The following is a 57,671-nucleotide window of genomic DNA, read 5'->3' as shown; positions in this document are numbered from 1 at the left end:
TCGTGCGCGAGCACCGCCTCGGCGAGCTGGTCGCCGATCGTGTGGACCGGGTTCAGCGCCGTCATCGGGTCCTGGAAGATCATCGCGATCTTCCGTCCGCGCAGGCCCCGCTGCTTGCGCGGCGACATCTTCAGCATGTCGTCGCCGCGGAAGAGGATCCGGCCCTTGATCCGGGCGCTCTTGGGCAGCAGGCCCATGACCGCGAGGGAGGACACGGACTTGCCGGAGCCGGACTCGCCGACGATGCCGAGCACCTCGCGCTCGCGCAGGCCGTAGGAGACGCCCCGGACCGCGTGGACCACGCCGTCCTCGGTGGGGAACTCCACGGTCAGGTTCTCGACCCGGAGGATCTCCTCGTGCGAGGGCGGGCGCACGGCGTCCAGGGTCAGGCCGACGTGCACCTCCTCGGCGGAGTCGAGGATCTGGCCGGACGCCGCCGCGGCGGCGGGGTCGTCGAAGACGTGCGGGTCGACCGCGTGGGGCTCGATCGGCACGTTCGGAGGAGTCGTCATCAGGCACGCACCCTGGTCTGTCGGGGGTCGAAGGCGTCGCGCAGGCCGTCGCCGATGAAGTTGATCGAGAGTGCGATGGCGATGATGAAGATACCCGGCCACCAGAACAGCCAGGGACGGGTCACCATCGCGGTGCGGTACTCGTTGATCAGCTGTCCGAGCGAGGTGTCCGGCGCCTGGACGCCGAGACCGAGGAAGGACAGAGCCGACTCCAGCAGCACCGCGTTCGCCACCGACAGCGTCGCGGCGACGATGATCACGCCCACGGTGTTCGGCAGGATGTGACGGAAGATGATCCGGGACGCGGAGGTGCCGACCGCGCGGGCCGCCTCGACGAACTCCTTCTCGCGCAGGGAGAGGAACTCGCCGCGCAGCAGCCGGGCCATGCTCGGCCAGATCACCAGCCCGATGAAGGTGCCGAGCAGCAGGACGCCGCTGTCACCGAAGCGGCGGCCGACGACGGCCGCGATCACCAGGACGGGGATGGTGATCATCACGTCGGTGAAGCGCATGAGGACGGACTCGGTCTTGCCCCGGTAGTAGCCGGCCACGGCGCCGACGAGAGTGCCGACACTGGTGGCGACGACGGCGACCAGGAAGGCGACGATGATCGACTGCTGGGCGCCGCGCATGGTCTTGGCGAAGTAGTCGACGCCGATGTCGTCCTGGCCGAACGGGTGCTCGCCGAGACGGATGCCGCTCCCGCCGAGGAACTCGGGGACCACGCTGAGGGTCGGCTTGCCCTGGTTCACCAGGGCGCCGGTGGCCAGATAGCTCTTGTCCCACCATCCGGAGACGCCCAGGAAGCCGATCGAGCTGAACGACAACAGGAGGACGAGACCGAAGATGATCATTCCGGCGAGGGCGGCGCGGTGCCGGAAGAAGCGGCGGCGGACCATCTGCGCCTGGGTGCGGGCGACGATGGTCATGCCCTGAGCCGCTCCGGTGTTCGACTCGGGTGCCTGCGCGCTGAGTGTCATGGGTGGTTCTCCGATGCTTTCACGACAGCCGGATGCGCGGGTCGAGGTAGGCGTAGAGGATGTCGGCGATCATGTTGCAGACGACGATCGCGGTACCGGTGACGAGGAAGAACGCCATCACCGGCCCCGGGTCCACCTCGTACAGCCCCTTGGTGAACAGGAAGCCCATGCCGCGCCAGCCGAACACGGTCTCGGTGACCACGGCGCCGCCGATCACTCCCGCGAAGTCGAAGGCCATCAGTGTGGTGATCGGGATGAGCCCGTTGCGGAAGGCGTGCTTGACCACGACGGTCCGCTCCGGCAGGCCCTTGGCGCGGGCCGTACGGACGTAGTCCTGGTTCATGACCTCCAGCATGCTCGCCCGGCTGTAGCGGGTGTAGGTCGCCAGCGAGATCAGGATGAGCGCCATGCTCGGCAGCAGCAGGTGACCGGCGGAGTCCAGGCTCGTCTGCCAGAAGTCGCCGCTGTAGTTGGGGGTGCGGGCGCCGATGGTGGAGATCGGGCGGCCCCGCACGGAGGCGCTGTAGGAGGCGAACGACTGGAGCATCCGGTCGAGGAAGACCATCCCGCCGGTGAACAATCCGGTCAGCACCGTCGCGGTGATCGCCTGACGGCGCTGCAGGCCGCCGAACGCGTAGCCCAGGCCGACGCAGACCGCGACGGTCAGCAGCACCAGCCCGCCGATCTCCAGCCAGGTCGGGTTGGTCAGAATCGGCGACAGCACCTGCGAGGACAGGGCGCCGATCACCGCTGCGGCGAGGGTCGCGTACAGCGGGCCGCGGTACTGCAGCCCGGCGGCCAGGGCGGTGAAGCCGACGGCGGCGGCCAGGCCGAAGGCGAGGATCAGGGGCAGGCCCAGGGCGGGGTCGGCGAACCAGCGGGTCACCGACAGGAGCGTGAACAGCGCGCCGCTGATCAGGAAGCCGATGCCGAAGGCGAACAGGCGCCGCTTGCGCTCGCCCACGGTGAGCGCGCCGAAGATCAGGCCGCCGAGGAGCGCCAGCATCCCGATGACGGTGGGGGGGATGACCGGGTCCTTCAGCCAGTTGTTGAACTCGATCGCCATGTACTGCTTGAGCATTACCGCCACCCAGAAAAGCGGTAGCGAGAAGCAGACGAAGGCTGCGAAAGTGACGGTGTAGTCGAAACCGCTGTACTGGCGGAGCGCCGAGGTGATGCCGACCACGATGCCGATGGTGATCGCCAGCACGGTGGCGGCGAGCACGAGCTGGAGCGTCGCGGAGAGCGCGTCGGCCAGCAGGGTGGCGACGTCCTGGCCGTCGCGGTTCACGCCCAGGGAGCCGCGGGCGAGGTTGCCGAGCCAGTTCAGGTAGCGCAGCGGGATCGGGAGGTCGAGCTGCATGCGCTCGCTCCGATCGGCGATCTTCTGCGCCTTGTTGGGGCTGTTGTCCTGGCGTAGGTCCTCCAACGGGTCGCCCGCGAGCGCCGTGAGGACGTAGATGATGAAGGTCGCCGCCAGGAGGACGAAGAACGAGATGACCAGTCTCCGCACGATGAAGACGATCACTTCGTCACCTCCCGTTCTTGTGAAGAGGAGACTACGTGGCTCAGGGCCGGGATCGGGAGGGCTTGTGGCCCCCTCGGTCCCGGCCCCGGGTGTCCGTCGCGCTCCGCCGGCCTGAGGGGCGGCCGGCGGAGCGGGGAATCGGATCTAGCTGATGGTCCGATCCGGATCTAGCTGATGGCCCACTGGTCCATGTTCCAGGCGATGCCCGCCTGGGTCGGGTTCGGGACCACGCCGGTGACACCCTCCGACCACGCGGTCAGGTTCGGGTTCTCGTAGAGCGGGATGGTGGCCAGGTCCTGCCACATGAGCTTCTCGGCCTCGGCCAGCAGCGGAACCTGAGCGGCCTGGTCGGTCGTGACGTTGACCTTGTTCAGCAGCTCGTCCACCTTCTTGTTGGAGTAGCAGCCGTTGTTGTTGCCCTTGTTCTCGCTGTCGCACTTCTTGGGCGTGACGTAGGTCGAGGTGCTGCTGCTGACCAGGTCGGAGCCGATCCAGCCGAAGAGGGCGACGTCATAGGTGTTGTTGGCCAGGCCGTTGCCGAAGAAGTCCTCGGCGCCGTTGTCCTTGATCTTGAAGCCGGCCTTGTTGCAGGAGTCGGCGATCAGCTGGACGACGGAGGTGCGGCGCGGGTTCGGGCTCTGGTAGCCGATCTTGACCTCGAGGCCGGTCTTGCCGGCCTTCTCCAGCAGGGCCTTGGCGCCCTCGATGTCGACCTGGTCGTACTTCTTCTCCTCGCCGCCGATGCCGGCGACGATCTCCGGGTAGCGGGCCTGGGTGCTGGCGGTGATGCGGGCCTGCAGGATCTTCGCGTTCGGGTTGATCGGCTTGATCAGGTTGTCCACGATGAGCTGCCGCGGCACGCACTTGGCGAACGCCTCGCGCAGGTTGCGGTCCTTGAAGGGGCTGGAGTCGAAGTTGAAGTCGAGGTGGTCGTAGAAGAACTGGTCACCACTCTTGACCGTCACGCCCTCCAGGGCGTTGAGCTGGTTGAGGACGTCCGGACCCGGCTGCGGGTAGACGATGTTGACCTCACCGTTCTGCAGCGCCTGCGCCTGCTGGTCCAGGGCGATGAAGCGCTCGACGATCGTCTGGGTCTTCGGCTTGGTGCCCCAGTACTTGTCGTTGGCGGCGAAGGTGAGCGACTGGCCGACGTCCCACTTGGCGAGCTTGTACGGGCCGGACGAGGGGATCAGGTCCTCGCTGAGGAGCCCGCCCTTCATGACCCAGCCGTCGTTGTAGAACTTGATGGCGTCGGCGAGCTTCTTGTCATCGGCCTTCTTGACGGCCTCGATGAACTCCTCCTCCGAGATGTTGCCCTTCTTCTCCACGACGTGGGCGGGCATGATCTGCCCCTGGGCGTAGAGGGCGCCGTGCCAGTCGGCGAACGGCTCGGAGTAGGTGTGCGTGATCTCCTTGCCGCCCTTCTCGCAGTCGGGGGTGGAGGTCAGGTCCCAGCCGGTGGTGCCGGCGGTGGAGAAGCCCTTGACCTTGCCCGAGTTCGCGGCCCAGGCGAGCATCAGGTCGTCACAGTCGATCGGAGTCCCGTCCGACCAGACGGCGGCGGGGTTGATCGTGTACTTGACCGTCAGCGGGTCGTCGGAGACCTTCTCGTAAGAACCGAAGTCCTTGTTGGGGGTCACCGCGCCGTCGCCGCCGAAGTACCAGAAACCGGTCAGCACTCGCTGCAGCGGGCCGTTGTTGCGAGCGGCGTTCTCCGCACCGGTGTTGCCGTTGTAGGAGCTGAACTCCTGGTCGTAGGCGTAGGTGACGGTCGTCGCCGCCGCGGGAGCCGATGCCGAGCCCGACGCGTTCGGGTTGGCCGCGTTGTTGTCATTGCCCGCACATGCGGTGAGGAGGAGTGCACCTCCCGCAACCGCTGCTAGAAACTTGCCAGATGTCCGCGTGTGGAACACGGCAGCACTCCTTCAATTATCCGGTTTGAGGTCAGCCGCCAGCTATGGTCGAACAAAGCTGAGCACCATGACTCTGTTCTGGACAAGTAGGACGACAGGGGTGTTGCAGACCTGAGACCGGCAGCGTCCCAACCTGTAACAAACTCGGGCGTGAAGCCTGAAACACCGCAATAGGTGAGGATCAGGAAAAACGTAACGTTTGCCCGAATCGTCCCAGTATTTGAGATGACAGAGAGTAGTTTAGCAGGGATGCACGGTGATGATCTTCGCGCTCTGGGCAGTGATTTCATCGCCGGGACCTCCGGCGACGGGCGGATCATTCCTGACGCTCCGTGACCAGAGGGTGCGGGCCCGGCTTTTCGCCCTCCAGGAGGGCGCGCTTTCGTCGCGCTGCCGCCCGTGGGTATGGAGAAACCCCTGAAAGGGCCTTCTGGCAGCAATTTCGCGCCAAGCAAGGGTATGGTCGATGGTTAATGGTGGAATCATCCTATGTGTCGGGTTTTTGTGGGAACCATGCCGCATATCTCCCTCTGCCGGTCTTCTCCCTCCGCCGGTCCTCTCTTCCCCGCCGGTCCTCGCCCGGCTCGCGGCCGCCTTCCCGCCTCCGGGCGCCGGTGGCCGGTGCCCCGGGCCCCCTCCGGCATGGGCATCCTTGGAGGCATGACGGATCAGCGTGAAGGCGTGGCGGCTCAGAAGGTGCTCCCCCTGGTGGTGCGGATCGAGCGGGCCGCCCCGCCCGAGAGGACCGACGCCCTGGAGGCGGCGGCGCTGGCCGTGCTGTCGCTGCTGGCCGACCCCCGGGCGCTGGACGGCGGCGAATGGGCCGGGGCGGTGCGCGACTGGGAGAACATCGGGATCAGGAAGGTCGTACGGCGGGCCCGCGGGGCCGAATGGCGGCGGGCGCTCGACCTGCCGGGGATCACGGTCGCGCACCGCACCGCGGAGGTCCACGTCCATCCGCCGATCCCGCTGGACGCCTGGCCCAGGGACCTGGCCAGGCTCCAGGTCTCCGGGACCGACCTGGCCGACTCCGCCGCGCCCGGCCTCCCCGGGGACGGTGAGGTGGTGCTCTGGCTGAACCCGGATCTGTCGATGTCGGCGGGCAAGGCCATGGCCCAGGCGGGGCACGCGGCTCAGCTCGCCTGGTGGGCCGGGAGTGAGGACGCGCGACGGGAGTGGCGGGAGCGGGGGTTCGCGCTCGCCGTACGGACCGCCTCCCCGGAGAAGTGGGCCGCGCTGAGCGGGATGGACCTCCCGACGGTGCGGGACGCCGGGTTCACCGAGATCGAGCCCGGCTCGCGCACCGTCGTCGCGGACGCCCCGTGGTTGCGCGGAGAGGGCTTCCGCCCCGCGGGGTCCGGGCCGCTGCGATCGTCCTGACCATGGGGAACAGGGGATGAGGAAGGCACTCGTTCCCGAAGTGTGATGGGGATGGCGCGCGCGAAAACGGGATTTGTCGTACGCTCCCGAGCGTGCTGGATGGGTCGGGCGGTACTCAGGGGACTCGGGGGACGGATGTCGCTCCGACAGATGAAGCTGCCGGGACCGGCGAACCCGAGATGACCGGCACCCCTCCCAGGACACCTCCTGCGCCCGCCGCGGGGGCGCCTCTCAAGCGTTCCTTCATCGGCGACCTGCGGATGAAGGTGATCTACCGCATTCTCGCGGTGGCCGTCGCGCTGGTCGTGGCGGCGGCCGCCGTCGTGGCCGGACTCGTGTGGTCCGGCTCCGCGGAGCAACCGGGCGAGGAGAGGCCGGGGCAGATCGCCGCGCCATCTACCGCGGCCCCCTCGTCCGGTCCCGCCTCGTCCGCCGCCACGACCACGGCGGCGGCCAGCCCCACGGCTGCGAGTCCCACGCCGGAGAGCAGTCCCACGCCGGACGGCAGCGCGGTGAAGGCGGCGCTGGCCGACCCGCGGGTGCCCGAGCTGCCCGCCGACAAGCGGCTCGGCCGTCTCCCCGGGAAGGCGTACTCCACCAAGAGCCGCGTCCGCGACGAGAAGTCCGGTGTGTCGCTGATCCGGTTCGGCAAACCGTGGAAGCCCTACGGCGCCTCTCCCTTCGCCACCCGGCAGGTGCTGCCGGCGGCGCGCGGCGCCGGGCACCGGGCGATGCTGGTGAGCTGCCCGGTCCCGACCCTGGTGCAGGCCACGCCGAAGGACACCGCGCTCCTCGCGGCCCGCTGGACGCTCAACCACCACCCGGAGGGCGGCCGGATCAGCTGGGTCGCCTCCCAGCCGACCGAGGACGGCTGGCTGCTCGCCTACAAGGTCGTGTACAAGGTGAAGGGCAAGACCCGCTCCTCCATGGCCGCCGTCGCGCTGACCGAGGTCTCCGGCAAGAAACCCGCTCTGGTCTTCATGACGATCCCCGACTCCCAGCGCGCGCGCTGGCGCGACATCAACACCGCGATGGCGTCGATCAGCCCGATCTGATCCGGACGGGGCGTCGATCAGCCCGACGTGACCCGGACGGGGCGGGGAGCGGCCCGGAACCGGCGGGCGGGAACGGCGCCCATCGGTAAGCTGGGCCGACGTGACCCAGATCGTTCTCGCCTCCGCGTCCCCCGCCCGCCTCGCCCTGCTCCGCAGCGCCGGGATCGACCCCAAAGTGATCGTCAGCGGTGTGGACGAGGAAGCCGTCACCGCCGACACCCCGGCCGCCCTCTGCCTCACCCTGGCCAGGGCGAAGGCGGCGGTCGTGGCGCGGGATCTCGACGGCGCCCTGGTCATCGGCTGTGACTCGATGCTGGAACTCGACGGCAGGGCCTACGGCAAGCCGTCCTCCGCGGAGGACGCCGTCGCCCGCTGGCGGAGCATGCGCGGCCGGAGCGGCCGCCTCCTCACCGGCCACTGCGTGATCGACACCTCGACCGGCAGGGAGGTCTCCGAGGTCGCCGCCACGACCGTCCGCTTCGGCACCCCCTCGGACGACGAGATCGCCGCCTACGTCGAGTCCGGAGAGCCCCTCAAGGTCGCCGGGGCCTTCACCCTGGACGGCCTCGGCGGCTGGTTCGTCGACGGCATCGACGGCGACCACGGCAACGTCCTGGGCATCTCCCTCCCCCTCCTGCGCCGTCTCTTCGCGGCCCTGGACGTCACCGTCCCCTCCCTCTGGCAGCGCCCCTGACGCCCCCACCCCTCCCGCCGCCAGTCCGCCCCTCCGGCGCCGGTACGGCGGGTCGCGGTGCGGTGGCGTCCGGCGCCGTCGCGCGGTGACCAGCCGATCCCGATAGCCTTCACGACATGGGTGTAATCCGCTCCTTCAAGGACGGCATCGGCTTTTTCTTCCAGGGACTGCGCTGGGTGGCACGGCACCCCCGGTGGTGGCTGTTCGGGCTCGTCCCGGCGCTGATCGTGTTCGTCCTGTACGCCGTGGGGCTCTACTTCCTCGGAGTCAACGCGGGCGGGCTGGCCGAGTGGGCGACACCCTTCGCCGACGGATGGGCCGAGGCGGCCAGGACCACCTTCCGGTTCCTGATCGGCGTGGTCTTCTTCGGCGCCGGGCTCGTGCTGGCCGTGGTGACCTTCGCCGCGGTGACCCTCGTCCTCGGCGAGCCGTTCTACGAGAAGCTCTCCGAAAAGGTGGAGGAGACCTACGGCGAGGTGCCTCGGGGCCACGAACTGCCGCTGTGGCGGTCGATCCTCAGGTCGATCAAGGACAGCCTGGTCACCCTCGGCTACCTGTTGTTGTTCACGATCCCGCTGTTCTTCCTCGGGTTCGTGCCGGTGATCGGGCAGACGGTGGTGCCGGTGCTCGGCGCCATGGTCTCCGGGTTCTTCCTGACCGTGGAGCTGACCGCCCTCGCCATGGAGCGCAGGGGACTGGCGCGGAAGAACCGTTTCGCCGTGCTCCGCGCGAACAGGGCCTTCGCTCTCGGGTTCGGCGTCATCCTCTTCCTGCTCTTCCTCATCCCGCTGGGAGCGGTGATCGCGATGCCCGCCGCCGTCGCGGGCGCGGCCATCATGGTCCGGGTACGGCTGGCGCCCGCCGCCGCCGCGTCCGGGGCTCTGCCGCCGGGGCATCTCCCGCCGGGGCGTTTCCCGGCCGGACAGCGCCCGGCGGGGAACATCCCGCCCGGACAGTTCCCGCCCGGCAGTGTGCCGCCCGGGCATCTCCCGCAGGGCACGGTCCCGCCCGGACAGCGCCCGCCCGGGAACGTGCCGCCCGGGCAGTTCCCGCCGGGGGCTTTTCCACAGGGCCGCTGAGTCGCTGCCGATCGTCCACAGGGCCCCCGGAACGGGGAAACGCCATGGCCGGATTCGGCCAGACTTCCGGCCATGGCAACCGACACCCCTGACCCGCGGGCCCCCGTCCCGCCAGCTCATGATCCTCAAGTTCATGATCCGCAGGCGCCTGACCTGCGGGCCGCGGATTCGCCGGTTCCGGATCCGCCTTCCTCTGATCGGCACGCCCCGGGTCTGAGTGCTCCGTCCTCGAACGCCCCGGCGGCATGGCCCGGCCTCCTGCTCGGCTCCACGGAGGACCTCCTCGGGGCGGTGCCCTATCTCCTGGGGTTCCATCCCGCCGACAGCCTCGTCGTGATCGGCCTGAAGGGCACGCCTCCCCGAGGCCGCCTGCATCTCACCGCCCGATGGGACCTGCCGCTGGCCGTCCCGGGCTCCGGCCGGATCGTGTCACTGCTCGACAAGGAAGAGATCACGAGGGCCGTCGTCGTGGGCTACGGCCCGGGGTCGCTGGTGACCCCGGCGGCCGACGCGGTCATCACGTCGTTCCGGGAGAGCCGGATCACGCTCCTCGACGTGCTCCGGGTGGAGGACGGACGTTACTGGTCCTACCTCTGCTCGCGCGCCGACTGCTGCCCGCCCGCGGGCCTGCCGTACGACCGGGAGAACAGTGTGATCGCAGCCCAGGCCACGGTGCACGGGCTGGTCGCCCTGCCCGATCGTGCCGCGCTGGAGCGCTCGCTGGCTCCCCTCGGCGGTCCTGAGCGGGTGGCCATGAGCCGGGTCACCGCCCGTGTGCTGGAAGAACTGCGCGGCCGGCTCGCCGAATGCGGCGACGCGGACAGGTTCGCGGCGGAGTTCGTCGCGGACGGGATAGCCCGGGTGCGCGAGGCCGTCGCGGCCTATGCCGCGGGCGGACGGCTCGACGACGAGCGAGCGGCCAGACTCGGCATCGATCTCGCGGTGATCCGGGTCCGGGACGAGGCCTGGGCGCTGATCGCCGAGAAGGACCGCGAAGTCCACCACCGGCTCTGGCACGACCTCACCCGGCGGCTGGAGCCGGGATTCGCAGCCCCGGCCGCATCCCTGCTCGCCATGGCCGCCTGGTGCCGGGGCGACTCCGCCCTGGCGGGCATCGCCCTGGCCCGGGCCCGTGACGCCGATCCCGGTTACTCCATGGCCAATCTGCTCACGCAGGCCCTGCACCACATGCTCCCGCCGAGCGCGCTCAACGACAGGATGCCCAACTCGGAAGAGCTGGATCAGGAGATGGGCGACCCCAGAGCCTCCTGGCTGCTTCCGATGGCGGCCCTGTTGAGAGAGTCGCCCCCGGGCCCGATTTCGCTGGCCGGATGACGCCACCGTGTCCAGACGCTCCTGTACGGCGGCTCGTGGCCCGCGGACACCCCTCTTTTCTGGCACTCCGGGCTTCTCTGGCACCTCAGCTTCTCTGGGCGTCCGGCCGGAGATCAGCTCTCTTCGCGCTTGCGGCGCTCGTTGTAAGCCCGCATCCGGGGCGGATAACCGGTGAGCTGCACGTCGTAGACCGGGAGAGCGAGGCCGCGGGCGATCTTGCTGATCACCGCGGGGGAGCCGACTCGGCGCCGGGTCCACTCACCGTCGTCGGCCACGGCGACAGCCGTGGTGTCCGTGGCGAAGGTCTCCGGTTCGACGTAGAACTCCACACCCCGCCGCGACTTCGCGAAGGCGATGAGCGCCTCGATGTCGGCGTCGTTCGCCTCACGATCGAACTTGGCGATCTTCGGCCCACGCAGACGCCTCAAACCATAGCGATCCCGCCATCTCATGCTCCTTTTTATACATCCCTAAGGCATTCCATGGCGGATTCCATGGTGGACTCCAGGGAGGACTCTAGGGGACAGGTAGGGGAGAACCCGGATGTGCCGGACACCCACGTGAGACGAACATGGAGGTCACAGCGACGAAAGGGAGTTCGGTCCCATGGCAGGCACAGCGACACCGCCGGTGAACCCATGGCACGGGGGCGTTCCGGCAGCGGGCCCGAGGCCGGGCTACGCCGATCTCAGGGTGAGCAACCAGGACCGTGAGCAGGTGGTCGAGCACGTCAAGGCCGCCTACGCGGAAGGGCGGCTGGACAAGCTCGAGTTCGACGACCGGCTGGAGCGGGCGATGACGGCCCGGGTCCACGGCGACCTCATGCCGATCATGCACGAGCTGTACGGCTCCCGCCAGCCCACGCCGTACCCGCCCCCGCGGAGTTCGGCGCTCCCGGCCTCCAGCTACGGCGGCGGTCTCGGATGCGGCCGGGCGCGGGCGGACAGCGGCGGAGACCGCGTGGGCGCGGCGGCGGCTCACCTGCTCCCGCTGACCGGCCTGGTCGTATTCGGACCTCTGATCATGCTGCTGGCGGCGGGCAAGACCTCCCCCTACATCCGCAAGCACGCGGTGGAGGCGCTCAACTTCCAGCTGACCCTGATCGGCGCCTCCATACTGCTCGGGATCACATTCGTCGGAGCCGTGCTGATCCCCGTGCTCTGGGTCGCGGGTGTGGTGCTGTCCATCGTCGGCGGTGTGGCGGCCCTCGGAGAGGGAGGGTTCCGCTACCCGTTCACCGTGCGGTTGGTGAAATAGCCCCGCTTCCTGGTCATGTCGCCGCCGCGGGGGAGGCCGGCACCAGGAGGAAAGCCGCGGCGGCCGCCCCGAGGGTGAGGGCGCAGGCGACGTTGAGGGCGAGGGGCAGACCCGCCAGCTCGCCCAGGGCGGGGCCGGCGAACGCGCCGGCCATCGTCGCGGCGGCCTCGGCGGTGAGGAACGCCGCGCTGACGCGGCCGAGGAGCGCGGGCGGGCTGACCCGCTGCAGCCATGTCTGCAGGGCGACCAGCACCGTGACGCCGGGGACGCCGAGCAGGAGCGCCGCGGTCAGCGCCATGGGCAGCGACCGGGCGTTGAACATCATGAAGAACGCGATCGCGACGAGGACCTGGCCGCCTGTGATCGTGGTCCGCGCGGGGAACCGGTCGACGATCCTCCGGCTGACCGGGGCGCCGAGCAGGAAACCGGCGCTCAGCGCCGACAACATCCAGCCCACCTGCGTGCCGTCGCCGAGGAAGGTCGCCGCGAACGGCACCAGCAGCGCGGTGAGCGCCGCGTTCGCCGCCAGGTAGAGGCCGCCGGTGATCATCAGGGCGCGGGTGGCGGCGGACCGGTGGAGGTGGCGCAGCCCGTCGCGCAGTTCGTCCAGGGGACGCCGGTGAGAGTGCCGGCCGCGGGGATGCGGCCGGGTGGACGCGATCGTCACGGCGGAGACCAGATAGCCCACGGCGGCGACCGTGACGACGGCGCCGATGCCGAAGGCGGAGAACAGCGCGGCGCCGAGCGGGGCCGCTCCCAGCCCGATGACGCCGGAGGCGACGGCATTGGCCGCGTTCGCGGCGGCCAGCGTGGATCCGGTGCCGACGACGGCGGGGGTGTGCGCCTGGGCCGCCGGGCGGAACAGCACCGCCGCCGTTCCCTCGGCGAGCACCGCCAGGTAGATGAGCCCGACGGTGTCGGGGGTGCGGGCGAACACGATCAGACAGACGGCTGCCGCGCGGGCGAGGTCGGTACCGGTCATGAGGCGCCGGCGGTCCCACCGGTCGGCCAGGACTCCGGCGAACGGCCCCAGCAGCAGGACCGGGAGATACTCCACGGCCAGGGTGAAACCGGTCACCAGCACCGAACCGGTCACCGCGTACACGTGGGCGGGAACCGCGACGACCAGGAGCCCCGCGGCGAGAGTGGCGCTGAGCCGTGCCGTCCACAGCAGCCGGAAGTCTCGCACTCGCAGGGCCCGCAGCATGCTTCCCCTCACTCTTTCCTGTGAGGATAGAATCTCGATCGAATTATTCTGTCAAGATAAGAGCATGGATCACGCCGATCTGGGCCGGCGCCTGCGCGCCCGGCGAGCCGCGCTCGGCCGGACCGTCGCCTCGGTCGCCGCCGACGCCGCACTGTCAGTGCCGTACGTGGCCAACTTGGAGAACGGCCGGGGCAACCCCACCCTGTCCGCCCTCGACCGGCTGGCCGCCGCGCTCGGCGCCCGCCTGACCGTCACCCTCGACGAGCCCGGTGGCGACGCCGCCGAACCGGTCCCGCCGCCCACGCTCCTGGCCTTCGCCCGCACCCGTTCCTTCCGCCGCGCGGCGGGCGAGCTGGCCGCGCTCCTCGGGCAGGAGCCGCACCAGGTCCGGGCCCGGCTGCTGGACGCGCTGGCCGCCGTCGCCCGCGCCCTCCACCGGGACGAACTGTCCGAGCGCGACTGGCAGCGCCTCCTGGACGCGCTCGTGCTCGTTCTCGCCCACCCCGCCGGGTGACCGCCCGGGGATCGATCGCCGGGCGGAAGGGCTCGGGCCGGGCGGAAGGGTTCGGGCCGGAAGGGCGTCAGACCATCAGGGAGCGGACCGTCTCCACGGTGTCGGCCTGGTCGGCGGTCTTGTCGGGCCGGTAGCGGATGACCCGTGCGAAGCGCAGGGCCATGCCACCGGGGTAACGACTGGAGCGCTGGACGCCGTCGAAGGCGATCTCGACGACGAGCTCGGGGCGGACGGCGACCGTCCAGCTGTCGGTGGGGCCCTCGGCGAGCGCCAGGAAGCGTTCGGTCTGCCAGGTGAGCAACTCGTCGGTCAGGCCTTTGAAGGTCTTGCCGAGCATGACGAAGCCGCCGCCGTCCGGATCGCGGGCCCCCAGATGGAGGTTGGAGAGCCAGCCCTCGCGCCGGCCGCTGCCCCATTCGGCCGCGAGGACGACCAGGTCAAGCGTGTGCCGGGGCTTCACTTTGATCCAGCCCGCGCCTCGCCGTCCCGCCGCGTAGGGGGTCTGCAGCGACTTCACCACCACGCCTTCGTGCCCGCCCCTGATCACCTCGGCGAAGAACGCCTCGCCGCTCGCGGCGTCGCCGGTGACCAGCCGGGGCGCGATCAGTCCGGCGGGGACGGTCCGGGTCAGGGCCGCGTGGCGTTCCTCGCCGGGCAGGTCGAGGAGGTCGGCGCCGTCCACCCGCAGCGCGTCGAAGAAGAACACGCTCAGCGGTGTGGTCCGGCGGGCCTTGTCCACGTCGGTCCGGCTGGCCACGCGGCCGGAGGTGATCTGGAAGGGCGCGGGGCGGCCGTCCGCACGCAGGGCGATGACCTCTCCGTCCAGCACCAGGTCTGTGGCGGGACACGCGCGGACCGCCTCGACCACTTCGGGCACCTGGGCGGTGATCTCGTCGAGGGTGCGGCTGAACACGGACACGGTGTCGCCGGAGCGGTGCGCCTGGATGCGGACGCCGTCCAGCTTCCACTCGACGGCGGCCGGACCGCCGAGCTTGTCCAGCGCGGCGGCGACGGAGGTGGCGCTCTGCGCCAGCATCGGCGCGACCGGGCGGCCCACCTCCAGGCGGAAGGCCCGCAGCGCGTCGACGCCGCCGCTCAGCGCGGCCGCGCCCACGGCGGGCAGCCAGCCCCGTAGCGTCAGGGCCCGCCGCACCTCGGCGGCCGGTGCTCCCGCCGCCTTCGCGATGGCCTCGATCATCACCCCTTCCAGCGCGCCCTGCCGCAGCTCGCCGCGGAGCAACCGGGACAGGAAGGTCTGCTCGGGAGTGGTGAGCGCCGCGAACAGCTCTGTCACCAGGGCCTTGCGCGCCGTCTGGGAACCCGGACCGGCCTGGGATTTGACCCGGCTGAGCAGGTCGTCGACCTGGCCCAGGGTCGCGGTGGCGGCGAGCCTGGGATCGGGCAGGTCGCGCAGGCTCGTCCAGCCGACACCGATCTGCCGCTGGGGGAGCTCGCCCGAGAGGTAGGCGATGGCGATCTCAGCCTCGCCGGGCTCCACCCTGCCGAGCAACTCCGCGAGGTGACGGATTTTCGCCAGCCGGGCGGAGTCGGCGGCCACGGCCGCGGAGGTGCGCGCGAGATCGATCAACAGCACAGGAATCAGCCTATGAGCTGGGAGCGACAATCCGGGAGAGCGGCCCCGGGATTCCTTCTCGATCTACAGCGTAAAGCGTACGGATGATCTCTCATCGCCCGCTCACCGTACGGCGGCGGGGAAAGCGCGGGGGAAGGAGGCCGGGAAGAGGGGAAGGGGGAGGTGCCCGGCACGGTGGCCGGGCACCCCGGGCGTCAGCGGACGCCGAGCAGGTCCACGACGAAGATGAGGGTCTCGCCGGGCTTGATGACGCGGCCCGCGCCGCGGTCGCCGTAGCCCAGGTGGGGCGGGATGACGAGGCGGCGGCGGCCGCCGACCTTCATGCCCGCGACGCCCTGGTCCCATCCCGCGATGACCTGGCCCCCGCCGAGCGAGAACTCGAAGGTTTCACCCCGGTTCCAGGAGGCGTCGAACTCCTCTCCGGTGGAGAAGGCGACGCCGACATAGTGCACGCTCACCTGGTGACCAGGCTTGGCCTCCGGGCCGGTCCCCTCGACGATGTCGATGATCTGCAGATCCTTGGGCGCGTCGCCCTCCGGGAAGTCGATCTCCGGCTTCTCCAGTGCCACGTGGTCTCTCCTTGATCGATACAGGCCGGCCGAGTTCCGACCGGCCGGACGACTCTACGGGGTCCGCGGCCCGTACGGGTGGCAGGAGGACGCGCCGGGTTCGGCGTCGTACGCTCATGGAGATCGTGAGGAGGCGGGATGCGCACGCCGTACGAGCCGGAGGAGATTCTGGTCACCGGGAAGGTCGCGGTGGTGACCGGGGCGGCGAGGGGACTGGGCAGGGCCATCGCGGAGGCCCTGCGGAACTTCGGCGCCGAGGTGGCGCTCTGCGATCGGAAGCCGATCAACGGGTTCGACGACGCGTTCACCATGACGATGGACGTTCGTGATCCGGTGGCGCTGCAGGTGTTCGCCCAGGCGGTGGAGGAGCGCTTCGGGCGGGTGGACGTGCTGGTCAACAACGCGGGCGGCACCTTCCACGCGGCTTTCGCCGATGTCTCGCCGCGTGGGGAGACCATGCTGATCGAGGAGAACTTCACCCAGGTCACGGCCGTGATCCGGAAGTTCCTGCCGTTGCTGGGGGAGGGCTCCTCGATCGTCAACGTGACCTCCAGCGAGGCGCACCAGGCGGCGCCCGGGTTCGCGGTCTACGCGGCGATGAAGGCGGCGGTGGAGAACCTGACCCGGTCGCTCGCGCTGGAGCTGGCCCCGCGGGGGATCCGGGTGAACGCCATCGCCCCCGACGCCCTGCCCACCGGAGGGGAGGAGGCGGTCCGGGAGCGGATGCTGGCCGATCCGCTGCCCTTCGAGCCGGTACGGCTGCCGCCGCTGGGCCGCCTCGGCGACCCGGCGGACGCCGCCGCGGCGGTGGTGTTCCTGGCGAGCCCGATGGCCGGGTTCGTCACCGGGACCACCTTGCACGTCGACGGCGGCATCCACGCGGGCGGCGGCTGGCGCAGGATCTGAGCCCGCCCCGCCGGGACCGTGCGGCGGGGCGCGTCCGGCCGGCGGTGACAGGCCCGGTCGTGACATGCCGGGTCGTGACATGCCGGGCCGGACGGGTCGGACGGGTCAGGCCCGCAGGCCGTTGTTCCGGATGACCTCGCGGTACCACAGGGCGCTGTCCTTGGGCACCCTGCGCTGGGAGGCGTAGTCGACGTGGACCAGGCCGAAGCGCTTGGCGTATCCCTCGGCCCACTCGAAGTTGTCCATCAGCGACCACACCAGGTAGCCGCGGAGGTCGACGCCGGCGGCGATCGCGGCGTGCGCGGCGCGGAAGTGGCCGTCGAGGTAGGCGGTCCGCCGCTCGTCGGCGACCCGGCCGTCGGCGAGCACGTCGTCGAAGGCGGCGCCGTTCTCGGTGATGACCAGGGGGACGCCCGGGTAGTCGCGGGCGACCCTGGTCAGCAGCTCGGTCAGGCCGGACGGCACGACCGACCAGCCCATCGCGGTCTTCTCCTCCTCGCCCTGGACGAACGCGATGCCCTCGCTGCCCGGGTGGACCGGGCTGGCGGGCTGCCCGGCGCGCGTCTCGACCCTGGTGGGGCTGTAGTAGTTGATGCCGAGCAGGTCGATGGGGGCGGAGATGAGGTCCAGGTCGCCGTCGCGGACGAAGGACCAGTCGGTGAACCTGCGGGCGCGCTCGACGACGTCGGCGGGGTACTCCCCGCGGAGGATCGGGTCGAGGAAGATCCGGTTGTGCAGGCCGTCGATGATCGTGACGGCCTCGGGGTCGGGACCGCTGACGGGGGCGAGGTTGAGGGTGATGCCGACCTGCTCGGCTCCCGCGGCGCGCAGTTCGGCGACGGCCAGCCCGTGGCCCAGCAGCAGGTGGTGGACCGCGGCGAAGGCGGCGTCCGGCTCGGTGCGGCCGGGCGCGTGGATCCCGCAGCCGTAGCCGAGGAAGGAGGAGCACCAGGGCTCGTTGAGGGTGGTCCAGGTCCGGACCCGGTCGCCGAGCCTGCCGTACATGACGGCGGCGTACTCGGCGAAGCGCTCGGCGGTCTCGCGGCCGGCCCAGCCGCCCCGGTCCTCCAGGGTCTGCGGCAGGTCCCAGTGGTAGAGCGTCACGATGGGCGTGATGCCGTGGCCGTGCAGCTCGTCGACGAGCCGGTCGTAGAAGTCCAGGCCGCGGGGGTCGGCCGGGCCCGAGCCGTCCGGCTGGATGCGGGGCCAGGCGACCGAGAAGCGGTAGGCCTGCATCCCGAGGTCGGCCATCATGGCCACGTCCTCGCGGTAGCGGTGATAGTGGTCGCAGGCCACGTCGCCGGTGTGGCCGCCGACGACCTTGCCGGGGGTGCGGGAGAAGGTGTCCCAGATGGACACGCCGCGGCCGTCTTCGCGTGCCGCTCCCTCGATCTGGTAGGCGGCGGTCGCGGTCCCCCAGAAGAAGCCCGGCGGGAAGGTCAGGTCGCCCGCGGGCTCGCCCGAAGTCTCCGCGGATAGATCAGTGGACATTCCTGCGGACAGGCTCATTCCTCACCGCCCCTTTCGCCTCGCCGTCGATCCGCCTCGCCCCGAACGGCGGAGAGCGCTCTCAGACAGCATCGTGTCACTCGGACGGGCATGTCAAGGCGATGATCCACAACCCGGTGGAATTCCGGGGAGAACATGCCGATGAGACGCCCGTGCGCGATCGTCTTCCTGGGATGGAGAGCGCTCTCTAAAGTGGTCCCGTTCGGCGGTCTCTCCCAGTGCCGTCCCCGCTTTTGGGAGCGCTCCCACGCCTCTGGAAGCGTACCCGCTCCTTCCCTGGAGAACCAGGCCGACCACTCCCGCGGTGAACTGATCTGATCTTCGCCGTACGGCATGCCGCGCACCGTCGGGCGGGGTCGCACGGGGTCCCGCCCGACGCATGATCGAGAGCGTTCTCGTCGCCGGGCCGCTCCGGCCCGCCCTCTTCCTCATACGGGCTGACCGAAACCCTGGTTTATCAAGTCCGTAACCGTAGTGTCACGGACGTTGACATGGTGTCAGGCGCCCCACAAAGCTCAGAGAGCGCTCTCGCATTGTGAGTTGCTCGGTCACCACGGCGGAAACGTGCTCGCGCGACGGCCTGCGCGGACGCCGCGGGGCCGCCCGGCCGGCCCCGCCGGGCGGGTCCGACCCGGCAAAGTAACGGAGGAAGGGTCCATGTCACTCCTCTCTCGTCCCGCTCGTGCCGCCCTGGTCGCGGGCGGCATGGGTCTGGCGCTGGTCGTCACCGGATGCGGTTCGGCCACGCCGGGCACCTCGACGGCGAACGGCGGCGCGGCCGCCGACTGCGCGCCGTTCGCGCAGTTCGGCAAGCACGACGGCAAGAAGGTCTCGATCTACTCGCCGATCCGCGATGTCGAGGCCGACCTGTTCCAGCAGGCCTGGGCGCCGTTCGAGAAGTGCACCGGGATGAAGATCACCTATGAGGGCACCGGCGAGTTCGAGGCGCAGATCCAGGTCCGCTCCGACGGCGGCAACCCGCCGGACCTCGCCTTCTTCCCGCAGCCCGGCCTGCTGGAGCGCTTCGCCAGGGCAGGCAAGATCAAGTCCGCCCCCGCCGAGGTGAAGAAGCTGGCCGAGCGGAACTGGTCGCCGGACTGGGTGAAGTACGGCACGGTCGACGGCGCCTTCTACGCCGCCCCGCTGGGCGCCAGCGTGAAGTCCTTCGTGTGGTACTCGCCGGGCATGTTCAAGGAGAAGGGCTGGAGCGTTCCCACGACCTGGGACGAGCTCATGAAGCTCAGCGAGACCATCGCCGCCGCCGGGATCAAGCCCTGGTGCGCGGGCATCGAGTCCGGTGAGGCCACCGGCTGGCCCGCCACGGACTGGATCGAGGACGTGCTCCTGCGCGAGCTCGGCCCCGAGGGCTACGACGACTGGGTGGCCCACGAGATCCCCTTCAACGACCCCAAGGTCGTCGCCGCGGTCGACAAGGTCGGCGCGATCCTGAAGAACGACAAGTTCGTCAACGGCGGCTACGGCCCGGTCAAGAGCATCGCCACCACCGCCTTCCAGGAGGGCGGCGTGCCCATCACCGAGGGCAGGTGCGCGCTGCACCGCCAGGCCTCCTTCTACGCCAACTTCTGGCCCGAGGGCACCGAGGTGGCCGAGGACGGCGACGTGTTCGCCTTCTACCTGCCCGGCAACGACCCGGCCGAGAAGCCGGTGCTGGGCGCGGGCGAGTTCGTCGCGGCCTTCGCCGACCGCCCCGAGGTGCAGGCCGTCCAGGCGTACCTGGCCACCGGTGACTTCGCCAACGCCCGCATGAAGCTGGCCACCTACGTCTCGGCCAACAAGGGCGTCGACATCGCCAACGCGCAGAACCCGATCGACGAGCTGTCCATCAAGATGCTCCAGGACCCGGACACGGTCTTCCGGTTCGACGGCTCCGACCTGATGCCGGCCGCGGTCGGCGCGGGCACCTTCTGGAAGGGCATGACCGACTGGATCAACGGCAAGGACACCAAGACGGTCCTCGACTTCGTCGAGTCCTCCTGGCCCACGTCCTGAGGCGGTCCCGGGGCCGGACCGGAAGGGGGGACGTCCCCGCCTCCCGGCTCAGGTCCGGCCCGGCCCCGGGACGTCCCGCGGCGTCCGGCCCCGCAGTGAGCGCGACGACCCCGGCCACGGGGCGACGCCTCCGGCGGAGCCGGACGTTTCCGTACCGCACGACCCTTCCGGGAGCCCTCCCATGAACCTCGACTTCGACCTCGCCGCGGAGCAGCCGAAGCTGGTGCAGCTGCTGCTCGGCGTCGTCGCGTTCTGCGCGGTGGTCGCCGTGCTTCTGCTCGCGCTCGACCGCGCGCCGATGCGGCAGCGCGCGCGGCTGCACGCGGCCATCCTGCTCGCCCCGGCGCTCATCCTGCTCGCGATCGGCCTGGTCGTGCCGGCGGCGCGCACCACCCTGCTGTCGTTCATGAGCGGCGACGGCACCGCGTGGGTGGGGCTCGACAACTACGTCTGGATGTTCACCCAGCCCGAAGCGGTGACGGTGCTCCGCACCACCCTCATCTGGGTCGCGCTCGTCCCCGTCCTGGTGACGGCGGTCGGTCTGCTCTACGCCGTCCTGGTCGACCGCACCCGCTTCGAGTCGCTCGCCAAGTCGCTGGTCTTCCTCCCCATGGCCATCTCCTTCGTGGGCGCGGGCATCATCTGGAAGTTCGTCTACGCCTACCGGCCCGAGGAAAGCGACCAGATCGGCCTGCTCAACCAGATCGTGGTCGCCTTCGGCGGCACGCCCCGGCAGTGGCTGCTGGAACCCCCGCTCAACACGTTGTTCCTCATCGCGGTGATGGTGTGGATCCAGGCGGGCTTCGCCACCGTGGTCCTGTCGGCCGCCATCAAGGGCATCCCCGCCGAGATCGTCGAGGCCGCCAGGCTCGACGGCGCCTCGCCGGTCCAGATGTTCTTCCGGGTGACGCTGCCCAGCATCCGCTCGGCCGTGCTCGTGGTGCTGGTCACCCAGTCGATCGGCACGCTCAAGCTGTTCGACATCGTCCGGACCATGACCGGCGGCCAGTTCGACACCAGCGTCATCGCCAACGAGATGTACAACCAGGCGTTCCGGTACGGCGAGACCGGCAAGGGGGCGGCGCTCGCCGTCTTCCTGTTCGTCCTCGTCACGCCCATCGTCGTCTACCAGATCCGCCAGCGCCGGGAGGCTGTCCGATGACGACTGTTCCGAGCACCGTCACGGTGGTGCGGCCCGGCGCCGCGGGCGCCGCCCGGCGGGTCCGCAGGAGCCTGACGAGCAGGACCGCCAGCGCCGTGGCGATCGTCATCGCGGTCCTGTGGACCACCCCGACCTTCGGCCTGTTCCTGTCGTCGCTGCGGCCCGAGGACCAGATCAAGGGCACCGGCTGGTGGACGTTCTTCTCCGCCCCGGAGCTCACCCTGGAGAACTACCGGGAGGTGCTGTTCAGCACCTCCTCGTCCTCCGGGCAGATGGCCGGCTTCCTGATCAACTCGATCGTCATCACCGTCCCGTCGGTGCTGTTCCCGCTGGCCTTCGCCGCCTTCGCGGCCTACGCGCTGGCCTGGGTGCCCTTCCGGGGGCGCAACTGGGTCTACATCGGGATCTTCGCGCTCCAGGTCGTGCCGCTGCAGATGGCGCTGGTGCCGCTGCTGTCGTTCTTCTCCGAGGGCGTCTCGGTCTTCGGCGTGCAGATCACGCCCGCCTGGGAGCTGGAGGGCCCGGCCCGCTTCGCGCAGGTCTGGTTCGCGCACACGTGCTTCGCCCTGCCGCTGGGCGTCTTCCTGCTGCACAACTTCATGTCGGAGCTGCCGGGAGAGCTGATGGAGGCGGCCCGGGTGGACGGCGCCACCCACGGTGTGATCTTCCGTAGGCTGGTCCTGCCGCTGGTGGTGCCCGCACTGGCCACCTTCGGCATCTTCCAGTTCCTCTGGGTGTGGAATGATCTGCTGGTCGGATTGATCTTCGCCGGCGGCACATCCGAGACGGCCCCGATGACGGTCCGGCTCGCACAGATGGCCGGGACGAAGGGAAACGAGTGGCAGCGCCTGACCGCCGGCGCGTTCGTCTCGGTGACCGTCCCGCTGATCGTCTTCCTGTCGATGCAGCGGTACTTCGTCCGGGGCCTGCTGGCGGGCAGTGTCAAGGGCTGAGACGCCGAAGGCCCGGGGCCGGGGGATCACCGAGGGCCCGGGGCCGAGGCGTCGAGGACCGGTCGACCGGGCCGCCGCCCGTTCCCCGCGGACGCCGGCCCGGATGGGTTATCGTCATGGCAATTCCTGTTCCGAAGGAGCGCGATGAAACGCCCCACCCTGGAGGCGGTCGCCGCCCGCGCGGGAGTCTCCCGGGCCACTGTCTCGCGCGTGGTCAACGGCCAGCCGACAGTCGCTCCCGGCATCCGCGAGGTGGTCATGCGCGCGGTGGAGGAGCTCGGCTACGTCCCCAACGCGGCGGCGCGCACCCTGGTCAACCAGCGCACCGACTCCGTCGCCCTGGTGGTCTCCGAGTCGCCCACCCGGGTCTTCTCCGACGACCCGATGTTCTCCACGGTGATCCGCTCGGCCAGCGCCGAGCTGGAGGCGGCCGACAAGCAGGTCGTGCTGATGCTGGCCGGGTCGGCCAGGAGCCACGCCCGGGTGGAGCGCTACATCGCCGGCGGTCACGTCGACGGCGTCATGCTCTTCTCGATGCACGGCGCGGATCCGCTGCCCGCCGCGATCGCCCGGATGCGCGTCCCGGTGGTCTCGTACGGCAGGCCCGCCGTCCCGGTGGACCTGCCCTACGTCGACAACGACAACGTGGGCGGGGCCGAGCTCGCCGTACGCCATCTGATCGACTCCGGCCGCCGCCGGATCGCCACCATCGCCGGCCCGCAGGACATGATCGGGGGGCAGGACCGCCTGACCGGCTACCGGAACGTCATGCGCGGCTCCGACCGCCGCTCGATCATCGCGGTCGGCGACTTCACCCGGGAGTCCGGGGCGGTGGCGATGCGCCAGCTGCTGGAGGACGACCCGCAGCTCGACGCGGTCTTCGTCGCCAACGACCTGATGGCCGTCGGCGCGCTGCAGGCCCTGCGCCAGGCGGGCCGGCGGGTCCCGGACGACGTGGCCGTGATGGGCTTCGACGACATCGAGGCGGCCCGCTACACCGAGCCGCCGCTGACCACGGTCCGCCAGCCCATCGTCGAGCAGGCCGCCGCGATGGTCCGTCTGCTGCTCGGACTGTTCTCCGGGGGTTCCAAGGACCCGGTCATCCTCCCGACCGAGCTGGTCGTCCGCGAGTCCGTCTGACCGTGCCCGCCTGACCGCGCCGGTCTGACCGGCGCCTGCGTGGGCGGGCCCCGGCGGGGTGTCCCGGCGGGACGGGCGGGCTCCGCCGAGCCCGCCCGTCCCGCTCGTCGGGCGACCCCGGCCGAGGACGGGGCCGGGGTTGTCTCCGCCGGTTCAGGAGCGCTTGCGCGGCGTGGCCGCGGGCTCCTCGGGGGCGGGCTGCTCGGGGATGGACTGCGCGGGGGCGGTGGAGTCCTCGGGGAGACGCTGAGCCGGAGCGACGGGGGTCTCGGTGACGGGCTGCTGCGGGGTGACGGACGGCGCCGGGGCGGCGGGCCGGGTCCCGGCGGGGTCGTACATGCCCGCCGAGGGCGGGGGCTCGACGACCACGGTGTCGGCCTGGCGGGGGGCGCCCTCCAGGACGGCGCGCGCGTGGTCGTAGTGGGAGGTGGCGACCAGCACGTCGTAGCGGCCGGCGACGATGGCGCTGCGCGAGGCGAAGTCGCGCTTGCCGCGGGTGAAGTAGTGGTTGATGAACCCGAAGGCGGCGCCCATCACGGCGCCCCACAGGCCGGCCCAGAGCATGAGCACGAAGAAGGAGAGGGTGGTCGAGGTGAACAGGCCGAGGAACGCCCCGACCACGAGGCCGAAGAGCACGCCGCTGCCGGCTCCGGCGAGCGCGGCCCGCCCGTTGGTCATCCTGCCGGTGACGGTCTCCTCCAGCCGGAGGTCGCTGCCGACGATCGCCGTGTGCTCGACGGGGAAGCCGGCGTCCGAGAGCGTGTCCACTGTCCGCTGCGCGGCCAGGTAGTTGTCGTAACCGACCAGGGCCCTCCGGTCGACGGTGACCGGAGTGTCCAGGCCGAAGGGGAGCTGTGTCATGTCCTTTCGCCCTTCCGAGTGGGAGTGCTCGACAAGGGCGGCTACCCGGGGCGTGCACGACAATGCGCGACCCGGGCGCGGTTTTCCGCCGCGGAGGCGGGCCGCAGGTCCTCTTTCCGTTGCGGAGACGGGCCGCCGTCCCCGGCGGGACCCGCCTCCGCGCGACGCCGGCGGGGCGGCGCGCCCTACCAGCTCTGGTGGAGCGGCATGCCCTCGGTGTAGCCGGAGGAGCTCTGCACGCCGACCACGGCGCGCTCGTGGAACTCCTCCAGGCTCGCGGCCCCCGCGTAGGTGCAGGAGGACCGCAGACCCGCCACGATCGCGTCGATCTGGTCCTCGACGCTGGGCCGCACCGGGTCGAGGTACATCCGGGAGGTGGAGATGCCCTCCTCGAACAGGGCCTTGCGGGCCCGGTCGAAGGGGGAGTCCTCGGCGGTGCGGAGCTTCACGGCGCGGGCGGAGGCCATGCCGTAGTTCTCCTTGTACTTGCGGCCGTCGGCGGCGGTGCGAGCGTCGCCGGGAGACTCGTACGTGCCGGCGAACCAGGAGCCGATCATCACGTTGGCGGCCCCGGCGGCCAGCGCCAGCGCCACGTCGCGGGGATGGCGGACGCCGCCGTCGGCCCAGACGTGGCGGCCCAGGCGGCGGGCCTCGGCGGAGCACTCCAGCACGGCGGAGAACTGCGGGCGGCCGACGCCGGTCATCATCCGGGTGGTGCACATGGCGCCCGGCCCGACGCCGACCTTGAGGATGTCCGCGCCCGCCTCGACCAGGTCGCGCACGCCGCCGGCGGTGACGACGTTGCCCGCGGCGACGGGCACCCCGGGGTCGAGCGCGCGGACGGCCTTCAGGGCAGAGATCATCTTTTCCTGGTGGCCGTGCGCGGTGTCCACGACCAGGCAGTCGATCCCGGCCTCCAGCAGCTCCTTCGCCTTGGCGGCCACGTCGCCGTTGATGCCGACGGCGGCGGCGATGCGGAGCCTGCCCCGGGAGTCGACGGCCGGCGTGTAGAGGGTGGCCCGCAGCGCGCCGGTCCGGGTCAGGATGCCGACCAGGCGGCCGTCGCCGTCGACGACGGGGGCGAGCCGGTGGCGGCCCTCGTGGAGCCGGTCGAACGCCTCGCGGGGGTCGAGCCCGGCGGGCAGGGCGAGCAGGTGGTCGGACATGACGTTGGACAGCTGGGTGTACATGTCCACGCCGTGGCAGTCGGCCTCGGTGACGACGCCGATCGGGCGGTTGTCCCAGTCGACGATGATGACCGCGCCGTGGGCCCGCTTGGGCAGGAGGTTGAGCGCCTCGCCGACGGTGTCGTGCGGGGTGAGGGTGAGCGGGGTGTCGTGGACCAGGTCGCGCTTCTTCACCCAGTCGACGACGTCGGCGACGACGTCGATCGGGATGTCCTGCGGGATCACGGTGATCCCGCCGCGGCGGGCCACGGTCTCGGCCATCCGGCGCCCGGCGACCGCGGTCATGTTGGCGACGACGACGGGGATCGTGGTCCCGGTGCCGTCGGAGGTGGACAGGTCGACGGCGAGCCGGGATCCGACCGAGGAGCGCGACGGGACCATGAACACGTCGCTGTAGGTCAGGTCGTAGGGCGGAACCGCCTCATTGAGAAACTTCACGTGCATCTACCTTATCGGTGAACGGTCGTGAGTGTTCATTCCCCGTTTGCGCCCCGACCACCGGGTCTCGCCGGTCAGGCTGGGGACTAAGATCCGATTCGCACCTTTTATCGGATTAGTTGTGGGGAGGCGTTGTGATCGTTGTTGATCGGCCGGAGGCGCTCGTCGTGGGCCATGCCGTACGGACCTCCAACGCCGAGGAGATGGACCCCGCGCGGGCGAAGCTGCCGGCGCTGTGGCGGCGGGCCGGGGCCCCGGGGGCGTTCGCGCACGTGCCGGGACGGATCGACGAGAACCTGTACGCCGTCCTGACCGACTACGAGAGCGATCACCACGGCGCCTACACGCAGATCGTCGGGGTGGCCGTGCGCAGCATCCCGCGGCTGCCCGACGGCATGGTCGCGGTGCGGGTGCCCGGCGTGCCCGCGCTGCGGCTGGAGGCCCGCGGGCCGATGCCGGGCGCCCTCATCGAGTCGTGGCAGCAGCTGTGGAAGCACACCGAGTCGGGCGGGACCCCGCCCCGCGCCTTCACCACCGACCTGGAGGTCCACCACCCCGAGGGCGTGGACCTCTACATCGCCGTCTTCCCGCCGATGGGCTGACCGGCCGCCGGGCTTCCCGGGGTCTCACTCCTCGTTGTCGGGGAGCGGGTCGGGCAGCCGCCAGGTCGAGACGATCAGCGGGAGCACGAAGTGGGTCAGCGCCAACGCGATGACCAGCATGACGACCGCCCTCTCCGGCACCACGTAGTCGTCCCCGCCGCCCATGCCCGCCACCACCGCCGCGGCGAAGCAGGCGGTCAGCAGGCCCGTCGTGATGCGGTGGGCGATGGTGGTGGCGCGCAGCCGCTCGCCCACCTGCCGCTCGTCCAGGTGGCGTTCGGCCAGTTCGACGAGGCCCCGGGTGGCGATGTTCATCAGCGTCACGGCCGGAAGGTAGATCACCATCATGATCGCCACCAGGATCAGGATGATCCGGCTGCCTCCGTCGTCGGGCCCGACGGCCCAGGAGACGGCCGCGTTGATCCACTGGAGTGCCAGCGCGAAGATTCCCGCCCCGGCGAGCCATCGCCGCCGCTCCCGGGTGGCGTACCAGGCGGGCAGCATGTCCAGCTGGATGAGGTCGGCCCGGTTCATCCGCCCGAGCTCCGCCCAGCCGCCCGCCTGCCTGAATTCGGCCCAGCTCATCCGCTTGAGCTCGGCCCAGCTCATCTGCCCGAAGCTCTTGCGCTCGCTCATCGCCTGACCTCACTGCCCAGCCGGGGGAACGGTTTCAACGAGAACACCACTTCCAAGGGAACCTCGAAATACTCGGCGATGCGCAGGGCGAGGTGCAGGCTCGGGCTGTACTCGCCCCGCTCCAGGTAGCCGACCGTCTGGTAGTGGACCCCGAGCGCGGCCGCGAGCTCCTTGCGCGAGACGCCGCGCTCGGCCCTCAGCATCGGGATCCGGTTGTAGACCTCTTCCGCGCTCATCGCAGCAGCATCCCAGCCCGATGTGTCACGAGCGCTGAGCGGCGAGCTGCCGCGCGGCGAGCCGCGAGCCGGACTCCCGCCGGGTGACCCGGCGGATCAGCGGCGGCGCGAGCAGCATTCCGGCCACGGCCCAGGCCGCCAGCACGGCCGCGACGTACGGCAGCCGCCAGCTGCCGGCGATCTCCGCGGCGAGCATCGCGTCGGGCAGGAACGCCGCGCGCAGCCCCAGCCCCTGCCAGTAGAGCGGGAACGCCTGGGCGACCCACTGGACGGCCTCGGGCATGATCGTCACGGGGAAGAAGACGCCCGAGGTGAACATCAGGGCGATCATCGGCAGGGTCGCGATTCCCACCGCGTTCCTGCTCGGCAGCACGGAACCGATCGCCGCGCCCAGCGGGACCGTCGCGACCGTGCCCAGCAGCAGCACCCAGGCCAGGGTGGGCCAGTCGTGGGGCAGGGGGGCGCCGCCCAGAAGGACGCCGGTGGCGACGATCAGCGCGCTCTGCACGGCGATCTGGCAGAGGGCGGTCGTCGCCCGGCCCGCCAGGTAGGCGGGGATGCCGCCGGGGATGGCGCGCAGCCGCAGCAGCGTGCCCTCCTCCCGGTCGGTGACCAGCGCCATCGGCAGGGTCATCAGCGCGGTGCCGAAGACGGTGTAGGCCAGGAACCCCACCATCATGAACGTGATCCTGGAGACCCCCGTCCCCTCGATGGTGGAGTCGCCCATCCACAGGGTCAGGGCGGCGAAGACCCCGACCGTGCCGATGAGGGTGCCGACCAGCTCCTTGCGGGTCTTGAGCAGGTGCGTGTGCTCGGTCCAGCCCCGCTTGATCCCGATGCGCAGCGCCTTGGCGTTCACGCGTTCCTCCCGACCAGTTCGAGATAGCTCTCCTCCAGGGACGGCCGCCGGATCTCCAGCCCCGGCACCGGCCCGCCGAACCTGCTGTGCAGCTCCCACGCCGTCTGCGAGGGGTCCGGCGTGGTGACGGCCCGCTCGCGGCCGTCCTCCACCCAGCGCACCCGCGACGGGGCCTGTACGGCCTGCGCCAGCTCGGCCGGGGTTCCGCAGACGGTGATCCGGCCGCCGGCCAGGATCGCGGTCCGGTGCGCCAGCTTCTCGGCCTCGACCAGGTCGTGGGTGGTGAGCAGCACCGTCATGCCGTCGTCGGCCGCCAGCTTCTCGATCAGCCGGTGGAACTCCCGGCGCGCCTCCGGGTCGAAGCCGGTCGTCGGCTCGTCCAGGAAGAGCATCTCGGGCCGGCCCACGATGCCCAGCGCGACGTCCAGGCGGCGGCGCTGCCCGCCGGAGAGGCGGGTGATCTGCTGCCCGGCCTGCTCCGTCAGCCCGACGGCGGCGAGCAGCTCGTCGGGGTCGTGCGGGCGGTCGTAGAACGCGCTCAGGTGGACGATGAGCTCCCGCACGCCCCATCTGGCGTGGTCGCGCCAGTTCTGCAGCACGATCCCGAGCCTGGCCCGCCAGGCGTCGGCGCCCTTCCCCGGGTCGGTCCCGAGCACGCTCACCTCTCCGGCCGACCGCTTCCGGAAGCCCTCCAGGATCTCGATCGTGGTGGTCTTCCCCGCCCCGTTGGGGCCGAGGAGGGTGAAGATCTCACCTTGGCGGATCTCCAGGTCCACCCCGCGCAACACCTCGGCGGAGCCGTACGACATCCGCAGTCCGCGAACGCTCACCGCAGTACTCATAGGAATGAATGTAGTACATGTGCTACATCTGAGTAAAGCTCTGCTGCCTATGGTCTGACCTGTACGACAAAGGGCGGTACACCTCGAACAGGTGTACCGCCCCGCGGTGAGAGTCTTCCGGTCAGTGGTCGTGCTTCGACCGGCAGGTCACGGAGAAGGTGGTGTAGTCCCCCCCTTCGTAGGGGTCGGTGAGCACCACCTTGAAGGAGCCGGTCTCCGAGCGCTGCGTGGCGTACCGCCCGGTGATCGTCTGCTCCTGCTTCCCGGTGCCGGTGAACGACGCGGTCCCGCCGCCGACGAACACCCACTGGTTGCGGGTCTCGGTGCTCTTGCGGTACCAGCGGTAGCCGACCGAGGCGGGGCCGTCGGCCACGGTGAGCTTCGCGCTGAGCGCGAACTCGGCGGGCCGGTCGTTCCCGCACTCCTCGTTCTCATCCGTGCGCCTCTTGCCGGCGTCGGACACCGACGGGTTCACGCAGACCGTGCTGAACGTCACGGCCTCGGTCTGGGGGCCGCCGGCGGGCTCGACGATCTTGAGGCGCACGGAGCCCCTGGCCGTCGCGACGGAGCTGAAGCCGTTGGCCACGGTTTTGCTCCCGGCACTGTAGAACGTCGTGGAGAACGGGCCCGAGCCGAACCAGGGGCGGCCCTGCTCGTCGACCCACTGGTACCTGACGGTCATCGGCTTGGCAGCCGTGATCTTCGCCGAGACGTGGCGCGCCACGTCGGCGGGCTTCCTGCACGGGCCGGTGTAGGAGGCCGGGTTGACCTTCATGTCCGACACGGACACGACCGGGGCCGGCGGCTGGCTGCCTCCGCCGGTGCAGTTCACCGTGAAGGCGGCCTCGGCGACGTCCGGATCGGTCTCCGGGGACAGGATGCGCAGCATGCCGGCGCCCTTGACGGTGGGGACCTCACGGTCGTAGCCGATCGTCATGGTGTGCGGGGCGACGGGCTTGCTGCCCGGCTCGCCGGTGAACTCCAGCTCCTGCTCGGGGCCGACGCCGCCCTCGCTGTCGCGCCACTGGTAGCGCACCTTGGCCGGGACCCTGGTGACGGTGATCGAGCCGGTGAAGGTCAGCGCGACCGGGCAGGAGCCGGTGTAGGCGGGCTTGTCGACCGCGGCGGCAGGAGTGATCTTCTGCTCCGGCTCGGGCTCGTCGCAGGTGACGCTGTAGTTCCCGCGCAGGGAGTCCACGCTGCCGGCGGGGCTGACGATGTCCACCGACTTCCAGCCGGTGGTGGTGACCTTGACCGGGTGGGTCAGCGCCACGGTCTGACTGCGCGGGCCGCCGGCGGCGAAGTCGAGGTACTGCACCGGGCCCGCGCCGTCGGCGCTGTCGATCCACTGGTAGGCGACGCGGGCCGGGACCCGGTTGACCTGGATCAGGGCGTCGAAGCGGACCGGCTGGCCGGCGGCGGGGCAGGGGCCGGTGTAGGCGGGCGGGGTCACGGCGACCGAGGCGGCGGCGCGGGTGGGCTCCTGCGGCTGGGGAGCGGGAGGCAGCGGGTTGACGCCGTTGTAGACGACGGGCTTGCCGCCGGAGCAGGAGACGCTGAAGTGCGCCTTCCCGGACAGGCCCTTCCTGCCCAGGATCTCGACGGCCTGCCAGCCGCGGGTGTCCCAGTCGAAGCTCTGGCGGTCCCGCACCACGGTCTTCTTGATCCCGGCGCTGCGGACCTTGAGGGTTTTGACGCTGCCGCGGCTGCCGTCACTGCGGACCCAGCGGTACTTCACCGTTCCGGCGCCCTTGGTGGCGATGACGGCGGAGAAGCCGACGGTGACGGGGCATTCCCCGGAGTGGCGGGCCGGGCTCGCCTTGGCCTTGCCCACGGCCACCCTGACCTTGGGCGCGGCCGCCGTGCCCTGGGCGGCGGCTTCCTGCGTGACCGTGCTCTGAGCCGTTCCCCGGCCGGTCGCGGCGCCGGCGGAGCCGGCCAGCAGTCCCGCGAACAGGACGGCGGCCGTTCCCAGACTCAGCAGAAACGTTGGAGATCTCACATCACACCCCTTTCATGATCGGAAGGGGCACATGCTTTCCGAACCGGATGGGAAGCCACTTGTGGATCACTGCGGGATCACTGCAATGTCCGGGAAGGGGACGCCGCCGGGGTTCGCGGGGTCCCGGCGGGGCGCTCGGGGCACCGGTGAGGCCGGCGGATTCCCGCGGGCCTCACCAGGCGTCAGCGGGGTTCGAGGACGATCGGGAACGAGGTGACGCCCCGGACGAACGCGTTGGGGAGGATGCGCGGACCCCGGTCGTCGGCCCAGGCGGCCGAGCCGACCCGGCGGACGAACTCCTCGAAGAAGATCCGCAGCTCCAGCCGGGCCAGCGCCGCGCCGAGGCAGAAGTGCGTGCCGAGGCCGAAGGCGATGTGGCGGCCGGCGGGCCGGGTCACGTCGAAGGCGTCCGGGTCGGTGAAGACCTCCGGGTCGCGGTTGGCGGAGCCGTACATCAGCAGGACCTGCTGCCCCTCGGAGATCTCCTGGCCGGCCAGGACCGTGTCCCGGGTGGCGCTGCGGCACATGTTGAGGACGGGGGTGGTCCAGCGGATGAACTCCTCGATCGCGTTCTCCATCAGCCCCGGGTCCTCCCGCAGCAGCGCCCACTGCTCCGGGTGCCTGATCAGCGCGTCGACGGTGGTGGCGATGACGGTCCTGGTGGTCTCCGCGCCGCCGTCCAGCAGCAGGAGCGCCTCGTTGGCAAGGTGCTCGTCGTCGTAGTCCGGCCGCCCGGCCCACAGCGACGTCAGGTCGTCGTGCGGGCACCTGCGCCGCTCGGCGGCCAGCTCCAGCACGGCCGTGGCGAACTCGCCCGCCGCCACGGCCGCGTCGTGGGTGACGTAGCGCAGGCCGCCGCCGGCCACGATGGTCGTCTCCGACCAGTGGACCAGCTCCGGCCAGCGCTCGTCGGGGAAGCCCAGCAGCCAGCCGATCATCCGGCCGGGCAGCGGCGCGGCCAGGGCCGGGACGGCGTCCACGGCGCCCTTCTCCAGCGCCACGTCGATCAGCTCGGTCACCACGGCCCGGACCTTGTCGGTGTACTTCTCCGCGACGTGGCGCGGGGTGAAGCGCCGGTAGACCAGGCGGCGGCGTTCGGCGTGCTCGGGGTCGTCCATCCCGATCATCGACGGGTCGCTGGGCAGCTGCGGCCGGTAGCCGCCGGTGCTGGACCAGAGTCTGGCGTCCCGCTCGATCGCCGAGATGTCGGCGTGCCGCGAGACGCCCCACAGGCCGTTGCCCTCGTCGAAGTAGGCCGGGGCGTGCTCGCGCAGCCAGGCGTACACCGGGCCGGGATCCCCGGCGTACATGTCTCCGTCGAGCAGGTCGATCCTGACGGCGTCGTCGATGGTTGCGGCGCCTTCGGCGTTCTCCACGGGCTTCCCCTCTTGTCTAGGCCAGCACTCCCGCCTCACGCAGCTCGGCGGCGGTCTCCTCCGGCAGGCCCCACGAGGACAGGTCGGCCAGCCGGGTCGCGGGGGAGAGGTCCTGCTCGGGCACGCCCACCAGGCGGGGCGCGGGCGCGGGCTGCCGTACCCCGCCGACCTCGACGAACGTGCCGCGCGCCTTGTTGTGCGGGTGGTCGGCGGCCTCGGACATCTCCAGGACGGGTGAGACGCACGCGTCCGACCCCTCGAAGACCGCCTCCCACTCGGCGCGGGTCCTGGACCGGAAGGCCTCGGCCAGCCGCTCGCGCAGCGCGGGCCAGCCGGCCCGGTCGTTCCGGTCGGGCAGGTCCGACAGGCCCATCAGCGCGACCATCTCCGCCCAGAACTGCGGCTCCAGCGCTCCCACCGCCATGAACTTGCCGTCGGCGGTCTCGTAGGTGTCGTACATGGGCGCGCCGGTGTCGAGCAGGTTGGTGCCGCGCGGGCCCCAGAAGCCGCTCTGCACGCCGTGGTAGAACATCGCGAACAGCGTCGCGGCCCCGTCCACCATGGCCGCGTCGACCACCCGGCCCGCACCGGTCCGCTCCCGCTCCAGCAGGGCCAGCAGCACGCCGTAGGCCAGCATCAGGCCGCCGCCGGCGAAGTCGCCGAGGATGTTGATCGGCGGGGTGGGCTTGCCGCCCTCGCGGCCGAGCATCGACAGCACGCCGGAGATCGCGATGTAGTCGATGTCGTGCCCGGCGGTCGGCGCCAGCGGCCCGTCCTGGCCCCAGCCGGTCATCCGGCCGTAGATCAGGCGGGGGTTGACCGCGTGCAGGTCGGCGGGGCCGATGCCGAGGCGCTCGGCGACCCCGGGCCGGAACACCTCGACGACCACGTCCGCGGACGCGGCCAGCCGCTTGAAGGCGGCGACGCCCTCGGGGGACTTCAGGTCCAGGCCGATGGTCCGCTTGCCCCGGTCCATCACGTCGGCGCGCGGCTTGTCGCCCGCGGAGGCCACGGCGGAGACCCGGTCGATCCGCAGCACCTCGGCGCCGTGGTCGGCCAGCATCATCCCGGCGAACGGCCCCGGGGCCAGACCGGCCAGCTCCAGCACGCGGACTCCGGCCAGCGGGCCTTTCCTCTGATCCATTCGGCGCTCTCCTCGATGCGGTCTCGACTGTAGCCCGGCACCGCGTAAACAAGCAATCGCTTGGTAGCCTCGGGCCTTCCTCGGAAGCAAGTAGAACAATATTCGGCTTCGGCTGGCAAGACGCCCCACCCGCCGGGTGGCACCTGTGGGAAACTTGCGACTCGATGGATCGGCATCTGGGGGCACGAATGGCACATCCGCACGGGGAACGAGCGATCGCAGGCCGCTACCGGCTCCTGCGCGAGCTCGGCCGGGGCGGCATGGGCGTGGTGTGGGAGGGGCACGACACGCTCTTGGACCGTCCGGTCGCGGTCAAGGAGGTGCTGCTCCCGCCGAACCTCTCCCCGGCCGAGCACGAGCGCCAGCTGACCCGCACCTCCCGGGAGGCCAGGACCGCCGCCAGGCTCAGCCATCGGGGCATCGTGGCGGTCTACGACGTGGCCGAGGAGGACGGCCGTCCCTGGATCATCATGGAACTGGTCAGGGCGCGCGGGCTGGACCAGATCGGCCCGCTGCCGGTGCGCCAGGTCGCCGAGATCGGCCGCCAGGTGCTCTCCGCCCTCCACACCGCACACCAGGCCGGGATCCTGCACCGGGACGTCAAGCCGAGCAACATCCTCCTGACCTCCGACGGCAGGGCCGTGCTCACCGACTTCGGCATCGCCACCGTGGAAGGCGACGTCTCGCTCACCCAGACCGGCATGGTCACCGGCTCGCCCAGCTTCCTGGCGCCCGAGCGCGCCACCGGCGCGGCCGCCGGCCCCTGGTCGGACCTGTGGGCGCTCGGCGCCACGATGTACGCGATGCTGGTGGGCCAGGCGCCCTTCGAACGCCACAACGCCATCGCCACCCTCGGCGCGCTGCTCACCGAGGAGCCCGATTTCGGCCGGGTGCCCCCGGAGATGTACGAGGTGCTCTCCGGCCTGCTCCGGCGCGAGCCCGCGCACCGTCTCACCGCCGAGCAGGCCGACCTGCTGCTGGCCGAGGCGAGCGGAGACCCGGCGGCGACGGCCCGCCGTACCGGGCAGAACCCGTCGCCCGGAATGCCCGTGGCCTACTCCGGCCAGGCCGTTCCCGCACAGACCCACTCGACCCACGCCCTTCCCGGCCACGGGCAGCCGGGGCAGGGCTACCCGGGTCAGGTCCGGCCCGCGCAGACCTATCCGGGTCACGCGCAGCCGGGGCGCACCCACGGCGGTCACACTCACCCCGGGCAGCTTCACGCCGGGCAGCTTCACGCCGGGCAGCTTCACGCCGGGCCGGTTCATCCCGGGCAGGGGCCGGGACGGCCGCTGCCGCCGCCCCCGCGGCAGCCGAGGCGGAGCCCGGTCGCGCTGATCGTGGCGCTGGTGGTGGTGCTCCTGGCCGGCGCGGGCACGGCCGTATGGGCCACGCGCGGCTCGGAGAAGACGACCGCCGACGGCGCGACCACGGCGCCGGCGGAGCCCGATGCCTCGCCGACCGGCCGCAAGAAGGCGGGGAAGTCCGAGAAGAAGAAGGACGCTCCCGCGCCCTCGCCGACCCCGGAGCCCAGCGATCCCGGGCCCATCGTGGCCAAGCCGGAGCTGGGGCCGTACGTCTCGGATGAGGGCGGCTGGTCCATCCAGCGCCCCGCCGACTGGATGGAGAGCATCCCGGACGAGGAGACGATCCGGTGGAGCCGCCCGGGCGGGGGCGCGTTCATGTCGGTGAGCGGGACGAACCTGGTCCTCAACCTGGAGTCGATGCGCGACAGCGCCAGGGAGGTCGTCCGGGAGGGGGCGACGATCCTGTCCGAGGAGTCGGCCCGGGTCTCCGAGAGCTCCAACGAGGCGCTCGACTGGGCGTTCACCTGGCGCCTCAACGAGGGAGCCTCGTCCGACTGGGCCTCGCCCGGCGTCGTCTACCACGAGACGCGGCGGTTCATCGCGGTGGGGGACGAGGCCGCCGTCCTGACCTGGGTGGTGCCCGCGGACGAATGGCGGAAGCTGCCGGACATGGCGCGCGGGGTGTTCGACACCTTCGAGATCTCGGGCGACATCTCCTGACGGGGAGGGCTTGCCGTCTTCCGGCGGAGAACCGCGCCGCCCTCTGAACGGGAGGTTTCGCCGGAACGGGCTTCTCTCTCCGCGGGAGCCGATCCCCAGGACCGGACGGCTATCGTCACTGTCCGCGACGTGAAGCGGAAATCTTCGGCAACTCGACCATGTTCTCGCAGGCCGGAGAGCATGTGACGGCCGTCGTCTCAGGGCTGTTAACCGGGGTTTAACGCGCCCCTCCTCGCTTATGGGATATCCGGGATATAACGTTCTAGAAGCGATCTTTCTGACCGAGAGCCCTGGGGGTGAGGTCCTGTGACGGCCACGACGCAGATGTCGGTGCACCGGCGGGCGGTCGAGCAGATCAGGGAGTCGTACGCCGCGATTCCGCAGGACGCCCCGCCCCGGCTGGCCAAGGCCACCACGAACCTGTTCCGCTTCCGGCACGGCGCGCGCACCACCACGCTCTCGGCCCGGGACCTGGACCGGGTCATCGAGGTGGATCCGGTCACGATGACCGCCGAGGTCCAGGGTATGACCACCTACGAGAACCTGGTGGACGCCACGCTCGCGCACGGGCTCATGCCGTACGTCGTGCCGCAGCTGAAGACCATCACCCTCGGCGGCGCGGTGACCGGGCTCGGCATCGAGTCCACCAGCTTCCGCGACGGGCTGCCGCACGAGTCGGTCGAGGAACTGGAGATCCTCACCGGCGACGGCCGCATCGTCGTCGCGCGGGACGACAACGAGCACCGCGACCTGTTCCGGGCGTTCCCCAACTCCTACGGCACGCTCGGCTACGCGCTCCGGATCCGGATCAAGCTCAAGCCCGTCCAGCCGTACGTCCGGCTGACCCACGTGCGCTTCACCGACGCCCACAAGTGCATGCTCGCCATGCAGGAGATCTGCGAGACGGGCGAGCACGACGGCGAGCCGGTGGACTTCGTGGACGGCACGTTCTTCGAGCCGGGGGAGCTCTACGTCACCCTCGGCCGCTTCGCCGGGCGCGCGCCGTACGTCTCCGACTACACCGGAATGCGGATCTACTACCAGTCGATCCGGACCAGGACCCGCGACTGGCTGACCGTGCGCGACTACCTGTGGCGCTGGGACACCGACTGGTTCTGGTGCTCGCGGGCCTTCGGCGTGCAGGAGCCGCTGATGCGCTCGCTGATGCCGCGCCGGTGGATGCGCTCGGACGTCTACCGCAGGCTCGTCGGCCTCGACCGCAGGTACGGGGTGATCGCCCGGCTGGACCGGTGGCGCAACCAGCCCGTGCAGGAATCGGTCATCCAGGACATCGAGGTGCCGGTCGAGCGAGGCGCCGACTTCCTGGAGTTCTTCCACGAGAAGGTCGGCATGACGCCGGTCTGGATGTGCCCGCTCAAGGCCGCGAGCGAGTGGCCGCTCTACCCGCTGGAGCCGGGCCGGCTGTATGTGAACTTCGGCTTCTGGGGGACCGTCCCGCTGCCCAGAGGCCAGTTCGACGGCTACTACAACCGTCTCATCGAGCACGAGGTGCACACGCTGGACGGGCACAAGTCGCTGTACTCCACGTCGTTCTACCCCCGGGACGAATTCTGGCGCCTCTACAACGGGGACGCCTACTGGCCGGTCAAACGGGACTACGACCCGGGCGGCCGGTTGCTCGACCTCTACGACAAGTGTGTACGGGGGCGTTAAGGAGGTACATTCTGTGAGGCTCGCTGAGATCTTCGAGAAGGTCATCGGCCCCGAGGCGGGCATCCGCCTCACCGCCTACGACGGGAGCGAGGCAGGTCCTTCCGAGGCGGACGTCACCCTGGAGGTGAGATCCCCCGTCGCGGTGTCCTACCTGGCGCAGGCTCCCGGAGAGCTCGGACTGGCGCGGGCGTACGTCTCCGGACACCTCAACGTCCACGGGGACATGTACGCCCTGTTGTCGAGGATGTGGTCGCTGACCGTCAACGACATCCCGCTGCGTGACAAGATTGACACGATCCGCGCCCTGGGGCTCAAGCCGCTGACGATTCCGGTTCCCCCTCCTCCCCAGGAAGTACGGCGCAGCGTGATGGCCCGGCTCGGCAGCCGGCACGCCAAGCAGCGCGACGCGGAAGTGATCCACCACCACTACGACGTGTCCAACACCTTCTACGAGTGGGTGCTCGGCCCGTCCATGGCCTACACCTGCGCGGTCTTCCCGGCCGAGGAGTCGTCGCTGGAGGAGGCGCAGGCCGCGAAGTTCGACCTGGTGGCCAGGAAGCTCGGGCTCAAGCCCGGGATGCGGCTGCTGGACGTGGGCTGCGGCTGGGGCGGCATGGCCATGCACGCCGCCCGCGAGTACGGGGTGAAGGTGCTCGCGGTCACCCTCTCGCGCCAGCAGGCCGAGTGGGGACAGAAGGCCGTCGCCGAGGCGGGACTCAGCGACCTGGTCGAGATCCGGCACATGGACTACCGCGACGTCCGGGAGACCGGCTTCGACGCGGTCAGCTCGATCGGCCTGACCGAGCACATCGGCAAGGAGCAGCTGCCGTTCTACTTCCGCTTCCTGTACAACAAGCTCGTGCCCGGCGGACGCCTGCTCAACCACTGCATCACCCGGCCGACGGGGAAGGAGAAGACCTTCAACGCCGGCGGTTTCATCAACCGCTACGTCTTCCCCGACGGGGAGCTGGAGTCGGTCGGCTACCTCATCCGGCAGATGGAGGACGCCGGCTTCGAGATCAGGCACCAGGAGAACCTGCGCGAGCACTACGCCCGCACCCTCCGCCACTGGTGCGACAACCTCGACGAGCACTGGGACGAGGCGGTCCGGGAAGTGGGCCGGGGAACGGCCCGGGTCTGGCGGCTCTACATGGCCGGCTGCATCGTCGGCTTCGAGCGCAACAAGATCCAGCTGCACCAGGTGCTGGCCACGAAGCTCGACCCGCAGGGCGGCTCCCGCATGCCGCTGCGGCCCTCCCGCGACTGGCCGTGAAGGCCGGCCGGGGCGGATCATGAGGGACCGGCGGGGAGAGGGGGAGGGACAGCCCGTTCTCAGACGGCCATGATCCGGGCTGGGCCGGTGTCCCTCAGGCGGCCATGAGCGGACCGGTGTCGCCGGCCGCGACCCAGCGGCCCCTGCCGAGACGTTTGGCCGAGTACATCGCGACGTCGGCCGCCCGGAGGATCTCCGTGGGCGAGCCCCCGGAGTCGCCGTCGCGGACGGCGATGCCGATGCTGGCCCCGACGCCGAGCCGGTGTCCCCGGAAGGGCACCGGCTCGGTGATCTCCTCCAGGACGCGCTCGGCCAGGAGGACCGCGTCCTGCCGGGACGCGCCCCGGCACAGCAGGACGAACTCGTCCCCGCCGAGCCGGGCCGCCAGGCCGGCGCCGCCGGCCGCGGCCGCCAGGCGCCCGGCGACCGCGCGCAGGACGGCGTCCCCGGCCTCGTGGCCGTGGACGTCGTTGACCTCCTTGAAGCCGTCGAGGTCGAGGTAGAGAACCGCTGCGCCGGGCTCCCCGGCCGGGACGCCCCTCATGACCTGCTCCAGGGCCTCGTGCAGGACCGTCCGGTTGGCCAGCCCGGTCAGCGGGTCGTGACGCGCCTGGTAGGCGAGCTGCGCCTGGATGCGCTCCTGCTCGCGGACCGCCCCGGTGAACCGGGCCAGCACGAACGCCGCGCAGGCGGCGCTGGCCACGATGGTGGCCACCTCCTGCTCGCTGAAGCCGGCGTACCGCAGGGCCAGCGCCGGCGTGCCCAGCAGCGCCATGCCGAGGAAGACCACGCGGGCCGGGTGCAGCGCCCGCACGTCCGTGCCGGACCGGGTCAGCTCGGCCCGGTGGGGGTGCAGCGCGGCCGTGACGAGCAGGGCGTGGCCGAGCAGCAGGCCCGCGCCGAGCTTCTCCACGTACAGGTAGTCGATCTCCAGCATCGGCAGCACGTTGTAGCCGAGGTCGACGGCCAGATAGGTGGAGACGGAGGCGAGCAGCAGCCGGGTCGGGGCGCCGCGGTCGCCCGGTGACAGGGCCAGGAACAGCGAAGCCGCCAGCAGGACGATGTCGCCGACGGGATAGAGGGCGGGCACGATGACCGTCGGGCTGAGCCCGGAGCCGAGGTAGGGCTGGATCAGGAACTGCCAGCCGGCCAGCGCGGCCACCGTGGACAGCGTCAGCGCGTCGAGCACGCCGCCGCGCAGCCGGCCGGGGGCCCGGCGGCGGGCCATCAGCGTCAGCGCCGCCGCGATCAGGGGATAGCCGCTCAGCCAGAAGGCGTCGCTGACCCCGACCGGCGGCACCTCGCCGGTGAGATGGAGGAACGCCAGCTCGATCGCGTCACCGGTGACCCAGAGCGTCTGGGCGAGTGAGATCAGCACCCACGGCCGCCGGTCCGGCGCGGGCATCAGCCGCAGCGCGGCCCACCAGGCCAGCGCGCAGATCACGCCGTACAGGGAGAAGTAGAGGATCTGCCCCGACACGGATGCGTAGATCGCAGCGGTCACGGCCGAGACCACGCCCGCTGCGATGAGGAAAGCCCAGGATTTGACGGCCGTCATACCCGTCCTGTCGGCAGGACGGGCCCCGGGTTGAGGAATCCGGTTCCCCGCTCTCCGGCGCGAGCGGGGAACCGGGCGCCCGTTACCGGAGCTCGCGCTTGAGGATCTTGCCGGTGGCGGTCATCGGCAGGGCGTCGCGGAACTCGACGATGCGGGGGTACTTGTAGGCCGCCATGTTCTCCTTGCACCAGCCGACCAGCTGCTCCTCGGTGAGGGCCGCCCCGGGCGTGCGGATGACGTAGGCCTTGACCTCCTCGCCGTGCGAGTCGTGGGGAACCCCGACCACCGCGGCGAGGGAGACCTCCGGGTGGGTCATCAGGACCTCTTCGAGCTCGCGCGGGTAGACGTTGAATCCACCACGGATGATCATGTCCTTGGCGCGGTCGATGATCGCGTAGTAGCCGTCCGCGTCGCGGGTGGCGATGTCACCGGTGCGGAACCAGCCGTCCCGCATGACCTCGGCGGTCGCCTCGGGCCGGTTGTAGTAGCCCTTCATCACGTTGTGGCCGCGGATGGCGATCTCACCGGGGCCCTCGCCCTCGACCGTGTTCCAGTCGTTGTCGATGAGCTTCATCTCCACGCCCCAGATCGGCGTGCCGATGGTGCCCGGCTTGGCGGGCTTGCCCAGCTGGTTGAAGCTGGCCACCGGAGAGGTCTCGGACAGGCCGTAGCCCTCCAGGATGCCGACGCCGAAGGTCGTCTCGAAGTCCTTGAGCACCTCGACCGGGGAGGAGGCGCCGCCGGCCACCGCGGTCGCGAGCGAGGTGGGCACCTCGTCGCCGTCGGCGTGGATCTTCGTGAGCATGGCCCAGTACATGGTCGGCACGCCCGCGAACAGCGTCACGTTCTCCCTGCGCATCAGCTCCAGCGCGGGGCCCGGCTCGAAGCGCGGCATCAGGACGAGGGTGGCGCGGCGGCGGAAGCCGGCGTTCATCACCACGGTCTGTCCGAAGGAGTGGAACAGCGGCAGCACCGCGAGGTAGGCGTCGCCGCCCTCGGCCCGCGGGTACATCTCGTCCGAGACCATGGCGTTGACGAGCATGTTCATGTGGGTCAGCTCGGCGCCCTTGGGACGGCCGGTGGTGCCGCTGGTGTAGAGGATCACCGCGGTGTCGTCGGGTGCGGTCTGCACCGTCTCGAACTCCGCGGAGACGCCGTCCAGCGCCGCCCAGATGGTCTCGCCGTACTCCGACTCGGTGGCGAACGCGGTGGCCGGCAGGACGAAGAAGTGCTCCGTCCCCGCGGCGCCCTCGAAGCCCGCCCTGCCCCGCTCGCCCAGCGGCAGCTCGGGGGAGCCCTCGAAGCAGAACAGCGCCTTGGCCTCGGAGTCCTCCAGGTGGTAGGTGATCTCCCGGGACTGCAGCAGCACGTTGAGCGGGACGACCGTCGCTCCGGCCTTGAGGATGCCGTAGTAGACGAACGGGAAGTACGGCAGGTTCGGACAGGCCAGCGCGACCTTGTCCCCCTTGCCGATCCCCCGGGATACCAGCAGGTTGGCAACCTGGTTCGCGACGGTGTTGACCAGGGAGTACGGCACGCGCAACTCGCCGAAGACGAGTGCGGCGCGGTCAGGGGCCTCCCGGGCGCTGTCCTCCAGCACGATCGACAGGTTGAGCATGGATGGGTCCTCCGTCCGAACAAACTCTGACGGCTCCATCCTTACAGGGGGAGCATACCGACCGGTAGGTAGCCCAGGTCACGAATTGACAGGGATAACCACCGGAAGTATGCAGGTAAGAGCCCGCTTACGGGGGAGGCGAGCTGACCGACCTCGTGAGGAAGGGTCAGTGGAACATGGACTACGACTACGTGATCGTAGGCGCCGGGTCGGCGGGGTGCGTCCTCGCCGGCCGCCTGTCGGCCGATCCGGGAGTGAGGGTTCTCCTGCTGGAGGCGGGCGGATCGGACCGGAAGCTGGAGATCCGGATGCCGGTCGGGTTCGCCAAGCTGTTCAAGACCGAGTACGACTGGGACTTCACCACCGCCAAGCAGACCGAGATGTCCGGCCGGGAGCTCTACTGGCCGCGCGGCCGGGTGCTCGGCGGGTCCTCCTCTCTCAACGCCCAGATGTGGGTGCGCGGGCACCGGGCCGACTACGACGGCTGGGACGTGCCCGGCTGGTCCTACGAGGAGGTCCTGCCGTACTTCCAGCGGGCCGAGCGCCGCGTCGGCAGCAACCGCGGCGGCGTGTACGGCGCCGACGGCCCGATCTACATCTCCGAGCTGCGCAGCCCCAACATCACCACCACCGCGTTCCTGACGGCCTGCGAGGAGCTCGGTCTGACCCGGCTGGACGAGCTGAACGGACCCTCCAACGAGGGGTACTGCCCCACGCCCGTCACCCAGCACCGGGGCCGCCGCTGGAGCGCCGCCGACGCCTACCTGCGGCCCGCGATGAAACGTCCCAACCTCTCCGTGGTCACCGCCGCGCACGTGCGCAGGATCATCGTCGAGGACGGCCGCGCGATCGGCGTGGAGTACGGCCACGGCCCGGACGGCGGTCCGGGCGGTGGGGCCGCCTCCGCCGCCGGCGCGGTGGCCCGCGCGACCCGGGAGGTGATCCTCTCGGCCGGCGCGATCGGCTCCCCGCACCTGCTGATGCTCTCCGGTGTCGGGCCCGCCGACGAACTGCGGGCGCAGGGCGTCGAGCCGGTCTGCGACCTGCCCGAGGTCGGCCGGAACCTCCAGGACCACCTGGCCTCGGGGGTCATCCTGAACTGCCCCCGGCCGGTCACGCTCGCCGGCGCCGACTCCACGGCCAACCTGCTGCGCTTCCTGACGCGCGGGCGCGGCATGCTCACCTCCAACGTCGGCGAGGCCGTGGCCTTCATCCGCACCGGCCCGGACGAGCCCGCCCCCGACATCGAGCTGATCTTCGCGCCGGGCCCGTTCATCGACCACGGCATGACGCCTCCGTCCGGGCACGGCCTGACCATCGCCTCGATCCTGCTCCAGCCCGAGAGCAGGGGCCGGATCTCCCTCAACGGCCGGGAGGCGACGATCGACCCCGGCTACCTGACGGCCGAGGCCGACCTCCGGCGGCAGGTCGCCGGGTTGCGTAAGGCGAAGGAGCTGTTCGCCACCGAGGCGCTGAAGCCGTTCGCCGGCCCGCCGATGGACCCGTACTGGGGGCCGGAGAGCGACGAGGAACTCGCCCGCTGGATCCGTGAGCGCAGCGAGACCCTCTACCATCCGGTCGGCACCTGCCGGATGGGCGTCGACGCGGGGTCGGTGGTCGATCCCGCGCTGCGGGTGCGGGGGATCGCCGGGCTCCGCGTCGCGGACGTGTCGATCATGCCGGTCATCAACCGGGGGCACACGCACGCCCCGGCCGTGATGATCGGCGAGAAGGCGGCCGACCTGATCACGGCGGACCGTACCGCCCCCTGAGCGAACCGTACCGCCCCCTGAGCGAACCGTACGGCCTCCCGGGCGGAGCCGTGCGGCCTCCGTGCCGGACGTCGTCGGGAAGAGCCCCATGCGTGCTCGCCACCCCCGTGACCGGACCATCCGGATATAATGACGGTGGCTTCAGGACGCCTCCGGTCCGCGGGAATGGGCTCAGCCCACCTGGCGTGCGCACCACGTGTCACCATCGTTCTCCTTTCGGCCTGACCAAGCGGACATCAGGCAGACGAGAGGAGGCCGTTGTGCCGACCCTGGGCATGCCCGACCACCCCCACCTCGACCGCTTCCGCCGCCAGGCCCGTGCCCTGCAGCGGTCCGTTCGGGCCGGGGACCCCGACGCCGTCGCGCGGCTGGCCCGCCATCATCCCGGTGGAGTGCCGGACGACGTCGGCGGCTTCCGGCTCAGCGCGGCGCAGTTCGTCGTCGCCCGCGAATACGGGTTCGCCAGCTGGCCCCGGCTCACGCGGTACCTGGAAACCGCGGCCGAACACGGCTGGGACACCCGGCTCGGCGCGGCGCCCGCGGCCGACCCGGCGGAGGAGTTCTGCCGCCTCGCCTGCCTGACGTACAGCCGCGAGGACGGACCGGCGCGCTGGGCGCGAGCCCGTGAACTGCTCGCCCGGCACCCCGGCCTGACCACGGGGGACATCTGGGCCGCCGCGGCCGCCGCCCGCCCGGATGACGTCGGCCGGCTGCTCGCCGAGCAGCCGCGGCGGGCGGCGGAGCGGGGCGGCCCGTTCCGCTGGCGACCGCTCTACTATCTCGTCTACTCGCGATTCGACCCTGCCGTGCCGGCCGAGCGGGTTCTCGCGGTCGCCCGGCAACTGCTCGGCGCCGGCGCGGACCCCAACGAGGGCTACCTCTTCGACGCCCTGCCGTCGCCGTTCACGTTGCTGACGGGGGTGTTCGGCCACGGCGAGCTGGGCCGGCGGCGCCAGCCTCCGCACCCCCACTGGCGGGCGCTGGGCCGGTTGCTGCTCGACGCGGGCGCCGATCCCAACGACGCCCAGACTCTGTACAACCGGATGTTCGAGCCGGACGACTCGCACCTGGAGTTGCTGTTCGCCTACGGGCTCGGCACCGGGGAGGGCGGCCCGTGGAAGAGGCGGATCGAGGAGCTCGGCGAGCCTGCGAAGCTGCTGCGCGTCCAGTTGCGCTGGGCGGTCGAGCACCACCAGCCCGCCCGGGTGCGGCTCCTGGTCGAGCACGGCGTCGACTTCCGCTCGCCGTTCGAGGGTGACGGGCCCCCGTGGAGTCCCGGCGACGGTCAGACGCCGGTCGAGCTGGCCCAGCTGAACGGCGACACCGAGATCGCCGGATATCTCCTCGCCCAGGGGGCCGCGCCGCCCGGCCCCGACCCGGTGCGTGAGCTGATCGCCGGGGCACTCCGCGCCGACCGGTCCGCGCTGAACCGCGTCCGCGCCGAGCATCCCGACGCCGTGGCGGAAGCCCGCCGCCGCCGTCCCGGGCTCATCGTGTGGGCCGCGGCCCAGGCTTCCGTCGAGGCGGTCACATTGCTGGCAGAGCTCGGCTTCGACGTGAACGCCTACGGGCGCGGTGATGCGCCGGTCGAAGAGGCCTGGGAGACGGCGCTGCATCACGGCGCCGCGAACGGCGACGTCGAGCTCATCCGCCGGCTGCTGGACCTGGGCGCCGATCCCGGCCTCCGCGATCAGCGCTTCGACGCGACCCCGCTGGACTGGGCCAGGCACCTGCACCGGCCGGCGGCCGCCGCGCTGCTCGAACCCGTCACCGCGCCCCCGCCGGGCGTCGAGTGAGCGCGGCGCGGTCACCTCGCACGCTTGCGGCTGCGGTGACCGGCCATCAGGTCGGGAGACCTCGGACAGCCTGCGGGCGGTGTGTCGCGGCTCACACTTGACGTAAGTGAGCACTTGCTCAAATCTGGGTTAATGACCGTGAGCGTGGCGGATATCGACCTGTCGCAGATCCCGTTCTGGGCCCTCCCGCAGGCGGAGCGCGCGGACGCCTTCCGGCGCCTCCGCGAGTTGGACCGGCCTGTGTTCGTCAAGGAGAACAAGGTTCCCTTCGTCGGGCACGGGCCCGGCTACTACGCGCTGGTGCGGCACGCGGACGTCTCCGAGGCCAGCAGGAACGCCGGGATCTTCAGCAGCGAGCCGACGGCCAACAGCATCGTGGACATGCCCCGGTGGCTGGCGGTCTACTTCGGCTCGATGATCAATATGGACGATCCCCGGCACGCGCGGCTGCGCCGGATCGTCTCCCGGGCGTTCACGCCACGGATCCTGTCCAAGATGGAGGAGGACCTCCAGCGGGCGGCCACCCGGATCGTGGACGAGGCGATCGCGGACGGCCCCGGTGACTTCGTGACCCAGATCGCGGCCCGGCTCCCGGTCCAGGTCATCTGCGACATGATGGGAATCCCCCCGAAATTTCATGACCGGGTGCTCCGGGCGACCAACATCATCCTGGGCAACGCCGATTCCGAGTACACCGGCATCGAGCCCGAGTTCAAGCGCTGGAACGTGGCCCGCGGCCTGGTCAAGCTGATGAACGCCGGGCGCTCGCTCAACCACCTGGCCGCCCGGCTCGGCCGCGAGCGCCGGGGTAACTCCACCGGCGACCTGACCAGCCTCCTGGTCAACGGCGAGGAGTCGCTGACGCCCCAGGAGCTGGGCTCGTTCTTCATCCTGCTCGTGGTCGCCGGGAGCGAGACCACCCGCAACGCCATCTCCCACGGGCTGAAACTGCTCACCGACCACCCCGGGCAGCGGGAGCTGCTGCTGTCGGACTTCGAGGGCCGCATCGGCGGGGCGGTCGAGGAGATCATCCGTTACTCCACGCCGGTGATCCAGTTCCGCCGCACGCTCACCCGCGACCACACGATGAACGGCATGGACTACCGCAAGGGCGACAAGGTCCTGCTCTTCTACAACTCCGCCAACCGCGACGAGGCCGTCTTCGCCGATCCCGACGCCTTCGACATCACCCGCCACCCCAACCCGCACGTCGGCTTCGGCGGCCCCGGCCCGCACTACTGCCTCGGCGCCCACCTGGCCCGCCGTGAGATCACCGTGATGTTCCGCGAGCTGTTCACCCGCCTGCCGGAGATCCGCTCCACCGGCGAACCCGACTACCTGCTGTCCAACTTCATCAACGGCATCAAGCACCTGCCCTACGCGACCTGACCGGACGGCATCACCCACGTTCTCGGTGAGCAGGCAGCGCAGCTCCCCGATCGCCAGTTCCAGCACCTGGGGATCGGCGAGACCGCGTCCCTCCGGCCGTTCCGCCACGGCGACGACGTCGAAAGAGTGATGGTTGGGGGAGCGTGCCCGCCGTACGGTGCCAAGCTAGTGCTAGGTTCGCGGGCATGGAGATCAGGACGGTCACGGCCAACGAGATCGACTTCGGCTATCTGGAGATGGGGCAGGGGCCGCTCGCGCTCTGCCTGCACGGTTTCCCCGACACCGCGCACACCTGGCGGCACCTCCTGCCCGCGCTGGCCGATCGCGGCTACCGGGCGGTCGCGCCGTTCATGCGCGGCTACGCGCCCACCTCGATCCCCGCCGACGGGGCCTACGAGCCCGGGGCGCTGGTCGCCGACGCCTGCGCCCTGCACGAGGCGCTCGGCGGCGACGGCGACGCGGTGCTCATCGGGCACGACTGGGGCGCGTTCCCGGTGTACGGCGCCACCGCCTTCGCCCCGGAGCGCTGGCGGAAGGGGGTCGCCATGGCGGTGCCCCCGCCGGCCGCGATGGTCTCGGCCTTCTTCGACTACGAGCAGCTCAAGCGCTCCTTCTATATCTTCCTGTTCCAGACTCCTCTGGCCGAGATGGTCGCCGCCAAGGAGGGGTTCGTCGAAGGGCTCTGGCGAGACTGGTCGCCGGGCTACGACGCCGCGTGGGACGTCGCGGAGGTACGGCGGAGCCTGGCCGACCCAGCCAACCTGGCCGCCGCGATCGGCTACTACCGGGCCATGCTCGGCGCCGTGCCGCCGACCGGCCGCTACGCCGCCGAGCAGAACGCCGGTGTCGGGGAGGTGCCGATCCTCTATCTGCACGGGGAGCGCGACGGCTGCCTGGATCCGGGCCTGGCCGTGACGGCCCCGGCCTTCCTGTCGTCGGGCTCCCGGCTGGAACGTGTTCCCGACGCCGGTCACTTCCTGCACCTGGAGCGGCCCAAAGAGGTGAACGCGCTGATTCTGGGCTGGTTGGGACGGTGACCGTATGGCAGGATCGGCAAGAAACCGAACTCGGTTCTAATGGAGGCTGGCGTGACGGTTTCGGAGCCCGGACTGCAGATCCCGCTGTCGGAGATCGACCTGTCCGACATCACGTTCTGGGAGCGGCCGATGGCCGAGCGGGAGGCGGCCTTCGCCGTGCTCCGCGCGCAGCCGGGGCCGGTCCACTTCGCCGAGCCGGAGGTCCCCTTCGCCCCGCCGGGCCCCGGTTACCGCGCGCTGGTCCGGCACGCCGACATCGTCGAGGCCAGCCGGAACCCCGAGGTCTTCTGCTCGGGCCGGAGCGCGACGAGCGTCCAGGACCTGCCGGTCGAGTTCAACGAGTACTTCGGCTCGATGATCAACATGGACGACCCCCGCCACGCGCGGCTGCGCCGGATCGTCTCCCGGGCGTTCACCCCGAAGATGATCAAACAGTTCGAGGACGACGTCCAGACCGAGGCCACCCGCATCGTCGACGACCTCATCGCCAGGGGGCCGGGCGGGGACTTCGTCGCCGAGGTCGCCGCCCGGCTGCCCCTGAAGATCATCTGCGACATGATGGGCATCCCCGAGGAGCACTACCGGACGGTCTTCGACGCCTCGAACGTCATCCTCTCCGGCGGCGACCCGGAGTTCATCGAGGACGTCAGCAAGGCCGCCGAACTGCTGCTGGGCGCCGGTCAGCGCCTTCAGGACCTGGTCACCTCCCTGGCCGGTTCGGACACCCTGGCCGACGACACCCTCATCGCCGCGCTGACCAGGGCCAACATCGACGGCGAGAAGCTGACGATGCAGGAGCTGGGCTCGTTCTTCATCCTGCTGGTGGTGGCCGGCAACGAGACCACCCGCAACGCCATCTCCCACGGCCTGCACCTGTTCACCGAGAACCCGGACCAGCGGGAGCTGCTGCTGTCGGACTTCGAGGGCCGCATCGGCGGGGCGGTCGAGGAGATCGTCCGGCTGGCCTCGCCGGTCGCGTGGATGCGCCGTACGGTCACCCGCGACCACGAGATGAACGGCACCCTCTACCGCGAGGGTGACAAGGTGCTGCTCTTCTACTGGGCCGCCAACCGGGACGAGGACGTCTTCACCGACCCCTACCGCTTCGACATCCTGCGCACCGAGGGCCCGCACGTGGGCTTCGGCGGCCCCGGCCCGCACTTCTGCCTGGGCGCCCACCTGGCCCGCCGCGAGATCGCCGTGATGTTCCGCGAGCTGTTCACCCGGCTCCCGCAGATCCGCTCCGTCGGCGAGCCCGACCGCCTGCGCTCCAGCTTCATCAACGGTATCAAGCATCTGACCTGCGAGTTCTGAATCATCCCATTGACGTAAGTGGTTGCTTCCGCAAAGGATCGATGTCATGAGCGTGACGCCAGCCGAGCGGAGGCCGATCGTCTCCGTCGCCGACTTCGACCTGTCGGACTACGACTTCTGGGCCAGGCCCATGCGCGAGCGGGAGCACGCCTTCCAGCTCCTGCGGGGCCTGGAGCGCCCGGTCTTCTACCGGGAGCCGGAGATCGACTTCGCCCCGCCGGGGCCGGGCTACCACGCGCTGGTCCGGCACGCCGACATCCTGGAGGCCAGCCGGCACCCGGAGGTCTTCTGCTCCGGGGACGGCGGCGCCACCAACATCCCGGACATGCCGCCGGAGTTCACCGAGTACTTCGGCTCGATGATCAACATGGACGACCCCCGGCACGCGCGGCTGCGCCGGATCGTCTCCCGGGCGTTCACCCCGAAGATGATCAAACAGTTCGAGGCCGACGTCGACGCGGCGGCCTCGAAGATCGTCGACGACCTTCTCGCCAAGGGGCCGGGCTGCGACTTCGTCGCCGAGGTCGCCGCCCGGCTGCCCTTGAAGATCATCTGCGACATGATGGGCATCCCGGAGAAGGACTACGGCTTCGTCTTCGACCGGTCGAACATCATCCTCGGCGGCTTCGACCCCGAGTACGGCGGCGACGACATGACCAAGATCGCCGAGAGGTTGCTGACCGCCGGCCTGGAGCTCAACCAGCTCGTCCAGGACCTCGCCGCCCACCGCGCCGAGCACCCCACCGACGACCTCACCTCGTCCCTGGTCAACGCCAACATCGACGGGGAGAACCTCACCGCCCAGGAGCTGGGCTCGTTCTTCATCCTGCTGGTGGTGGCCGGCAACGAGACCACCCGCAACGCCATCTCGTACGGCCTGCGCCTGCTGACCCGCAACCCCGACCAGCGCGCGCTCTGGCTCTCCGACATCGACGGCCACGCCCCGGGCGCGGTCGAGGAGATCGTCCGGCTGGCCGCCCCGGTGAACTTCATGCGGCGCAAGCTCACCCGCGACCACGAGATGAACGGCACCCTCTACCGCGAGGGCGAGAAGGTCGTCCTCTACTACTGGTCGGCGAACCGGGACGAGGCGGTCTTCACCGACCCGCTCCGCTTCGACATCCTGCGCACCGAGGGCCCGCACGTGGGCTTCGGCGGCCCCGGCCCGCACTTCTGCCTGGGCGCCCACCTGGCCCGCCGCGAGATCACGGTGATGTTCCGCGAGCTGCTGCGCCGCGTGCCCCAGATCGAGGGCGGCAGCCCCGAGCGGCTCTACTCCAGCTTCATCAACGGCATCAAGCACATGGAGTGCCGCTTCTGACGGGCCGGCGGAGCGCCGCTCCCGGCCCGTCCCCGGGCCTCACCCGGCGGCGGCCGCCTTGATCGACTTGAAGACGGTGTTGATGTCGGGCAGCAGCTCCGTGGCGCTCGCCGGCACCGACATGTAGACGATCGACGGCAGGTCGGCGCCGGTGCTCACGGCCGCCACGACGATGGTGGTCTTGTCCATGCCCGAGGTGATCTCGTAGGCGGCCAGCTGGGCCGGGAGGTCGCCGACCTTCAGGGTCTGCTGGGCGACCTTGCTGGCCTTGTTGCCCTCGGGGAAGAACTTGTTGCGCGCGGCGTTCGCCACCGCGTTGATCACCGGCGCCAGGTTCTCCGGCGAGGCGTAGTGCTTCTGCAGCCGGGGCGAGAGCGGCCCGGAGAGCACCTGGGCGTACTGGTTCTTGCCGTTCGAGTCCTGGCCCGTGAGGGTGTACTGGCGGGTGTTGAAGCCGTACGTCGTGGGCATCGTCGGACGGGTGTCCTGCCGCCACGGAGCGCCGAGCCGGGCGAGGGAGAGGGCGGAGCCGGCGTCGGTGAGGGTGCCGGCGACCGGCGAGCCCTCGCCCGGATAGCTCGGCAGACGGCCGATCTTCGGCTTGGCGGTCTTCTTCGGCGCGGCGGAGGGCTTGGCCTCGGACACCGGCTCGGTGGTCTCGTCGGCGGAGGCCAGGGGGCCGGCCAGGAAGGCCCAGATCAGCGCGGCGACCAGCGCGATCACCGCGGACCCGGCGAGGGCGAAGACCCAGACCGGCCTGCCGGCCTCCTCCAGCTCGTTCTCGTCGCCGATGGCCTGGTAGTTGTCGCCGAAGACGGTGTTCCACAGCTCCTGCTGGCGCTCCGGCGGCGGAGTCTTGGGTCCGCTGATCTGGCCGGCGGTGACGAACGGCCGGTTGGGGTCGGACGGGTCGCGGCTCAGGTGGCCGCCCGGCGGGAGCTGCGGGGACTGCGGGCGCCCCTGGCCGGGCCGGTCGCCGCCGCCCGGGTGCCCGCCGTTTCCGGCCGGTCCGCCGTTCCCGATCGGTGCGCCGTTGCCCGGGTGCCCGCCGTCGCCGGGGCGGCCCGTGCCGGCGGGCGCGGGGACGCTGAAGGTCGAGGTCTGGGCGAAGGGCGTGGACCGGGCGAACGGGTCGGCCGACGTCAGCGGGTCATGCCTGGCGAACGGATCGGCCGACGTCAGCGGGTCGGGCTTGGTGAACGGGTCGGCCGACGTCAGCGGGTCATGCCTGGCGAAGGGATCGGCCGACGTCAGCGGGTCGGGCTTGGCGAAGGGGTCGGCGGACGGGCCCCATCCGCCGTTCTCCGGCCCCCGGGCCGGGGCCGCGGGCACGGGCGGCCAGCTGCCCTGGCCGGGCGCGCCGTACGGCGAACCGCCGCCGGCCTGCGGGCCGGGAGCCGGGGAGGCGGGAGGAGGGGTCGCCGGGGTGGAGGACTGCGTCTCGAACATCTGCTGCCACGAGCGGTTGCCCGGGACGGATCCCTGGGGCGGGAGCGGGAGCCGCGGATCGGTGCCGCCGGAGGCGGGGCCCTGCGGGGGGAGGGGGAGGCGGGGGCCGGTGCCACCCGTTCCGAGCGGGTCGTTCGCCCAGGCCGGCGGGGGTTCGGGAGTCGATGCCCATGCCGGAGGCAAGTGGGGCCGGCTGGAATCATCCGGGGCCATGGGTTCCTTACCTCTCGTATGGGTGCCCGAATTGGGAGTATTCGGCATGCTCTCATGTGAGGCGGGGGGATCGGCAGGGAAACGGGAGAACGCCCCCCTGAACTGAAGTCCAGTGGGATCGGTCGGAGGATCCTGCATCGGCAGGCCCGTCTCCCCGGGATCAGGGCCCTGCCCCGGCGCTGCTGAGTGTGCCACGGTGAAAAGGGTAAACGGGAGGGACGGTCGAGGTCACAGCGGATCTACCGGCCCGGGGCGCCGGCCGTTCCGCACGTGACGTCCCACCATTGTGCCGACCCTCCGGCTCCGGCGTCCCGGATTCGGCCGGGCCGTCCCCGTACCGGCCGCGTCCGGCGTTCATGAAAAGCGTTGCGGACTGCGATAGGCTTTGCATATGCGTGCCGCGACCCTGCTGCTTACCGGGCCGCACCGGCCTTCCCGGCGCTAGACGCCCCACCGGTGCGGCTGCCCTTCGCCTGAGCGGAGGGTTTTTCTATTGGGTCGGATGATCCAGATCATCTGTGCGGACGGACACCGAGGGAAGAAAACGTGAGCGAGCGAGCCGACATGCAGAGCGACGAGCAGCACTACGACCCGCAGGCGCTGCAGGCCAAGTGGGTACGCCGGTGGGAGGAGCTGGACCCCTTCCGGGCCGCGGGCGACCCCGCCGACACCCGCGAGAAGCGCTACATGCTCGACATGTTCTCCTATCCCTCGGGCGACCTGCACATGGGGCACGCCGAGGCGTTCGGCATCGGCGACGTCGTGGCGCGTTACTGGGTGCAGAAGGGCTACAACGTCCTGCACCCGGTCGGCTGGGACTCCTTCGGCCTGCCGGCCGAGAACGCCGCGATCAAGCGCAACGCCCACCCGGCCGAGTGGACCTACGCCAACATCGAGACCCAGGCCGCCTCCTTCAAGCGGTACGGCGTCTCCTTCGACTGGTCCACCCGCCTGCACACCAGCGACCCGGAGTACTACCGCTGGACCCAGTGGCTGTTCCTGCGCTTCTTCGAGCGCGGCCTGGCCTACCGCAAGGGCGGTCTGGTCAACTGGTGCCCCAACGACCAGACGGTGCTGGCCAACGAGCAGGTCGTCGGCGGCCGGTGCGAGCGCTGCGGGGCCGAGGTGGTCCGCCGTGAGCTGACCCAGTGGTACTTCAAGATCACTGAATACGCCGACCGGCTGCTGGACGACATGGTCCAGCTGGAAGGCGGCTGGCCGGAGCGCGTGCTGAGCATGCAGCGCAACTGGATCGGCCGCTCGGAGGGCGCCGACGTCGACTTCGTGATCGAGGGCCGCGACGAGCCGGTCACGGTCTACACCACCCGCCCCGACACGCTGTACGGCGCGACCTTCTTCGTGGTCGCCCCGGACGCCCCGCTGGCCGCCGAGATCGTCTCCGACGGGCAGCGGGCGGCCTTCGAGGCCTATCGTGCCGAGGTGGCCAAGCTGTCGGACATCGACCGGCTGTCCACCGAGAAGGAGAAGACCGGCGTCTTCCTGGGCCGGTACGCCGTCAACCCGGTCAACGGCGAGCGCATGCCGGTCTGGGCGGCCGACTACGTGCTGTCCGACTACGGGCACGGCGCCATCATGGCCGTACCCGCGCACGACCAGCGCGACCTGGACTTCGCCCGCGCCTTCGACCTGCCGGTCCGGGTCGTGGTGCACACCGGCCTGGCCGACCCGGGCGAGACCGGCGTGGCGACCCCCGGCGACGGCGCCCTGGTCAACTCCGGCCCGCTGGACGGTCTGGACAAGGCCGCCGCGATCCGGAAGATCATCGAGATCCTGGGCGAGCGGGGCACCGGCAAGGCGGCGGTCAACTACCGGCTGCGCGACTGGCTGCTGTCCCGCCAGCGCTTCTGGGGCTGCCCGATCCCGATCATCCACTGCCCCGACTGCGGTGAGGTCCCCGTCCCGGACGAGCGGCTGCCGGTCGCCCTGCCCGACCTGCGCGGCGAGGCCCTGGCGCCCAAGGGCGTCTCCCCGCTGGCCTCGGCCGAGGACTGGGTGAGCGTGGAGTGTCCCAAGTGCGGCGGAGCCGCCAGGCGCGACACCGACACCATGGACACCTTCGTCGACTCCTCGTGGTACTACCTGCGCTACGTCGACCCCGACTACGAGGACGGCCCGTTCGACGTCGAGAAGGTCCGCCAGTGGGGCCCGATCGACCAGTACGTCGGCGGTGTCGAGCATGCCATCCTGCACCTGCTGTACTCCCGGTTCTTCACCAAGGTCCTGCACGACATGGGCATGGTCGACTTCACCGAGCCCTTCGCCCGGCTGCTGAACCAGGGCCAGGTCATCAACCAGGGCAAGGCGATGTCCAAGTCCCTGGGCAACGGTGTGGACCTGGGCCAGCAGATCGACGCCTTCGGCGTGGACGCCGTCCGGCTGACCATGATCTTCGCCGGCCCGCCCGAGGACGACATCGACTGGGCCGACGTCTCGCCCGCCGCCTCGCAGAAGTTCCTGGCCCGTGCCTTCCGCGTCATGGTGGAGGCCGGGGCCGCCTCCGCCCCCGGGGCGGACTTCGCCGCCGGTGACCTGAGCCTGCGCAAGACGGTCCACAAGACCGTCGACGAGGTGACCAAGCTGGTCGAGGGCCACCGGTTCAACGTCGCGGTGGCGCGCATGATGGAGCTGACCAGCGCGGCCCGCAAGGCCATCGACTCCGGCCCCGGCGCCGCCGACCCGGCGGTCCGCGAGGCCGCCGAGACCCTGGCCGTCATGCTGTCGCTGGTCGCGCCGTACACCGCGGAGGAGGGCTGGGAGCGCCTGGGCCGCTCCGCCTCGGTCGCCACGGCCGGCTGGCCGGTCGCCGAGCCCGCCCTGCTGGTCGAGGACGCCGTCACCTGCGTCGTGCAGGTCGCAGGGAAGGTCCGCGACCGGCTGGAGGTCTCCCCGGACATCTCCGAGGCCGACCTGAAGGCCCTGGCGCTGGCCTCGGAGAAGGTCCAGGGCTTCCTGTCCGGCGAGCCGCGCAAGGTCATCGTCCGCGCGCCGAAGCTGGTCAACATCGTCCCCTAGCGCCATCGCGGGAGGCGGGGGCCCGCGGTCCGTGCCGGACCGGCCCCCGCCTCCCGCCGTGCCGGTTCACCGGCCGTCGCGGTCCCCGAACCGAGGCCCGGCATCCCAGCCGGTTGCAAGGGAAACGGCCGGGATGCCGCTTAGGGTGCCATCATGCGACGTATCGGTGCGTTCCTGCTGGCGGGCGGGTTGGTCATGACGGGCTGCTCCGGCGGCGCCGACCCCGGGCCCGAGGAGACCCGGGCGGCCCCCGCGAGCTCCGGGACCCCCACGGCCTCCGCGCCCGCCGCGACCGGGCTCCGGGCGGCGATGGCCGGGGTCTCCGGAGACGGGCCCGCCGCCCTCAACTTCGAGTACGGCGACCTGGCCCACTGGCGGGACATCGGCGTCGCCACCGATCAGGGGCCGGGGCGGGACAAGACCTGGCTGTCCGTCATCGGGTACGGCCTGGGCGAACTGGTCCGGGCGGGGCAGCCGCTCACCGAGCGGACCGGAATCGCCCCCTACGCCGCCGACCACGCCGTCTCGATCGGCGTGCCGCCGGACACGGCGGTCCGCATCGACGGCGGCGTGGACGCCGAGGCGGTCAGGGCCAAGCTGACCGCGCTGGGCGGCAGACCCGGCAAGATCGGAGACCACGACGGCCTGTCGCTCGCCGACGACCACGCCCTCGACCCGGACGGACCGCTGATCGATCTCGGCCTGGTGAACCAGTTCAACAAGGTCGTCGTCACCGGCTCCACGGTCGCCGTGGGATCGGCCGCCGCGCCGGTCTCCGCCGTGCTCGGCGGCGATCGTTCCCTCGCGGACGTCTCCTCGCACGCCGCCGTCGCCGACTGCCTCGGCGACGTCGTCACCGCGGTGCTCACCGTGCCGCAGAACTCCGGGGCGGTGGCCCTCTACGGGGTCGGGCTGCGCCGTCCCGCGTCCCCGGGCGACACGCCGGTCAACGTGATCTGCGTCGCGCCCCGGAGCGGCGCGATCCCCGCGGTGAGACAGGCGTTCACCGCAAAGCTCACCACGGCGGCCCCGACCACCCAGGGCACGCTGTACGGGGACCATGCCGAGGAGATCAAGCATGACGAGGTGGTGAGCGGGAACTTCACGGTCCTGCGCGCGACCCTCACCCTCGCCCCGGACGCGCCGGCCTCCTTCGCGCACCGGATGCTGCTCACCCGCGACCTGGAAGCGGTCGCCGACCCCACGGCGGTCGACAGCCGCCTGCCGGTTCCCACACCGACCTCCTGAGCGGGGCGGGGGGACGGTCAGGAGGACGTCTTCGCGACCCGCGTGATCCGGTCGAGGATCTCCGACAGGACCGGGCCGGAGGTGGCGAAGTTCAGCCGGGCGAAGCCCTCCCCGCCCGGGCCGAACAGCGGGCCGGCGCTGAGCATGACCCTGGCCTCGCGCTCCAGGAAAGCGGCGGGATCCTCCGGAAGCCCGAGCCCGGACAGGTCCAGCCAGGCCAGGTAGGTGGCGTCGGGGACCCGGTAGCCGACGCCGCCGGGAAGCCGTTCGGCGATCATGCGGCGGTTGCGGTCGAGGACCGCCATCGCCTCCGCCAGCCATTCGTCGCCGTGCCGCCAGGCCGCGACGGTCGCCTCGACCCCGAAGACGTGCGCCGCGCCGTACAGGTGGGCGGGCTGGGCGGCCAGGGTCGCGCGCAGGGCGGGCGAGCCGACATGGGCCACCGAGCAGCGGATGCCGCCCAGGTTGAACGCCTTGGTGGCGGAGGTGAGCGTGACGGTGCGTTCCGGCAGCAGCGTGGCGAAGGAGATGTGCCCGCCGGGGGCGTGGACCAGGTCGGCGTGGATCTCGTCGGAGATCACCAGCAGGTCGTGGCGCTCGGCCAGCTCGGCCAGGCCGGTCAGCTCCTCGCGGGTGAAGGCGCGGCCGGTCGGGTTCTGCGGGTTGACCAGGAGAAGCGCGCGGCAGCGGCCCTCGGCGAGCCGGGCGGCCAGGGCGCCGGTGTCGAACCCCCAGGAGTCGCCGGCCGGCTCCATCGGGATCGGCAGCGCCGGCCGGTTCATCTCGGCCAGGGTTCCCAGGAAGGGGGGATAGGCCGGGACGTGCACGGCCACCTCGTCCCCGGGCCGGGTGGCGAGGTGCAGGATCACCTGGAGGGCCTGGTTGATGTCGGTGAAGGACCGCACGTGGTCGGGGGCGGGGCGCCAGCCGTACCGGCTCTCCATCCGCTCGGCGAAGGCCACGGCCAGCGGGCCGCCGGGCCGCTCGATCCAGCCGGGATAGCCGAGGTCCCCGTGGGCCCGGCGGGTCAGGGCCTCGCGCACCGCGGCGGCGACCGGGAAATCCATGTCGGCGATCCAGGCGGGGATCACACCGGGGCCGGGCAGGGACCATTTGATCCCGTCCCTCGATGCCAGAGCCTCCAGTGTCAGCGCGTCCAGGGGATTGATCTCGGTCACCGCCCCAGCCTAACGAGGACGGTGACCGAGATGTCAGTTGTGTCTTGCTTAATAGGACATGTCGCCTAATGGGGTATGCCTAGGGAATCAGCCGAGGCCGTTCTTCATCGCGCTGATCAGCTCGCCGTTGGAGGTGTCGCCGCTCAGCTCCCAGAAGAACGCCCCGCCCAGACCCTGGTTCTTGGAGTAGCCCATCTTCCCGCCGATGGTGGCCGGGGTGTCGTAGCTCCACCACTGGGTGCCGCAGTGGGCGTAGGCCGTGCCGGCGACCGTGCCGTTAGCCGGGCACCT

Annotated in this window: 47 protein-coding genes (1 of these 47 running past the window's edge); 24 read left to right on the top strand and 23 right to left on the bottom strand. The window is 71.0% G+C overall.

Annotated features, from left to right (window positions below; translation table 11 throughout):
- The 4 genes from Plo01_RS41240 to Plo01_RS28705 all read right to left on the bottom strand — a co-directional run.
- On the bottom strand, positions 1–512 hold the 5' portion of the coding sequence (locus Plo01_RS41240; RefSeq protein WP_203893837.1) for an ABC transporter ATP-binding protein. It extends 664 nt beyond the left edge of the window; the window shows 512 of its 1,176 coding nt (coding positions 1–512); its start codon is at positions 510–512; its stop codon lies beyond the left edge, outside the window.
- Positions 512–1,492 carry an ABC transporter permease gene (locus Plo01_RS28715; RefSeq protein WP_203893836.1) on the bottom strand — a complete coding sequence of 327 codons (981 nt, stop codon included), beginning with the start codon at positions 1,490–1,492 and terminating at the stop codon, positions 512–514. Before Plo01_RS28715 ends, Plo01_RS41240 begins: the two co-directional genes overlap by 1 nt.
- A 19-nt stretch (positions 1,493–1,511) precedes the next feature.
- The gene (locus Plo01_RS28710) at positions 1,512–3,020 is read right to left on the bottom strand and encodes an ABC transporter permease subunit (protein ID WP_203893835.1); all 1,509 of its coding nucleotides are present in this window, start codon (positions 3,018–3,020) and stop codon (positions 1,512–1,514) included.
- Between the two features lie 167 nt (positions 3,021–3,187).
- The gene (locus tag Plo01_RS28705) at positions 3,188–4,933 is read right to left on the bottom strand and encodes an ABC transporter family substrate-binding protein (RefSeq protein WP_203893834.1); all 1,746 of its coding nucleotides are present in this window, start codon (positions 4,931–4,933) and stop codon (positions 3,188–3,190) included.
- Between the two features lie 660 nt (positions 4,934–5,593).
- Between Plo01_RS28705 and Plo01_RS28700 the strand changes: the two genes are divergently transcribed.
- The 5 genes from Plo01_RS28700 (at position 5,594) to Plo01_RS28680 (ending at position 10,476) form a co-directional block, all read left to right on the top strand.
- Positions 5,594–6,313: a peptidyl-tRNA hydrolase gene (locus Plo01_RS28700; RefSeq protein ID WP_239317249.1), complete on the top strand. Its 720-nt coding sequence runs from the start codon at positions 5,594–5,596 to the stop codon at positions 6,311–6,313.
- Between the two features lie 179 nt (positions 6,314–6,492).
- A complete protein-coding gene (locus Plo01_RS28695) occupies positions 6,493–7,368 on the top strand; it encodes a hypothetical protein (RefSeq protein WP_203893833.1) in 876 nt (291 codons plus the stop codon).
- A 100-nt stretch (positions 7,369–7,468) separates the two neighbouring features.
- The gene (locus Plo01_RS28690; RefSeq protein WP_203893832.1) at positions 7,469–8,062 is read left to right on the top strand and encodes a Maf family protein; all 594 of its coding nucleotides are present in this window, start codon (positions 7,469–7,471) and stop codon (positions 8,060–8,062) included.
- Positions 8,063–8,178: 116 nt separating this feature from the next.
- On the top strand, positions 8,179–9,141 hold the full coding sequence (locus Plo01_RS28685) for an EI24 domain-containing protein (protein ID WP_239317247.1): 963 nt from the start codon (positions 8,179–8,181) through the stop codon (positions 9,139–9,141).
- A 213-nt stretch (positions 9,142–9,354) separates the two neighbouring features.
- Positions 9,355–10,476, top strand: a complete 1,122-nt coding sequence (locus Plo01_RS28680) for a DUF4192 domain-containing protein (protein ID WP_275415433.1) — start codon at positions 9,355–9,357, stop codon at positions 10,474–10,476.
- A 113-nt stretch (positions 10,477–10,589) separates the two neighbouring features.
- Here the strand turns inward: Plo01_RS28680 and Plo01_RS28675 are convergent, their stop codons facing one another.
- Positions 10,590–10,928: a hypothetical protein gene (locus Plo01_RS28675; protein WP_203893830.1), complete on the bottom strand. Its 339-nt coding sequence runs from the start codon at positions 10,926–10,928 to the stop codon at positions 10,590–10,592.
- A 241-nt stretch (positions 10,929–11,169) separates the two neighbouring features.
- Between Plo01_RS28675 and Plo01_RS28670 the strand changes: the two genes are divergently transcribed.
- Entirely contained in the window at positions 11,170–11,733 is a 564-nt protein-coding gene (locus Plo01_RS28670) for a DUF1707 and DUF4870 domain-containing protein (RefSeq protein ID WP_239317243.1), read from the top strand.
- Between the two features lie 13 nt (positions 11,734–11,746).
- Here the strand turns inward: Plo01_RS28670 and Plo01_RS28665 are convergent, their stop codons facing one another.
- The gene (locus Plo01_RS28665) at positions 11,747–12,940 is read right to left on the bottom strand and encodes an MFS transporter (RefSeq protein ID WP_203893828.1); all 1,194 of its coding nucleotides are present in this window, start codon (positions 12,938–12,940) and stop codon (positions 11,747–11,749) included.
- A gap of 64 nt (positions 12,941–13,004) precedes the next feature.
- On the opposite strand from Plo01_RS28665, the gene Plo01_RS28660 reads away from it, so the two are divergent.
- Positions 13,005–13,454 carry a helix-turn-helix domain-containing protein gene (locus Plo01_RS28660; protein ID WP_203893827.1) on the top strand — a complete coding sequence of 150 codons (450 nt, stop codon included), beginning with the start codon at positions 13,005–13,007 and terminating at the stop codon, positions 13,452–13,454.
- A gap of 67 nt (positions 13,455–13,521) precedes the next feature.
- On the opposite strand, the gene Plo01_RS28655 is transcribed toward Plo01_RS28660, so the two are convergent.
- Together Plo01_RS28655 and Plo01_RS28650 are read right to left on the bottom strand one after the other, a co-directional pair.
- Positions 13,522–15,048 carry an ATP-dependent DNA ligase gene (locus Plo01_RS28655; RefSeq protein ID WP_203893826.1) on the bottom strand — a complete coding sequence of 509 codons (1,527 nt, stop codon included), beginning with the start codon at positions 15,046–15,048 and terminating at the stop codon, positions 13,522–13,524.
- A gap of 194 nt (positions 15,049–15,242) precedes the next feature.
- Entirely contained in the window at positions 15,243–15,617 is a 375-nt protein-coding gene (locus Plo01_RS28650; protein WP_275415432.1) for an FKBP-type peptidyl-prolyl cis-trans isomerase, read from the bottom strand.
- A gap of 138 nt (positions 15,618–15,755) precedes the next feature.
- Between Plo01_RS28650 and Plo01_RS28645 the strand changes: the two genes are divergently transcribed.
- The gene (locus Plo01_RS28645) at positions 15,756–16,523 is read left to right on the top strand and encodes an SDR family NAD(P)-dependent oxidoreductase (RefSeq protein ID WP_203893825.1); all 768 of its coding nucleotides are present in this window, start codon (positions 15,756–15,758) and stop codon (positions 16,521–16,523) included.
- Positions 16,524–16,628: 105 nt separating this feature from the next.
- Here Plo01_RS28645 and Plo01_RS28640 read toward each other — a convergent pair whose 3' ends face one another.
- Entirely contained in the window at positions 16,629–18,014 is a 1,386-nt protein-coding gene (locus tag Plo01_RS28640; protein ID WP_203893824.1) for a GH1 family beta-glucosidase, read from the bottom strand.
- A gap of 675 nt (positions 18,015–18,689) precedes the next feature.
- Here Plo01_RS28640 and Plo01_RS28635 point away from each other — a divergent pair.
- The 4 genes from Plo01_RS28635 to Plo01_RS28620 all read left to right on the top strand — a co-directional run bounded on the left by Plo01_RS28635 (position 18,690) and on the right by Plo01_RS28620 (position 23,297).
- A complete protein-coding gene (locus Plo01_RS28635; RefSeq protein ID WP_203893823.1) occupies positions 18,690–20,042 on the top strand; it encodes an ABC transporter substrate-binding protein in 1,353 nt (450 codons plus the stop codon).
- A 181-nt stretch (positions 20,043–20,223) separates the two neighbouring features.
- On the top strand, positions 20,224–21,204 hold the full coding sequence (locus Plo01_RS28630; RefSeq protein WP_203893822.1) for a carbohydrate ABC transporter permease: 981 nt from the start codon (positions 20,224–20,226) through the stop codon (positions 21,202–21,204).
- Entirely contained in the window at positions 21,201–22,157 is a 957-nt protein-coding gene (locus Plo01_RS28625; RefSeq protein WP_203893821.1) for a carbohydrate ABC transporter permease, read from the top strand. The genes Plo01_RS28630 and Plo01_RS28625 overlap by 4 nt, the downstream gene beginning before the upstream one ends.
- 144 nt (positions 22,158–22,301) lie before the next feature.
- On the top strand, positions 22,302–23,297 hold the full coding sequence (locus Plo01_RS28620; protein WP_203893820.1) for a LacI family DNA-binding transcriptional regulator: 996 nt from the start codon (positions 22,302–22,304) through the stop codon (positions 23,295–23,297).
- A gap of 153 nt (positions 23,298–23,450) precedes the next feature.
- On the opposite strand, the gene Plo01_RS28615 is transcribed toward Plo01_RS28620, so the two are convergent.
- Complete coding sequence (locus Plo01_RS28615) at positions 23,451–24,158, bottom strand: YflT domain-containing protein (protein ID WP_203893819.1); 708 nt, start codon at positions 24,156–24,158, stop codon at positions 23,451–23,453.
- A gap of 185 nt (positions 24,159–24,343) precedes the next feature.
- Positions 24,344–25,783, bottom strand: a complete 1,440-nt coding sequence (locus Plo01_RS28610; RefSeq protein WP_203893818.1) for a GuaB1 family IMP dehydrogenase-related protein — start codon at positions 25,781–25,783, stop codon at positions 24,344–24,346.
- A 134-nt stretch (positions 25,784–25,917) separates the two neighbouring features.
- On the opposite strand from Plo01_RS28610, the gene Plo01_RS28605 reads away from it, so the two are divergent.
- Entirely contained in the window at positions 25,918–26,385 is a 468-nt protein-coding gene (locus Plo01_RS28605) for a GyrI-like domain-containing protein (protein WP_203893817.1), read from the top strand.
- 24 nt (positions 26,386–26,409) lie between these two features.
- On the opposite strand, the gene Plo01_RS28600 is transcribed toward Plo01_RS28605, so the two are convergent.
- From Plo01_RS28600 to Plo01_RS28570, 7 genes are all read right to left on the bottom strand, one after another.
- Positions 26,410–27,021 carry a hypothetical protein gene (locus tag Plo01_RS28600; protein ID WP_203893816.1) on the bottom strand — a complete coding sequence of 204 codons (612 nt, stop codon included), beginning with the start codon at positions 27,019–27,021 and terminating at the stop codon, positions 26,410–26,412.
- Positions 27,018–27,257: a helix-turn-helix transcriptional regulator gene (locus Plo01_RS28595; RefSeq protein WP_068925521.1), complete on the bottom strand. Its 240-nt coding sequence runs from the start codon at positions 27,255–27,257 to the stop codon at positions 27,018–27,020. Before Plo01_RS28595 ends, Plo01_RS28600 begins: the two co-directional genes overlap by 4 nt.
- 25 nt (positions 27,258–27,282) lie before the next feature.
- Positions 27,283–28,116, bottom strand: coding sequence for an ABC transporter permease (locus Plo01_RS28590; protein WP_203893815.1), 834 nt, complete (start codon positions 28,114–28,116; stop codon positions 27,283–27,285).
- Positions 28,113–28,958: an ABC transporter ATP-binding protein gene (locus Plo01_RS28585; RefSeq protein ID WP_203893814.1), complete on the bottom strand. Its 846-nt coding sequence runs from the start codon at positions 28,956–28,958 to the stop codon at positions 28,113–28,115. The genes Plo01_RS28590 and Plo01_RS28585 overlap by 4 nt, the downstream gene beginning before the upstream one ends.
- Positions 28,959–29,079: 121 nt before the next feature.
- Positions 29,080–30,960, bottom strand: coding sequence for a hypothetical protein (locus Plo01_RS28580; protein ID WP_203893813.1), 1,881 nt, complete (start codon positions 30,958–30,960; stop codon positions 29,080–29,082).
- 182 nt (positions 30,961–31,142) lie between these two features.
- A complete protein-coding gene (locus tag Plo01_RS28575) occupies positions 31,143–32,336 on the bottom strand; it encodes a cytochrome P450 (RefSeq protein ID WP_203893812.1) in 1,194 nt (397 codons plus the stop codon).
- A gap of 16 nt (positions 32,337–32,352) precedes the next feature.
- The gene (locus tag Plo01_RS28570) at positions 32,353–33,480 is read right to left on the bottom strand and encodes a CaiB/BaiF CoA transferase family protein (RefSeq protein ID WP_203893811.1); all 1,128 of its coding nucleotides are present in this window, start codon (positions 33,478–33,480) and stop codon (positions 32,353–32,355) included.
- Between the two features lie 188 nt (positions 33,481–33,668).
- On the opposite strand from Plo01_RS28570, the gene Plo01_RS28565 reads away from it, so the two are divergent.
- The 3 genes from Plo01_RS28565 (at position 33,669) to Plo01_RS28555 (ending at position 38,454) form a co-directional block, all read left to right on the top strand.
- Positions 33,669–35,507: a serine/threonine-protein kinase gene (locus tag Plo01_RS28565; RefSeq protein ID WP_203893810.1), complete on the top strand. Its 1,839-nt coding sequence runs from the start codon at positions 33,669–33,671 to the stop codon at positions 35,505–35,507.
- 324 nt (positions 35,508–35,831) lie between these two features.
- Entirely contained in the window at positions 35,832–37,181 is a 1,350-nt protein-coding gene (locus tag Plo01_RS28560; RefSeq protein WP_203893932.1) for an FAD-binding oxidoreductase, read from the top strand.
- Positions 37,182–37,194: 13 nt separating this feature from the next.
- Positions 37,195–38,454: an SAM-dependent methyltransferase gene (locus Plo01_RS28555; protein WP_203893809.1), complete on the top strand. Its 1,260-nt coding sequence runs from the start codon at positions 37,195–37,197 to the stop codon at positions 38,452–38,454.
- Between the two features lie 94 nt (positions 38,455–38,548).
- Here Plo01_RS28555 and Plo01_RS28550 read toward each other — a convergent pair whose 3' ends face one another.
- Both Plo01_RS28550 and Plo01_RS28545 read right to left on the bottom strand, forming a co-directional pair.
- Positions 38,549–40,012 carry a GGDEF domain-containing protein gene (locus Plo01_RS28550; RefSeq protein ID WP_203893808.1) on the bottom strand — a complete coding sequence of 488 codons (1,464 nt, stop codon included), beginning with the start codon at positions 40,010–40,012 and terminating at the stop codon, positions 38,549–38,551.
- 82 nt (positions 40,013–40,094) lie between these two features.
- Complete coding sequence (locus Plo01_RS28545; protein ID WP_203893807.1) at positions 40,095–41,630, bottom strand: long-chain-fatty-acid--CoA ligase; 1,536 nt, start codon at positions 41,628–41,630, stop codon at positions 40,095–40,097.
- A 176-nt stretch (positions 41,631–41,806) separates the two neighbouring features.
- On the opposite strand from Plo01_RS28545, the gene Plo01_RS28540 reads away from it, so the two are divergent.
- From Plo01_RS28540 to Plo01_RS28515, 6 genes are all read left to right on the top strand, one after another.
- Positions 41,807–43,402 carry a GMC family oxidoreductase gene (locus tag Plo01_RS28540; protein WP_203893806.1) on the top strand — a complete coding sequence of 532 codons (1,596 nt, stop codon included), beginning with the start codon at positions 41,807–41,809 and terminating at the stop codon, positions 43,400–43,402.
- A gap of 260 nt (positions 43,403–43,662) precedes the next feature.
- Positions 43,663–45,198 (top strand): ankyrin repeat domain-containing protein, encoded by a 1,536-nt coding sequence (locus tag Plo01_RS28535; protein WP_203893805.1) that lies wholly within the window; start codon positions 43,663–43,665, stop codon positions 45,196–45,198.
- Between the two features lie 132 nt (positions 45,199–45,330).
- Positions 45,331–46,587 (top strand): cytochrome P450, encoded by a 1,257-nt coding sequence (locus Plo01_RS28530; RefSeq protein WP_203893804.1) that lies wholly within the window; start codon positions 45,331–45,333, stop codon positions 46,585–46,587.
- 185 nt (positions 46,588–46,772) lie between these two features.
- Positions 46,773–47,624, top strand: a complete 852-nt coding sequence (locus Plo01_RS28525; protein WP_203893803.1) for an alpha/beta fold hydrolase — start codon at positions 46,773–46,775, stop codon at positions 47,622–47,624.
- A gap of 39 nt (positions 47,625–47,663) precedes the next feature.
- Positions 47,664–48,938 carry a cytochrome P450 gene (locus tag Plo01_RS28520; protein WP_203893802.1) on the top strand — a complete coding sequence of 425 codons (1,275 nt, stop codon included), beginning with the start codon at positions 47,664–47,666 and terminating at the stop codon, positions 48,936–48,938.
- A 46-nt stretch (positions 48,939–48,984) separates the two neighbouring features.
- Entirely contained in the window at positions 48,985–50,259 is a 1,275-nt protein-coding gene (locus Plo01_RS28515; RefSeq protein WP_203893801.1) for a cytochrome P450, read from the top strand.
- Positions 50,260–50,298: 39 nt separating this feature from the next.
- On the opposite strand, the gene Plo01_RS28510 is transcribed toward Plo01_RS28515, so the two are convergent.
- Positions 50,299–51,708, bottom strand: a complete 1,410-nt coding sequence (locus Plo01_RS28510) for a hypothetical protein (RefSeq protein ID WP_203893800.1) — start codon at positions 51,706–51,708, stop codon at positions 50,299–50,301.
- Positions 51,709–52,485: 777 nt separating this feature from the next.
- On the opposite strand from Plo01_RS28510, the gene leuS reads away from it, so the two are divergent.
- Positions 52,486–54,954, top strand: coding sequence for a leucine--tRNA ligase (gene leuS, locus Plo01_RS28505; protein ID WP_203893931.1), 2,469 nt, complete (start codon positions 52,486–52,488; stop codon positions 54,952–54,954).
- A gap of 153 nt (positions 54,955–55,107) precedes the next feature.
- Positions 55,108–56,202 (top strand): hypothetical protein, encoded by a 1,095-nt coding sequence (locus tag Plo01_RS28500; RefSeq protein ID WP_203893799.1) that lies wholly within the window; start codon positions 55,108–55,110, stop codon positions 56,200–56,202.
- A gap of 17 nt (positions 56,203–56,219) precedes the next feature.
- Here the strand turns inward: Plo01_RS28500 and Plo01_RS28495 are convergent, their stop codons facing one another.
- Both Plo01_RS28495 and Plo01_RS28490 read right to left on the bottom strand, forming a co-directional pair.
- On the bottom strand, positions 56,220–57,380 hold the full coding sequence (locus Plo01_RS28495; protein WP_239317239.1) for a MalY/PatB family protein: 1,161 nt from the start codon (positions 57,378–57,380) through the stop codon (positions 56,220–56,222).
- An 87-nt stretch (positions 57,381–57,467) separates the two neighbouring features.
- Positions 57,468–57,671 (bottom strand): glycosyl hydrolase family 18 protein (locus Plo01_RS28490; protein WP_239317237.1); only part of this gene is annotated, 204 nt, incomplete at its 5' end.

The organism is Planobispora longispora (assembly GCF_016863135.1).
In the GTDB taxonomy this organism is placed as follows: Bacteria; Actinomycetota; Actinomycetes; order Streptosporangiales; family Streptosporangiaceae; genus Planobispora; species Planobispora longispora.
Note: the sequence above shows the minus strand (reverse complement) of the source record. Positions and strands in the feature narration are given on the sequence as shown.

Bases quoted from the DNA above. Each gene is read 5' to 3' on its own strand.
- Plo01_RS28640 (WP_203893824.1), bottom strand. From the start codon at position 18,014: ATGTCCACTGATCTATCCGCGGAGACTTCGGGCGAGCCCGCGGGCGAC.
- Plo01_RS28500 (WP_203893799.1), top strand. From the start codon at position 55,108: ATGCGACGTATCGGTGCGTTCCTGCTGGCGGGCGGGTTGGTCATGACG.
- Plo01_RS28715 (WP_203893836.1), bottom strand. From the start codon at position 1,492: ATGACACTCAGCGCGCAGGCACCCGAGTCGAACACCGGAGCGGCTCAG.
- Plo01_RS28550 (WP_203893808.1), bottom strand. From the start codon at position 40,012: ATGACGGCCGTCAAATCCTGGGCTTTCCTCATCGCAGCGGGCGTGGTC.
- leuS (WP_203893931.1), top strand. From the start codon at position 52,486: ATGCAGAGCGACGAGCAGCACTACGACCCGCAGGCGCTGCAGGCCAAG.
- Plo01_RS28520 (WP_203893802.1), top strand. From the start codon at position 47,664: ATGGAGGCTGGCGTGACGGTTTCGGAGCCCGGACTGCAGATCCCGCTG.
- Plo01_RS28565 (WP_203893810.1), top strand. From the start codon at position 33,669: ATGGCACATCCGCACGGGGAACGAGCGATCGCAGGCCGCTACCGGCTC.
- Plo01_RS28635 (WP_203893823.1), top strand. From the start codon at position 18,690: ATGTCACTCCTCTCTCGTCCCGCTCGTGCCGCCCTGGTCGCGGGCGGC.
- Plo01_RS28700 (WP_239317249.1), top strand. From the start codon at position 5,594: ATGACGGATCAGCGTGAAGGCGTGGCGGCTCAGAAGGTGCTCCCCCTG.
- Plo01_RS28525 (WP_203893803.1), top strand. From the start codon at position 46,773: ATGGAGATCAGGACGGTCACGGCCAACGAGATCGACTTCGGCTATCTG.
- Plo01_RS28685 (WP_239317247.1), top strand. From the start codon at position 8,179: ATGGGTGTAATCCGCTCCTTCAAGGACGGCATCGGCTTTTTCTTCCAG.
- Plo01_RS28630 (WP_203893822.1), top strand. From the start codon at position 20,224: ATGAACCTCGACTTCGACCTCGCCGCGGAGCAGCCGAAGCTGGTGCAG.
- Plo01_RS28570 (WP_203893811.1), bottom strand. From the start codon at position 33,480: ATGGATCAGAGGAAAGGCCCGCTGGCCGGAGTCCGCGTGCTGGAGCTG.
- Plo01_RS28665 (WP_203893828.1), bottom strand. From the start codon at position 12,940: ATGCTGCGGGCCCTGCGAGTGCGAGACTTCCGGCTGCTGTGGACGGCA.
- Plo01_RS28645 (WP_203893825.1), top strand. From the start codon at position 15,756: ATGCGCACGCCGTACGAGCCGGAGGAGATTCTGGTCACCGGGAAGGTC.
- Plo01_RS28675 (WP_203893830.1), bottom strand. From the start codon at position 10,928: ATGAGATGGCGGGATCGCTATGGTTTGAGGCGTCTGCGTGGGCCGAAG.
- Plo01_RS28600 (WP_203893816.1), bottom strand. From the start codon at position 27,021: ATGAGCGAGCGCAAGAGCTTCGGGCAGATGAGCTGGGCCGAGCTCAAG.
- Plo01_RS28510 (WP_203893800.1), bottom strand. From the start codon at position 51,708: ATGTTCGAGACGCAGTCCTCCACCCCGGCGACCCCTCCTCCCGCCTCC.
- Plo01_RS28660 (WP_203893827.1), top strand. From the start codon at position 13,005: ATGGATCACGCCGATCTGGGCCGGCGCCTGCGCGCCCGGCGAGCCGCG.
- Plo01_RS28625 (WP_203893821.1), top strand. From the start codon at position 21,201: ATGACGACTGTTCCGAGCACCGTCACGGTGGTGCGGCCCGGCGCCGCG.
- Plo01_RS28695 (WP_203893833.1), top strand. From the start codon at position 6,493: ATGACCGGCACCCCTCCCAGGACACCTCCTGCGCCCGCCGCGGGGGCG.
- Plo01_RS28595 (WP_068925521.1), bottom strand. From the start codon at position 27,257: ATGAGCGCGGAAGAGGTCTACAACCGGATCCCGATGCTGAGGGCCGAG.
- Plo01_RS28540 (WP_203893806.1), top strand. From the start codon at position 41,807: ATGGACTACGACTACGTGATCGTAGGCGCCGGGTCGGCGGGGTGCGTC.
- Plo01_RS28620 (WP_203893820.1), top strand. From the start codon at position 22,302: ATGAAACGCCCCACCCTGGAGGCGGTCGCCGCCCGCGCGGGAGTCTCC.
- Plo01_RS28530 (WP_203893804.1), top strand. From the start codon at position 45,331: ATGACCGTGAGCGTGGCGGATATCGACCTGTCGCAGATCCCGTTCTGG.
- Plo01_RS28560 (WP_203893932.1), top strand. From the start codon at position 35,832: ATGTCGGTGCACCGGCGGGCGGTCGAGCAGATCAGGGAGTCGTACGCC.
- Plo01_RS28615 (WP_203893819.1), bottom strand. From the start codon at position 24,158: ATGACACAGCTCCCCTTCGGCCTGGACACTCCGGTCACCGTCGACCGG.
- Plo01_RS28585 (WP_203893814.1), bottom strand. From the start codon at position 28,958: ATGAGTACTGCGGTGAGCGTTCGCGGACTGCGGATGTCGTACGGCTCC.
- Plo01_RS28545 (WP_203893807.1), bottom strand. From the start codon at position 41,630: ATGCTCAACCTGTCGATCGTGCTGGAGGACAGCGCCCGGGAGGCCCCT.
- Plo01_RS28515 (WP_203893801.1), top strand. From the start codon at position 48,985: ATGAGCGTGACGCCAGCCGAGCGGAGGCCGATCGTCTCCGTCGCCGAC.